Raw genomic sequence first — 53560 nt, 5'->3', positions numbered from 1 at the left:
CAATTATCATCACGCTGAACAAGACCGCTATGTAAATTATGGAGAAGAAGAAGAGCTTCATGCTCTCTTCCTTCTTGGAGAAGAGAAACTTAAGGGTGTATACGGTGTATATAAGGCTTATCACAAAGGCTGTTACAAAGTAGAGCTTTCCCGTCATGCCTATGGCGTAAGGTATGAGACTCAGAGGGAGCAAGGAAACCGTGTACACGAGGGTCTTAACTTTGGTTATGAATACACCCCTGGACACGGGGAGCGTGGGTATCCCAGCCCTCGCATAGTCGTCTCTGTACTTCAGGGCAAGAACCCAGAAGTGGGGAGGCTGCCACATAAACATTATGAGGAAGAGGACAAAAGCCCTCAGGTCAAGCTCTCCGGAGGCTGCGACGTAGCCTATCACTGGGGGGAGAGCCCCCGATATGCCTCCGACCTCGGTTGCAACGGGCGTCCTCCTCTTGAGGATAACCGTATACAGAACCACGTAAGAGAAGGCGGCCAACATGGCGAGGACAGCAGCGATTGTGTTTACAAAGACATAGAGAACGGCAAAGGAGGTAACCAGGAGAAGTATCCCGAACACGAGCGCACCTGTCGGATTTACTGCACCGCGCGGCAGGGGTCTTGACGAAGTCCTCTCCATGAGAACGTCCACGTCCCTGTCAAAGAACATGTTTATCACCGCGGAGCCTGCGGCGGCAAAGCCCGTTCCAAGCAGTGTCCAGAAAACGCTTATGGGTTCAAGGTTACCCTTAGCGCCTATGTATATGCCACCGAGGGTAGTTATAAGAACCAGCGTGACTATCCCCGGTTTTGTGAGGGCGAGGTACTCCTTAAGGGTTGATGTGTAAGACATGGTTTTTTCTACCATTTTTATGCCCCTTCAGCTTGAACTCCTAACCTTCTAACAATTTTACCCTTTAAGACCTCCGGTGCCACCATGTAGGAGACCCATGCCACCACGAGAAAGCCTATAGCTATGTGGAAGAAGAGCACGGGCAGGTACATCTTGGAGAGTACGGTGGCAACACCTGCTACAACCTGAGCGGTAATGAGAAAGAAAGTAATGAAGGTGTAGCGGTCAAACTTCTTGAGCATTATGTACAGGGTAAAAATTATCAAGCCCATAGCGTAGGTTATGTGGAAGAAGTAAGCGAATATATTGAAGTCGGCAGCCTTCACGTACCTAACGAGGATACCGATGAGCACCTGAAACATCACTAAAACGTAAAGGGACTCCGCGAAGGGTATCTTAGCCCTATCTCCCCCCCTATCGGATACGGCAAAGTACACGAAGGTCAGCCCTGAGAGTATAAGGACTGAGAGTATAAGGTGGGATGTGGTGTAAACGTAATGCAGGAACTCCCTGAGCAAAGGAGCCTCAGTGAGCACCACCCTCATACCGAGCAGAGCTTCCAGTATGAGGAAAACGAATATCCAGACCATAGCCTTCCTGGGGAAACCCACGTAGTTCCGCCAGACGAGGAAGAGGGAAGCCAACATGAGCAGTCCGGCAAGGGCACCAAGTATCCTGTGGGTCTGTTCAATCCAGGGCTGTAAAGACGTTTCAACCACGAGCGGTGCAGGCGGTGTAGGTATCTCTTCTTTCAGCTGAAAGGGGAGCAGTTGTCCGTGACAGAGGGGCCAGTCGGGACAACCGAGACCGCTCCCGGTAGAGGTAACTATGCCACCGAACACCATGAGTATGTAGGTCACTACGGTAGCCCAGAGCACCACGGTTTTGGTCATATCACTCTCCTTTGTTGGGTAGTGGGAACGGTGGTTCGTTCCTTATATTCTCAAGCTTCCTTATGAAGTGTTCCCTATTCTCGGGGTGCTTTACGAACTGATACACGGTGAACAGAAGTGACAGGAGGGCTACGCTCGCTACCGCGAGCCCAACCAGAATCTTACCCCAGTCTCGTTTGTTCTCTGCCATGAGAAAGATATTATAAACAAAAGAGGGGCTTGCGCCCCTCCCAGAAGGTTAGAACTTACAGTATCCGTGCGGACAGTAGTCCTCCTCAACCTTGGGAGGCTCGTCAAAGTTGTGGGGTGGTGGTGGTGAGGGAAGCCTCCACTCAAGGGAGTTGCTCATCCAGGGGTTCTGGGGAGCCTTCTCACCGCTCAGGGCACCCTTTATCAGGGCTACCACGGCGAGGAGTATTCCAAAGGCGAGTATGAAGGCTCCGTAGGTCTGAAGCTGGTGAAGCTCAGTCCAGCTCTCTATTGGCGGGTAGTCGTAGTACCTTCTGGGCATTCCCCATATACCTATTACAAGCTGGGCAAAGTAGAGCACGTTTGAGCCTATCATGACTATCCAGAAGCTGAGCTTTCCGAGCTTTTCGGGATACATCTTGCCCGTGATCTTGGGCCACCAGTAGAAGAACCCGGCGAAAGCTGAAAGTGTAACAGCCATACCGAGGACGTAGTGGAAGTGCCCCACGACGAAGTAGGAGTCGTGCACAGCGACGTCAAAGGCAGGTATCCCCAGGGGTATACCGGTCAGTCCGCCGATCAGGAACATGAGTATCGCACCTATGGCGTAGAGCATTGGAGTCTCGTAGCGTATAGCCGCCCTGTAGAAGGTGGCGACCCAGTTGAATATCTTTATGCCTGTAGGTACAGCTATTAGAAGGGTCGTGTAGGACATGAGTATCTTAACCCAGTCAGGTATACCAGAGACGAACATGTGGTGCGTCCAGACCATAAAGCCCACGAGGGCTATAGCCCATATAGCCACCACCATAGACCTGTATCCGAATATGGGCTTTCTCGCAAGGGCGGATACAACCTCGGATATTATCCCGAAGGCTGGGAGAACCATAACGTAAACCGCAGGGTGAGAGTAGAACCAGAATAAGTTCTGGTAGAGGACAGGGTCTCCGCCCCTGTTGGGGTCAAAGAAGCTCGTGTTCAGGTATGTGTCAAGGAATAGCATAGTGACCGCCCCTGCGACGGAGGGGACACCGAGCAGCTGTATAACGTTGGCTGCCATTATCCCGTGTATGAAGAGGTTAAGGTTAAAGAAGCCTATACCGGGCTGTCTCATTGATATAACGGTAGTTATAAAGTTGACCGCACCGGCTATGGATGCAAAGCCAGTCAGGTGCCAGATGAAGACGAAGAGGGCTGTCTGACCGGCGAAGCCCACACCCTCGGTGGACGATAGGGGAGGATATCCCGTCCACATGGTCATTATCTGGTTGCCGGGTATGAAGGTCAGGAGAGCTATCACGCTCGCTGCGAAGAATATCCAGTACCCGAGGGCGTTCAGCCTGGGAAATGCAACATCCCTCGCACCTATCATAAGAGGTATAAAGAAGTTGGCGAAGGACGCCCATATACCTATAGCCCACCACAGGAGTATCACCGCCCCGTGGACGGTAAGGAACCAGTTGTAGGTTTCCGGCTTGAGGTACTGAGCGCCGGGATTGAATAGCTCAACCCTCATACCGAGAGCCATCAAGCCTGCGACTATGAAAAAGACGGTGGAAGTTACACCGTACATTATCCCTATCTTTTTATGGTCTGTGGTAAATATCCACTCCCAGAGGGAAGCGGCAAACCACGGCTTTTCTACGTGAACAGCCTCTCTCATCTTACGACCTCCTGAGCCTTGTTTTCTCCAGCGCTGACCACTTCATAATCTTTTTCTTCTAAGCTTGCAACCTCACCCTTGAGCCACTTATCAAAGTCCTCCTTGGGAACCACCTTGAGCATGGCGAACATACGTGAGTGCCACTGCCCGCAGTACTCCCTGCAGAAGACCCAGTACTCTCCGGGCTTGTTTATCTGGAACCAGGTGTAGGTAGTCCTGCCGGGAACCATGTCCTGGGTTACACCCGCGGGCTGGACGTAGAAGGAGTGGATCACGTCCTGAGAGGTAAGGACAGCCTTTATGGGAACTCCCGCAGGTACGTAAACGTAATTCTGGAATACTCCGTCCACGCTGTAACACTCATCGGGCTTGCACTTCTTGTCTTCCGTATCCTTTATAGCCTGGGCTATCACCATCTTACCGTTGGGGTACTGGAACATCCATCCCCAGGCGAAGGCGGTCACCTTCAGCTCCATGGCGTTCTCAGGAGGTTTCCTCATCTGGGTGAATAGGGCGAAGCCGTGAGTGGCGAGGTAGAGAACTATTATCAGAGGGACTATCGTCCAGAGAGCCTCAAGCCCCCAGTGCCCCTCGTGCTCCTGGTCGCCCACCTCTCTCTCTCCGGGTTTGTACCTGTACTTGACCATGAATATCAGAGAAGGGATGGCAACTACGGCGTATATGACCACAGATAGGAAGAGCCATATCTTGTATATCAGTTCCCACAGATCGTAAGGTCTTGCGAGAACGTCGGCGTTAGCCTCTCCAGCAAAGGCAAAGGCTGACAATAGAAGGAGTCCTAAAACCCTCTTCATACTTGAGCACCTCCTGAGTTTTATATCTTTAGACCGCCCACAAGGTAGGCTGTGCTTGCGACCAGCAACCACATAACGTCAACGAAGTGCCAGTACGCACTCGTCGTCCTGAATATGGTCATCCTGTCGGGACCTATCTTGCCCATCAGGGTGAACACGAGAACGTAAGCCTGAAGTATGAGACCTACGAGAACGTGAGAGGTGTGTATCCCCGTCAGGGTGTAGAATCCCGTCCCGTACATGTTGGAGCTTATAGTGAAGCCCTCGTGCCACAGGTGAACCCATTCCATAACGTGAAGGACTGTAAAGAGCGCCCCGAAGAACATCGTGGCGAGCAAGAGCATCACAGCCTTGCCCCTATCGCCGTGGTGCATGGCGCTCTCCGCCTTCCATATGGTGAAGCTGGACGCCCAGAGTATAAGGGTAAGTATTATGGGCATCTTCAGGTTCATCGCCTCAGGTATCCACTGGCTTACCCAGACGTCTGCGTGGATAGCCCTCGCCGTCCAGAAGGCTGCGAATACCGTTCCGAATATGATTATCTCGGAAACTATGAAGAGGTAAATACCGAGATTTCCGAATCCCTCCTCATGCCCAACGGTGAAGAACTCGTTCGCCCACCCTGCCATACCGATTATCACGAGCAGGGCTGCTATACCTCCGAGCACGAGGGCGAGCATTGGGTTGTGCCATGCGAAGTAGGCTGTAATGGCAACGGGTGTAAGCAGGATCCCTATCCCCACAGGCAGCGGCCATACGCTTACCTCATGCTCTCCATGATGGTGGTGAGCAACCTCATGAGCCATTCCTGAACCTCCTTTTCTATTTATGGCTTTCTATTTTACACAGAAGACCATACGATAACCATACGTAAATGAGACTTTTTCCTATAAGACTTCCTTAAGGTCTTTTTCAATCTCCTTATACTCCCCAAGCCTGACCTTAAGGATAACTCCGTCCCTGTCTATCAAGAAGGAGGTGGGAAGTCCCTGGATCCCGTAAAGGGAAACGACGTTCTTGTCGTCGTACAGGACGGGGAAGTTTATACGGTACTCCTTCACAAACTTCTTCACAGGCTCAAGAGAGCTGTCCGTGCTCACCGCAAGTATCTCAAATCCTTTGTCTTTATACTTCTCATACATACGGACGAAGAGGGGCATCTCCTCTCTGCAGGGCGGGCACCAGGTCGCCCAGAAGTTTAGCAGGACGACCTTACCTCTGTAGTCCTTCAGGGAGACCTCCTTTCCATCAAGGGTCTTCAGGGTGAAGTCGGGAGCCTTCTTCCCCGCACTAAGACCGGCAACGTTCTCCTGCTGGGAGTTGGTTATTAGCCCGAGGTAGAGCATCAGGGCAACGAGCAGTATTCCGAGACCGTAGGCTATATTCTTGCTCATACCTTCCTGAACTCCCCGGGCAGCTCTCTCGGTGGAACTCCAGTGTATTCGGTCTCTTCAGCCTCGTTCAGTCTCTTGGAGAAGGGTCTCTCGGTGGTCAACTCCTCATAGACATGGGCGACGAGCCCGGGAACCCTACCTATTATGAAGAAGCCCTTGCCGAGCCTCCAGTCAAACCCCATCTCCGAAGCCACAGCCGCTATGGCACCGTCAACGTTCAGAACTATCCTCTTACCTTCTGCTTCAGTATCTCTTCCTCAACCTTCTCGGCAAACTCACAGTGCTTCCCGTAGAAGCCGTAAAGCTTGGCGAGCTCCATCAGCCTCTTGGTTCTCGGGTCAAACTCCTTGTAGTACCTGTGCCCGAACCCGGGTATAGGCTTCTTCTGGGACAGGTATTCGGATACAATCTCTTCAACGGGTCTGCCGCTCGCAACCCCGTCCTGTATGAACTTCATGGCATCTTCAAGAGCTCCTCCGTGAGCAGAACCGAAAGCCATCACGCCGGCCGCCACGCCGACGTTGAGGGAATTTCCACCGCTCGCAACCGCCCTCGCCGCTATAACTGAGGGAGGAGCTATACCGTGATCTATCACTGAGACAAACATAGCCTCCATCATCTTGGACTCCGCCTCGTTGGGCAGTTCACCCTTCAAAATGAGGTATATAGCCTGGGCAAAGCTGAGGTTCCCCACCATGTCTAATAGCCTGTAGCCCCTTACGTAGGTTTCGTGCTCAACGTGCTGGGTTATAGCGGTTTTCCACTTCTTTTCAGCCATTTCCGCCTCTCCTGAGAGTTTGTTTTTAAGAATATTACCACACTTGCGATTGAAAGTTGTCTGGGGTAAATTATTGCCATGCTTGGAAAGGGCATAACAGCCGTTCTGTTTGTCTTTGCCTTCCTGTTTGCACTGCCGAACGTGGAAGTCCCGTTCGTAAAGCTCTCCTTCTTAAACCTCAAAGAAGACCTTGAGGAAGCCAAGGAGGAGGGCAAGTACCTCTTCATCATGTTCCATCAGGAGGGGTGCCCTTTCTGCGACAAGATGTACAGGGTTACCTTTCAGGACCCGAAGGTGAAGGACTACTTCACGAAGCACTTCTACATGGTGCTCATAGACATAAAAGGCTCCAACCCGGTGGTTGACTTTGACGGGAAGGAGATGACTGAGAAGGAGTTTTCCCACAAACACAGGGTTAGGGCTACTCCCGTGTTTCTCTTCGTTGACCACGAAGGCAGGCAAATACTCAAGATGGTCGGGTACATACCGCCCAAGGACTGGCTCCTGATAGGGAGGTATATAGTTGAGGGACATTATAAAGACAAGAGCTTTTACAAGTTCCTGAGAGAAGAGAGAAAGAAGCAGAGAAGGAAATGAGGCTCCTGCTCCTGCTCTTGGTGTTCGCCTCAATGCTCAGGGCGGAAGATACCGTCCTTTTAAAACCAACAGAGGCTGTAAGAATAGCCCTTGAGAGGAACAGGGAGATAGAGAGGATAAGGAGAGAGCTACTCTCCCTTGAAGACCTCTACAGGGCTGAGAAGTGGGATAGGTTCTCCCCCAAAGTGGAGCTGTTCGTTGACAAAGATGGCTTCACCTTCTTCGGGAGCGTACTGCTACTGGACTTTGGGAACAGACTCGCCAGGATCAGGTCTGCCGACATAAACACCAAGATAAAGAGGGAACTCCTCAAGGAGTTTGAGAGACAGGTGAAGATAAGGACTGTAAGGCTCTTCATGGAGCTCGCCCTCGCGGAGAAACTGGCGGAGGTAAGAAGGGAGGAGATGGCGGTAGCCTACGTTAGGTACGACAGGGAGGAACAGAGGCTTGAGGAAGGTCTCTCCGATAGGGTAAAGGTGGCGGAGTGGTGGTCAACCTACCGCAGGTTCAGAGCTCAGCTCTACGAAGCTCAGAGGAGGTACAACGAGACCCTTTACGAGATAAAGAGGTTTCTGGGCATAGATGTAACTAAGCCCGTTGAGGTTGATTTAGGGGAGCTCCTGAGCTTTGAAGTGCCGGAGGACAGGACGATAGATACGCAGGCTCTCCTGAAGGCTTACGAGGGGAACTACCTGCTCAGGGTCAAGAAGCTGGAGGTAGCCTACTTTGAGAGCAGGGCGAAGGAGCAGAGGAGGATACTCTATCCGGAGCTCTCAGCCTACCTTGAGGTCAGGAACAGGTATGAGGAGCTTGACAAGTTCAGGAGTCAGGGGAACCTTGTACTGAGGGTTCCTCTCTTTGACGGAAGGACATCCTTTTACAGGGAAAGGTCCTTTTTAGACCTGAAGAGGGCTGTGGAGGTTGAGAGGAAGGACGTGGAGGAGAAGGTAAAGAGGGATATACTCAAGGCTCCCTACGTCTGGGAGGAGCTCGTTGCCGAGTATCAGGACGCGGTTGCCTTTGACGAGTGGGCACAGGAGAACCTTGACCTGTCCCGCTCTAACTACGAGCTTGAGCTCGCCTTTGACCTCGGTTACGCCATGTCAACCAAGACCGAAGCTGAAAGGAGGGTTATGGAAGCCAAGTTCAATATAATTCTCTTTCTGATGCGCCTGTACGACCTGATAGGGAGAGACCCCTTTGAGGTTCTGGAGGGGAAGTTTAAATTCTTTACTGAAAAGGTTGACGAGATATGAGGCTACTTCTGGTTATAGCTCTCAGTGTTGGGTTGTCCCTTGCAGGCGAGCTTAACATTTACACCGTCGTAATAGGGAAGGTCAGCAAGGTTTACGTCAGAGAGGGAGACAGGGTGAAGAAGGGTCAGCCCCTAATGGAGATAGACCCCGCGCTGTACCTCGCAGAGAAGCACAGGCTCATGGGCAAGCGGGCTGAGATAAACGCCCGTATGTGGAAGGTTGAGAGGGATTACAGGAGACTGAAGGAGCTCTTTGAGAGAGACCTCTTGGCTGAGACGAGGTTGGAAGACCAGAAGATAAAGTACGACACCCTGAAAGCCCAGCTCCAGCAGGTTGAAGGCGAATTAAAGAGGGTGGAGACCCTCATATCCTATACGGTAATAACCTCACCGGTCGGTGGAAGGGTCGTAAAAATACTCGCCCCCGAGGGTTCCTACGTGAACGGAGAGCTCCAGCCCCAGCCGGTCATGGTCATAGAGGTGAGGTAAAATATTTAGTATGGACGCCCTGAAGGTCGTAAGTGGGGAGATAAGAAAGCTCAGAAACAGGATAGCAAAGGTGGAAGAGGCTATAAAACACATACCCAAGGAGATAAACGAGATAGAAACCCAGCTTGAGACGTTGAGAGGACTCCTGTCTAAAAAGGAGACGGAGACCCTGAGCGTAGCTAAAGATATAAGGGCACTGGAACACGAGTTCACGGAGATAAAGCAGAAGATCCTGTACCACGACAAGTACCTCAGGAGAGCCGACTCCCCGAGGGAGTATGAGAGACTCATAAAGGAGAGAGACAAGCTCACCACGAGAGCCTTTGAGCTGAGCAACAGGATAGCGGAGTTGAGGTCAAAGTACGACCGCCTGAAGGCTGAGGAGCTTGAGCTCTACCAGAAGGAGCAGGAGCTTGAACAGGAGCTGTACAGGAAGAAGAAGGAGTACGGTGCCCTCCTCAACGAGCTCAGGGGACTGACGCAGCTCCTTGAAAGGAAGGTCAGAGAGATAGAGGAAAAGTTCAACCTCTGATGTCCGCTCTGTTCTCAGAGTTAAAGGTAAGGGGAACACTCCTGAGGAACAGACTCGTGATGTCCCCCATGTGCATGTACTCCTCTACGGAGGGCTTCGTATCCCAGTGGCACCTCGTTCACTACCCCTCAAGGGCTGTGGGTGGCACAGGGCTCATAATCCTTGAAGCTACCGCAGTTGAGGAGAGAGGAAGGATATCCCCTTTAGACCTCGGCATATACAGGGACGAGCACGTTGAGGGCTTGAGGGAGCTCGTTGGACTCTGTAAAAGTTTTGGGGCAAAGGTAGGTATCCAGCTCGCCCACGCGGGAAGGAAAGCTGAGAGCTACCCTCCCTGGGAAAGAGAAAGGGTTGAGGTCAGAGGCTCCAGAGATGCCATAGCTCCAAGTCCCGTGCCCTTCGGAAAGAACTGGCTCACCCCCAAGGAGATGACCAGGGAGGACATAGAAATAGTGAAGGAGTCTTACAGAGAGGCTGTGAAGAGGGCTACGGAGGCTGGCTTTGACCTGATAGAGATACACGCAGCCCACGGATACCTCCTCCACGAGTTCCTGTCACCCGTGACCAACAGGAGAAAGGACGAGTACGGAGGTTCCTTTGAAAACAGGGTCAGGCTCCTCCTGGAGGTGGTCAGGATAGCGAGGGAGGAGTTACCAGAGAGCACCCCTCTCTCCGTAAGGATATCGGCGGTTGACTATGTGAAGGGAGGGTGGAGTCTTGAGGAGAGCGTTGAGCTCGCAAAGCTCCTCAAGGCGGAAGGGGTTGACCTCATAGATTGCTCTTCGGGAAGGATAGCCCAGGAGGAGAGCTTTTCCGAATATCCGGGGCACCAGGTTCCCTTCGCGGAGAGGATAAGGAGAGAGGCAGGCGTTAAGACGATCGCCGTGGGCATGATAAAGACATACGAGCAGGCGGAGGAGATCCTCTCCAACGGGAGGGCAGACCTCGTGGCTGTAGGCAGGGAGTTCCTCAGAGACCCCTACCTGCCCCTAAGGTGGGCGAAAGGGGCAGGTCTTGAGATAGATGTACCCAGACAGTACATCAGGGCATGGTGAGCGTTAAATGTAGTACTTACAGGGTAGAGCCTAACTCCTTCACGTACCTCTCTCCCCACCTGTGCATCGCCGTAAATATCTCCTCTAAGCTCCTGCCGAGCTCTGTCAGGCTGTACTCAACCCGTGGTGGAACCTCTGGATAGACCTTCCTGTTAACGAGCCCTGCCCTTTCCAGCTCCCTCAACTGCTTCGTGAGCATCTTCTGGGTTATGCCGGGTATAGCCCTCTGGAGCTGGGAGAACCTCTTGGTTCCTGACATAAGCTCTCTGAGTATAAGCAATTTCCACTTACCGCTTATGAGCTCTATGACGAGCTCCACCGGACAGTGATACTCTCTGCCGTTCAGTTCCACAACCTTCTCCTTAGTATCCTTAAGGATAGTATATGAAATTAAAGTAAGTACTTGACATAACTTCTGCAATTTCTATCTTTCCCTCCCAAAGGGAGGTGGACGAGATGGCGAGACTCGTTAAGTGCACTGAAAAGGGTCCCCACAAGCTTGAAGCTGGCGGGGAGACCTTCTGGATATGCAGGTGTGGGCTATCAAAAGACCAGCCCTTCTGCGACGGTTCCCACAAAAGAACCAAAGACGAGGAGGAAGGCAAGCTGTACGTTTACGACGAGAACTCAAGGGTAGAGGTGTCCCCCTGATACCCTCCCTCTTCGTATCCCACGGCTCTCCTGAGCTCGTTCTGAAGGAAGGGGAGTGGGCTTCCGCTCTGAAAAAGTTAGGTGGAAGGATAAGGGAACTGAACCCTGAACTCGCACTAGTGGTATCAGCCCACTGGCTCACGGAGGGGGTTTACCTTGAGTGCTCCGAAAGGCACAGGACGCTCCACGACTTCTCGGGATTTTCAAGGGAGCTCTACGAACTTGAGTACCCGGCCAAGGGAGACCCTGAACTCTGCGGGAAGATAGCGAGGGTGCTCGGAGGAAGGTGCTCCACTGGCAGAGGTCTTGACCACGGGGCTTGGGCTGTCCTCTGGCACCTGTTCCCCGAGGCGGATATTCCGGTAACTCAGCTGAGCATAGACGTGAGAAGAGGTCTCGGAGGACATCTTTCCCTTGCCGGAGAGCTAAGAGCGTTCAGAGATAAAGTCCTTATCTTAGGAAGCGGTGGGGCAGTCCACAACCTAAGGGACGCGATACTGAACCCAGAAAGACCGCCCGAATGGGCGGTGGAGTTCAAAGAAAACATAAAGAAGTCCGTCCTCCGGAGGGACATAGACTCACTGCTCGGCTACAGAAACGAGCTGGGTAGGCTCGCCCACCCCACCGAGGAGCACCTGATACCCCTCTTTTACTTCCTCGGAAGTCTGTACGAAGAGGAGGAGATAGAGGTTATCTACGACGGCTTTGAGTTCGGGAGCGTGTCACTCCTGTCTTTTACAAGCCTGAGTTGATGAAAGAAGAGCTTGTCCTATCTTCAGTAGTGATGCGCAGTCCTTTTATAGACAGAGCCAAAATTTACGTCAAAGGCGGTAGAGGTGGAGACGGCATAGTAGCCTTCCTCAGGGAGAAGTACAGACCGAAGGGAGGTCCAGCGGGAGGAGACGGCGGAAAGGGGGGAGACGTCGTGCTGGTAGCCACCTCAAGTAAGCACACCCTGCTGGACTTCAAGTACAAGAGGCATTTTAAGGCTGAGAGGGGAGAGCACGGGAAGGGCAAGAACCAGAAAGGAAGGGACGGAAGCGACCTGCTGATCTACGTGCCCGTGGGGACTATAGTCAGGGATGCCGAGAGCAACGAGATCCTGTGCGACCTCACGGAAGAAGGGCAGAGGTGTGTCGTAGCCAGAGGTGGAAGGGGGGGAAGGGGAAACGCCCACTTTGCGACTCCTACCAATCAGGCACCGAGGTACGCTGAGCCCGGGGAAGAAGGGGAGGAGAGATGGGTAATACTTGAGCTAAAGCTGATAGCGGACGTGGGGATAGTGGGGCTTCCCAACGCGGGCAAGTCCACCCTCCTGTCAAGATTGACCAAGGCAAGACCCAAGGTAGGGGACTACCCCTTCACTACACTGACCCCAAACCTCGGTGTAATGGAGCTTGATGAGACGCGCAGGCTCGTCCTCGCGGACATACCCGGTTTGATAGAGAACGCCCACCAGGGAGCCGGTCTCGGGCACGAGTTTTTAAGACATATAGAGAGAACCAAGCTGCTCTTACACCTGATAGACGTTTCCGACTCCCGGGAGGTTGAGCCTCTGGAAGCCTTTGAGCTCGTGAACAGAGAGCTTGAGCTTTACAGCCGGGAGCTAATCCGGAAGCCCCAAATAGTGGTCGCCAACAAGATAGACGCCCTGTCGGACAGGAGCCTTTTAAAAGAGCTCAGGAAGGAATTTGAGGCGAGAGGCTACACCTTTCACGCCGTCTCTGCAGCGACGGGGGAAGGTATTGAAGAGCTAAAAGAGTTGCTCTGGAAAAAGTACATGGAGGTGGAGAATGCCCCTGCTGGGAAGGTATAGGTTCTCCTTTGACACCTGGAAGACCCTTGAGATTGAGGAAGACTACCTTGAAGAGTCTGACGAGATAGAGGACACGGAGGTAGAGACCAAAGAGTGGAAACCCATAGAGGGAACTCCCTGTGAGGGCGTAAGCGTTGTCTTCGTTGATGGGGTGAGGAGGACAGAGCACCTGATATACCTTGAGGATGAGGAGGGAAACTTTACAGAGGGAGCCTTCGTGTCCGTGGGTGCCGGAGCCCTTTTCATGAGACACGGGGAATTAAACCTCGTAAGTGAAGCCTTCAGGGAGTTCAGCGTGAAGAGGTTCCTCATCCTTAAGGAGGGGCTGGAGTTAGAGAGGGAGAAACTCTCATTCAACATAGGTGAGGCGAGCCTTGAGTTTGAGGTAAAGTCCACAAACAAAGAGCTCTCACCTTACGTAAACGAGCTTATGTCAAAGATGGAGGCAGAGGTCGCCGAGAGGGCTTACAGAAGTCTGAAGCCCGATCTGATGATAACGGACGGAACGGTTCATTACAGCGCCAAGGTCAAAGAGCTCCCCTTCGTGGGTTACGTCAAGAAGCACAGAAAGAGATACGTTCCGAACGAGAAGGTTCACATATTCAGGGAGATGGCGGTGGGGGAGAGGACGCCCCTCGTTAAACTTCACTCCCAGCCCCGCATGGAGGGAGAGGGAGCGAGAGGTTTTGACAAGTTCACCTGGTACGTGAGGATAAGCGAGAACGAGGGGATAAGCGGCATAGCGAGGCTGGAGGTCTCAGCGGGCGTCGGTCTGAAGAGGGCGGTAGAGCTTGCCAACAGGACTGCCTGGATAGTCCCCCTGTTCGCCTCCGCAGAGTTCTCCGACAGGAGGGCACCCCACAACCTGACCCCCATAAAACACCTGGAGAACTTTCTCCGAAGGAGGCTCGGAAGCCAGACCCTCATAAGAAGGGTTCTTCTGAAAGAACTTCTCACAAACCAATGAGCTCTTTTAGTCTCTCCATGTCCTCCGTAAACTCCCCGTCCGCCCTGGGGTTTCTCAGTATGTAGGCGGGGTGGTAGGTGAGCAAAACCGTTATGCTGGGGTCGTAAGGGTAGGGAACGTTTTTGCCTCTGACCTTCGTTATTGAGAGCTTCTTCCCAAGGATCCCCTCACCTGCGGTGGCTCCAAGGCAGCATATAACCTTCGGTTTTATTATGTCTATCTCTTTCTTGAGGTAGGGAAAGCAGGCGCTTATCTCCGCTGGGGTCGGCTTTCTGTTTCCGGGCGGTCTGCACTTGCAGACGTTGGTTATGTAAACCTCCTCCCTCCTGAGTCCCAGAACCTCCTCTATCTTTTTGTTAAGGTACTTTCCAGCCCTACCAACGAAGGGTCTCCCCTGTCTGTCCTCGTCTTCCCCCGGAGCCTCTCCCACAAAGACAACGGGAGAGTATGGGTTGCCGTCACCAAATACCACCTGTGTCCTGTTCCGGTGTAGCTCACACTTTGCACAGTCTTTGAAGGAGTCAAAGTGCCTTCTCAGGAGCTCAGCCTTATCGCTCTTATCTTCCTTCCTCTTATGCAACCTCTCTTTCAGGTATATCTCCCTGAAGCCTATCGTCTCAAGGGCTCTGGCTGTCTCCCTCAGTCCCATGATCAAAGCCCGAATACCTCTACGGGTTCTTCCCTGAACTTCCCCTCAACGAGCTCCCAACTCCTGTAGGAGACCGCCTTCCCGTTTTGAACGGAGACGATGATGTAGGAGAAACCCTCAAAGGCTCTCTCCTCGTCAAACTGGGAAGGCCTGTCGGGGTGGTCTGGGTGTGAGTGGTAAACGCCTACTATCTCAAGTCCGAACTCCCTCGCCTTGTCCTCAGCCTTCATGTAGTCCTTGGGGTCTATCTCGTAACGGTCGTTCTTCCTGTCCGGGTTAGCGTTGGGGGTCTCGTAAGCCCCAAAGACCGTCCTTACGTCCCCTTCAGCTCTGCCAAGGAGGAGTCCGCAGGTCTCGTAGGGGTAGTCCTTTTCAGCCTGGGCAAGGAGTTTGTCCAGGGCTTTCTTCCTTATCTTCAGCATGTAGAAATTATAAAAAAAGAAAAAAGGGGGAAGAGGAAAGGGAGGGGGTAGATATGTGAGGGGTATTAGTCTTTATCCATCTCGTGCTCTATCTCCTCGGCTATGTACTTGTCGTTTACACTGTCGTAGCCAATTATCTCAACCTCAACGTAGGAGTTATTCTTTATGTCGCCTTCCCACTCTCCGTTAGTATCAAGGGCTACGGATATCTGATCGCCATCCAGGTCTACGGTCAAGGTCCTGTTCGTAGAATCAACGTTCAGGGCTGTGCCCTCAACCTTAAGCTCTATCTCCTCGGCTGTGCAGGTAACGTTGTCAACGTCAAAACTTGAGCACTCAACCTCAACCCTAAGGCTCTTATCCTGGGCAAGCCGGAGAAGAGCATCGTAGTTATCGTTGGAGTAATTAACGGTAAAGGACATACCCGCCTTAGTTGTGAGAGTGAAGGAGTTCGCGCCTGGGTCAAGCCCGGAGACAGTCCCCTTTATCTCTTCCTTCTTATTCTTTTTAGCGGTCTCCAGTCCGTCGGCGTGAAGGGGTGATACCTTGAACTTGACCGTGCAATTGTTGTTATTGTCAAAATTTATCTCCGAGTCTTTGAGCTCAAAGTCAAGGGCTACCTCGTTGGTCTGGTTTGCGAGGATGTTGACCGCTCCCGTCACCTCAACGGTACACTCACCGGCAGTGTTATCACACTCGGTTCTGTTGGGAAGTTGACCGCTACCTTGCGGGGTGTAATCTGTAAGTGAGCAGGTATAGGACTCTGGTGTGCCATCTTTGTTCCTGTCATAGATCACTTCAACAGGACTCTGTTCAAGCACGACCACAAGCCTGTTGTACTGACCCTCTGGGCAGTTGGCCGTGTCAAGGAGCTGGAGTGTGTTCTTCAGATCCGTAAGATCAACGGGGTAGGGAGTCTGCGGTGAGAACACATCACAGTAAGCACCCGTCCCCGTATTTTCCATCCTCACCTTCTTTATCTGAACTTCAACTCTTCCAGCACTCTCAAGAGGGTCATCTGTAGCGTAAAGGGCTACCGTCCCACTTGATGTGCTACCGCTACCACCGCCACAAGCCTGGAGGAGAACTCCTCCTGCAAATATCGCTGAAAGAAGGGTTATCTTCTTTCCCATCTCTGTCACCTCCTCTTTTTTTTGTTGGACATTAAGATAAGGGGTCAAGGTTACCTTCCCGTTACCTCACGCCCCAACCCTGTAGTTCACCATCATCCCTGCATCGTGGTGCTCAAGAATGTGGCAGTGAAGGAGATAAACCTGTTCCCTACCAAAATTATGGCTCATGTCCACCGCAATCCTAACCGTCTCGTTGGGAGCAACTATAACCGTATCCTTCCAGCCCCTATCGGTAGCCCTAAGAGGACCTGAAGAACGGGAGAGAACCTGGAACTGGAAGCCGTGAAGGTGCATGGGGTGGTACATGCCGGTGTTGTTCTGAAAATCTATTACCACAACCTCAGAGTTGGAGAAGTTATATCCATAGTCGGCAAAAGCGTTTGAAGAGTCCCAGACCTTACCGTCTATCTTGAAAACTCCCTGATCCATGGTAAGGGGTAGAGTAAGCTGTGTGGCATTTGTAGTGGGTATAGGATTGACAGTGGACAGGATTGAGGGGAGCTGTTTGTCATAGACAGAATCTCGCACCACACTGAACTCAAGGACTTCAAATTCTCTATCTATCAAGTCCATCCTCCCACCCATTCCTCCAGACCCCACGAGGCTGTGTCTAAGGCTATAAAACTTGAGAACATCTCCGACGTTCACACGCCTGAAGTCAACGAGGACGTCTATCCTCTCCCCGGGAGAAACGAGTATCTCGTCGGTCTGGACAGGAGAGTCCAAGAGCCCTCCCTCAACACCTATAACGTGAAAGGGAACTCTGTCACTCCCTCTGAGCAACACCAGCCTGTAAGGTCTTGCATTGGAGCCGTTTAAGACCCTGAACCTGTATATTCTCCTCTCCACATCAAGGTAGGGGTTCGTCGTGAGGTTCACGAGCACGGTGTCTCCCCAAAAGCCCATGCTCCCGTTCATACCCATAGGGTTGTAAAGGAGGTTACCGTTGGCATCAAGGCTCTTATCCTGAATGATCAAAGGTATATCCGTAACACCGAGCTGTAGGTCTAAAGCGTTTCTTAGGTTGTCCTCATCGGAGTCCTCAATTATCACCATACCGGCGAGACCGTAGTAGACCTGATAACCCGTCCTCCCGTGTGGGTGTGGGTGGTAAAAGTAAGTCCCCGAACGGTCTATTATAGGAATTGATCCATAGCCATAGGAGCCTCCGTCGTCAACAGCGTAGGAAGGATGTCCGTCCTGCCGCCAGTCTGCCCTGAAGCCGTGCCAGTGGATTATGGACTTCTCTCCCATGTTGTTTGAGAAGGAGACGTTCATGCTCTGTCCCCTTCGCAGCACTATCGTAGGGTTGTAGTAGCTCTTTCCGTTCTGGCTAACCTCGTAGGCAAATATGGTGGTCGGCTTGCCGGCTATAAACTCGTGGTCTACCGTCTTTGCGGTTATGGTGAACTGCTGGTTATCGCCCGGACTAAAGTAGCCGAGCAAACCCGCGTCTGCGGTGGGAACGTAAAGGGGATTCTTTGACAGAGAGAAACCTCCGCCTGACCCACCGCCGCATGCCGTAAGCCAGGTTCCCGTGTATGCTAAACCCATACCTATTCCTGCGAGCTTGAGAAATTCTCTCCTGTCCATGAAAAACCTCCTTTCAGGGATTGTGCAAAAGAGCATAAACCGAGAGTGTTATCTGAACGTTACCCTTATCCTGAATACTCCGTTAACGTACTCAGCCTCAACCTTCCAGCCGAGCTCCCTGCACAGGTCTTTCACTATGGCGAGTCCAAGACCGAGACCCCTCTGGGACTCTTTGTAGTACCTGTCAAAGAGCTTATCCATGTTCTCTGGAGGTCTGGAGGGGTTCTCCACGAGCAGGGCGTCTTCCTTTAAGACCACCCTCACCCAGCTCGCCCTCGGGCTATGTTTGAAGGCGTTCTCAAGTATATTGGAAACTATGCGCACGACGGCGTTCCTGTCAGCTCTGAGCGTTACCGGTGATAGCTCCCTGTGAACCCTCTTGTCGGGATAGACCTTCTGAAGAACGTCAATCTCACCCTCAATAAGCTCCTTAACGTTCACGTCCTCTAACTTGAGCTCAGCCTGCTTTCTGAGCGGTCGCAGGTTTTCCTTAAGGGTTTCCAGCTGTCTCAGGGCGAGCTCCGCCCTCTCTATCTCCTCCTCCTTTCCAAACCTGCTCCTGAGTATCTTAAGGTTAACCCGAAGGGTCATCAGGGGAGTATTAAGGTCGTGAATTATGTCCCTCGTGACCTCCTCTATCATCTGAAGGGCTCTTCTGAGAGGATTAAGGGCGTACAGCGAAAAGAACACAGACATGAACAGGGCTGTCATAGAGGATAGGATGAAGAAGATCGTAACGTGCCTGAGTATGCTCCCTACATCTTCGCTTAAAGATTCTGCGGGATAGGTTATCTTCAGGGCATCCCTGTCAGAAACGGGCACGGGAACGAGTATGTAAAGACCCTCCTCGTCTTCAAAGAGCTCATAAAAAGCCGTCTTCTCCCCCACAGACACCACGTCTATCCTGAACTTCTCTCCCTCAAAGGTGTAGCTGTAATTCTTTAACTCCAGGAACACCCTGTTCTTCAGAGCCGTGAGCTCCGAGTGATAGAGCAGGTAGGATATGACTCCGAGGAAAACCTCCGTAGTCAGGAAAAATAGCAGGAAGGACTTTAAGAGAGACTCTCTCTCGTAAGCTGTTTTAGGCAGCCACTTCCTAATCAACCGTGTATCCCAGACCGCGCACGGGTTTTATGTCTATACCCGTTTTCTTCCTGAGCTTGTTTATCGTAACCCTGAGCGCAAGGGGAGAAGGGTTCAGCATGTAGTCGTACAGCTCCTCCTTCGTGACCACCCTACCCCTGTTCCTCAAGAGCTTGTGAAGTATGTTCCTCTGAACCTCACCCAGCTCAATCTCCTCCTCGCCCCTGAAGAAGCGTCCGCTGCGATAAACAACATCGCCGTATCTGAGTTCCTCCTCCTGTTTCTTTATGCGAGCCTTTATCCTGACCACGAGCTCTTCAGGATCAAAGGGCTTCTTTATGTAGTCCTCCGCACCAGCGTTGAAGCCCCTCGTTATGGTGCTTATGTCGGTCAGGGCGCTTATGAATATGGTGGGTGTATCGTCCTTAAAGTGCCTCAGGTCTTCCAGTAATTCTATACCGTCCCCGTCTCCCAGATTGACGTCAAGCACGTAGAGGTCAAACCTCTTGCGCTCCAGAAGATCAACGGCGTCAGAGAAGCTGTAGGCGAGTTCTACCTCTATCCCGTTCATCTCCAGATACTTCTTTAAGCTCTGGGCTAAGACCCTGTCATCCTCAACGAGCAGAACCTTTATACCCATGGCTCAAAACCTGACTCCGAGGCGAAGGGTTAGGCTGTGGTCTGTAGCCTCATCGTTGAGCCCTGCGCTGTAGCTGAGGGTGGTGTACAGCCTCCTGTTGATGTCGTAGAGGGAGAATAGAGAGAGGTAGTAGTTGTTGCCCTCTCTGACGGCAGACTCGGAGATATCGTAGGAGACGCTCGCGTACAGCTTTCGGGTGAAGTCATACCCAAACCCCACCGAACCCGAAAAGGTGTCCTTCAGGCTGCTGTCTCCACGCAGGGTGTAGCTCAGGTAAGTGAACACGTCAAAGCCGTCCAGTATGTAGTCAAACACCACAGAGGGCGTGTAGTCAAACTTGTTGTTGCTGTACTGATCGTCACCCGTAGGTATCTTTATCCTCACGCCCGGAAGGGCGTAAAGTCTATCGGTAATAAACCTTGAGTAGCCGATGAACAGGGAGCTGTCTCCCATACCCGGGTCGTACAGCTTGCTGCTGAGGTAGTACCTCGTTGTCAGGGATACATACAGACCCCTGTATGAGTACGCCACCGAAAAGAGAGAGAAGGTTCTCTCCTCGTCTTCATCCTTTATAAGTCCCCCACCGAGCCTGACGTAGAACTTCCCCCGGGGACCAAGCTTACTCTCCAGAGGACAGCCGTACTTATCAACGAGCTCAAGTATGGGCGTATTTGGGCACCTGTCCTTGCTATCCTCAACGCCGTCAAGGTCGCTGTCCTGAAAGGCATAAGAAGTCTGCAGAGCAAGGAGAACCCCCGCTATGTATACCCCTTTCCTCATCTTCCCTAACGGTCAACTACTAATCGTCGTAGTGGTTGCGTCCTTTATCCTCATCCCGGTCGTCCATCTCAGCTTTATCTTCGTATTTCTCCTCAAACCTCTCCTCAGTTTTCTCCTCCATCTTCTCCTCATACTTCTCCTCGTACTTCTCTTCGTATTTCTCTTCGTGCTTCTCTCCGTACTCTTCCTTCTCCTTTACCCTGTGCTCTCTCTCTTCCCTTTCGTGTCTCTCATGCTTCTCTCCCTTAAGCTCCCTGTATATCCTGTTTATGGCTTCCTCCCTCTCTCTGCTGCTCAACTCTCTGAGCTTCAGCTTCAACTCGTTCATGACCCTGTACCTTTCCTCTGGAGGCGCGCTTTTGACCTTCTCCAGAAGCTCCATTATCTCAGCCTTAACGTCAGAGCCAAATATAAGTCCCGCTGCCAGAAGCAAGCCCAAAAATAAAGTTCCCTTCATAGTGCTTAACAATATATTTAGCTTAGGTTACCTGAAGGTTACCCTGTATTATAGACTAATCAACGTAGGATGGAAAGGGAGCGCATATACTTCTACTTCTTTATGCTTCTTGTCCTCTTCTTCATATTTGCAGCCGTCCTTATGCTCCTACCCTTCGCCGTGCCCATACTTTGGGCTGTGGTTATAGGCATAGTACTCTACCCCCTTCACAGATACATAGAGAAAGTCGTCAGGAACAGAACGCTTTCAGCGTTACTCATGAGCCTCATAGTCTTTCTCTTCATAATAGTGCCCCTGAGCGTCGTGAGCGTTCTCGTCCTGCAACAGCTCGTAGACGCAACCCAGAGGGTCATGATGTACCTCCAGAGCCACAGCTACCAGGAGCTTCTGGAAACGCTGGGGAAGTCTCCTGTAGTGAAGGATTACTTTGAGAGGTTCTCGCCGGTTATGGAGTTCGTGCAGAAGGAGGAGTTCAGGCAGCTGATAGCCGATTCCCTCAACAGGGTGTTAAAGTTCCTGGGGGACAAACTGGGACAGCTCGCCTTCATAGCGGGCAGGAACCTGTTCTACATATTCGTATTCCTGCTGACTTTCTTCTTCATACTGAGGGATGGTCCGGGGATACTCAGGAGGGTAGAAAGGCTAATACCGATGAACGACGAAGACCTTGAGAGCGTGATGGCTACCATGTACAGAACCATACTCGCCGTGGTCTATGGCTCGGTAGGTACAGCCCTGCTTCAGTCAATATTTGCCTTCTTCGCTTACTCGGTCGTCGGAATAAGGTTCGCCCTGCTGTGGAGCGTCCTGACCTTCTTCGCCGCCTTCATACCTCCCTTCGGTGCCTCCGCCGTGTGGTTTCCCCTTGCCGTTTACAGCTTTATAGAGTTCGGTACGTGGCAGGCTGCGTTCCTCGGCGCGTGGGGCGTCCTCGTCATATCCTCTATGGATAACTTCGTGCGTCCACTGATAATAAAGCAGGGTGTTCAGATACCCTACGTGGTGCTTTTCTTCGCCACTATAGGTGGTCTTCTTAAATTCGGCTTTATAGGTCTCTTCCTCGGACCCATAATATTCACAACACTCTTTGCACTCTTCAAGATTTACGAGAAGAGGATCCTCACCCAAGATACCTGAAGGCTTTATCCCCTATGTCCTTCCTGTACTGCATACCCTCAAAACGTATCCGGGAGACCGCTTTGTAAGCTCTGTCCTTCGCCTCCTTCAGGGTGTCACCGTAGGCACACACGTTAAGAACCCTGCCGCCGTTGGTAACAACCTTTCCGTCCTTAAGGGTAGTCCCGGCATGGAACACTACCACGTCGGAGAGATCTTCCACCTCCTCAAGTCCCTCTATAACCTTGCCCTTCTCGGGCTTCTCAGGGTAGCCCTTGGAGGCGAGCACCACGTCAAGGCTCCAGCGATGGTCTTCTTCTATGGAGACCTCTTTCCCTTCGTAGAACTCAAGCAGGGTTCTCAGAAAGTCATTTTTAACCCTCATGAGGATGGGCTGTGCCTCCGGGTCTCCGAGCCTGACGTTGAACTCAAGCACCTTTGGTCCTTCCGAGGTTATCATGAGACCGGCGTAGAGGAAGCCCCTGAAGTATATACCTTCTTCCTTTAAACCCTTCAGGGTTCTCTCTATGACCTCCTCCCTTATCCTGCCCTCCATATACTTATCTATCACGGGTGTCGGTGAGTACGCACCCATGCCTCCCGTGTTTGGTCCTCTGTCTCCGTCCAGCAGCCTCTTGTGATCCTGAGAGGTGGGAAGTGGAACGTACCTGTCCCCGTTCACCATGACTATATAGGAGGCTTCCTCCCCTTCCAAGAACTCCTCTATGACCACCCTCCTTCCAGCACCGCCGAGGGCTGACTTCTTCATAAAACCTTCTAGAGTATGGAGGGCATGGTCTAAGGAGAAAGAGACTACCGCCCCCTTGCCCGCCGCGAGCCCGTCCGCCTTTATGACTATGGGCGTGCCCACGTCCTTCAGGTAGCGCACAGCCCTATCAAAGTTATCAAAGACGCTGTAGTGAGCTGTAGGTACCCCGTGCTTCTCCATGAAGTTCTTGGCAAAAGCCTTGCTGCCCTCAAGCTGGGAAGCTTCTTGGGAAGGTCCGAATATCTTGAGCCCGCGTTTCTCAAACTCGTCAACTATACCCTTCACAAGGGGTGCTTCGGGACCCACAACGGTGAAGTCTATGCCCTCCTTAAGGGCGAAGTCCGCAAGCGCCTCCACTTCCGTCGGAGGTATATCAACCCTCTCCGCTATCTTCCATATACCAGCGTTGCCTTGGGCGCAGTAGAGTTTAGAAATCAAAGGGCTCTGTCTCAGCTTCCAAGCTATGGCGTGCTCCCTTCCTCCGTTGCCTACTACAAGGACTTTCACGGGGAAGTATTATACCCTCATGCTGGGTTATCATAGAGAAAATAATGCTCAGAGCGCTCATACTCTGGAAGGTTACGAGAAACACCTACATCACAGCCCTAACCCTCGCATTCATACTGCTGATGGTTCAGATATTCAAGATAGGCTTCATACTCTTCGGGCTTCCTCTGACGAGCTCCGTCCCCTTCTTTCTGGTGTGGTTCGTTTACTACGGCTTCTTCTTCATACCGGATGGGTTGATCACCGCCGTTGCAACGGCGGTCTATGAGCTGAAGGAGAAGAGGCTCCTCCACGTCCTCTACTCATTCCACATCTCTCCTCTGCAACTCCTCGGTTACTTTGCCCTCCCGGTGCTCTTCTTCCTTGTACTCTCGGGGGTGTTCTCACAGGTTCTATACGAGGAGCACGTTTCCTTCGCAAGGAGGGGGTTGCTGATCCAGTACAAGGACAGGCTCTTTGAAAATATGCCCGAGAAGACCTTTCTCTCTTCTGGCGACGTGGTAGTTTACGCCGGTAAGAAGGACGGGAGGGAGCTGAGGGACGTATTCCTGAAGTACAAGGACACCCATATACTTGCGGACAGGGCGGTCTACGAGGGAAGGGGGCGTTTCCTCTTTGAGAGAGGCTCCCTCCTGACGAGGGAGAGGGGAAAGTACTTCCTCATGGAGTTCAGGAGATACTGGCTTGACACGGAGGAGTTCCTGACCGCAGAGATAAGGGAGAAGAGGGTAAGGAGGGGAAAGATACTTAACGCAGCCAATACCCTATCAATCATACCAGCCTTTCTATTCGTATTCGTAGGGGTCTTAAAGTTCTGCCGGAGCCATACGCAGGTTTACTACCTGATAGCGCTGACGATAGTCCTCCACCAGCTTTTTCTCTTCGGGGTGAAGGTCAGCCTTTGAGGGTCTTTATATCCCTGCCGAGCTTCTCCTGAACGGACTCAACCTTGCTCTTCAGCCTTCCGGACTTACCTTCTCTGTAATCTATCTTCATAGTTATGGATATCCTCGGGCAGTCCTTCCTGAGCTCTTCAAAGCCCTCCTTCAAAACTCCCATAACTTCATCCCAGCTCTCCCCCTCAATTATCGTTCCCATGGGGGTCAGGACGTAGGGGAGCCCGGAACGGTCAACTATGTCAACCACCCTCGCTACGTACTTGCTCACGCTCTCACCCTTCCCCAGAGGGGTCATGCTGACGAAAACGAGGACGCTCATGCTTAGGGATTATACCAGAACTTTATCTATCTGCTTCTCTGACATGGGTTTGGAGAGGTAGTATCCCTGCACGTAGGTGCACCCTAAGAGTTTCAAGAGTCTCAGCTGTTCCTCACTCTCCACGCCCTCGGCTATGGTCTCCATACCGAGCTTCCTCGCGAGCTCAACTATTGTCTCCACCACCGCGAGGGACTTTGAGCTCTCAACCATACGGTGAACGAACTTCATATCTATCTTCAGTATGTCAACGGGCAGTGTTTCAAGGTAGGCGAGGGAGGAGTAACCCGTCCCGAAGTCGTCTATGGCTACCCTGACACCGCTTGAGCGTATATCCTCCAGAAACTCCATAGCGTAATCAGGGTTCTCAACGAAGAGTCGCTCCGTGATCTCAAGCACCATGCTGCTGCCCACGCTCTTAGCCACCTCCTTGACCTTCTCAACGAAGGTTTCGTCCCTGAAACTCTTGGGCGATACGTTGAAGGTCACCATGAACTTCTTGTCGTGCCTGAGTATAAACTCCTTCAGTTTCTCCAGCATCCTGTCCTCAACGTCCCTTATGAGCCCTGTCTTCTCAAGGACGAAGATGAACTCCGCCGGGGACTGGATCTTTCCCCTGGGTCCCCTGAGCCTGAGCAGGGTCTCACAGCCCACCACCTCCATATTGGGAAGCCTGTATATGGGCTGGAAGTAGAAGAGGAAACGGTCTTCCTTAAGAGCCTTCTCAAGGTTAGCCCTCAACCTGAAGTGCTCCTGAACGACCCTGTTTATGTCCTTGCTGAAGAACCTGTAAGTGTTCTCTCCCTCCCTCTTGGCAAAGGAAAGGGCGGTTGAAGCTTTCTCAAGCAGACCCTCCGGGTCTTTCGCGTCCTTAGGGTAGAGAGATGCCCCAACGTTTATGTTCACTTTTATAGACTTTCCGTCCACTTCAAGGGGAGAGGAGAACAGGGTAAAGAGCTTGTCGGCTATCGTCGCCACGTCCTTTTCGGACACGCCCCTCGCGAGAACCGCAAACTCGTCACCACCGAGCCTGCCCACTATGTCCCTGGAAAAGAGCTTCTCCCTGAGCATGTGAGCCACCTTCCTGAGAATCTCGTTCCCCACCGCACTTCCGTAGACCTCGTTGAGCCCGGAGAAATCAAGTATGTCTATCAAGAAGAAGGCGTGTTCCCTGTCTCCGGCCTCCTCAAGGGTGAGCTTCACAGCCGTCAAGAAACCTTCCCTGTTAGGGAGACCCGTAAGGGCGTCCGTGTACTTGAGGCGGGCTATCTCCTCCTCAAGGTACTTCTCGGAGGTTATGTCCTTACCGAAGGCAACAAACCTCAAGCCCTTACTGCCGACCCTGACAGGGGTTATCGTCTGGTCTAAGTAGAAGAGCTCCCCATTCTTCTTCCTGTTCACGAAGACAGCCTGAAAGCTCCTCCCGGACTTTATAGTCCTCCAGAGGTTTTTGTAGAACTCCTTAGTGTGGTAGCCTGACTTGAATATCCTCGGGTTCCTGCCGAAGAGCTCATCCTGGGAGTAGCCGGATATCTCCTCAACAGCCCTGTTCACGTAAAGTATATTGCCCTCCTCGTCCGTGACCAGAACCCACTCGTGCCCCCTCTCTATGGCTGTATTTATGAGCTTTATGAACTTCTCCTTCTCTATCCTCTCAAGGGCAAAGGATATGTCCTGCTGGAGCTCCTTCAGGAGCTCAATCTCCTCCTCACCGAACATGTTGGGCGTAGCGGAGTATATGTTCAGCACCCCTACGGTTCTGCCCTTGATCTGGAAGGGTATGGCACAGGAGGACATGTAACCTCTCTTTAACATCTCCTCACGCCAGGGTGCCATGGCAGGATTAGTCCTCGTATCGGGGTTTATAACTATCCTCCCTTCTCTGAGGGCTGCTCCTGTGGGTCCCCGTCCTTCGGGAGTACTTTCGTCTATAGATATCCTTATCTTTGATACATAGCCTTTGTCGTACCCGCACACCTTGACGGGCTTAACGTACTTGGTCTCCTCATCGGGAACGCCCACCCAGACCATCCTGAAGCCTGCCTTCTTGACGAGAAGATCGCAGACCTTTGAGAGGAGTTCCTCCTCTTCCAGAGCGGATATTATGAGCTGGTTGACGTCCTTCAGAACCCTGAAGAGCCTCTCAAACTTCTTCTGTTTGGTTATATCTATGAATATGACGAAGCCCGCCGGCTTCCCCTTCCAGTATATAGTCCTCGTGAAGGTGTAGGTTATGCCAACGGTGCCGTTCTTCCTGAGTATGGGCAACTCCGAGTAAATCCTGTCAAACTGCTCACCCTTCAACCTGCGGGACACCACGTTCTTGACGATCTCCCTGTATTCGGGAGCAACGAGCTCGTGAACCTCCTTGCCTATCAGATCTTCCCTCGGGTATCCGAATATCTCCGAAGCCGCCTTGTTTGCATAAACCACACCCTCCTGATACACGAGCATACCCACGGCAGGGGCGTCGTCCACAGCCTTGAAAACCTCGTAGTACTCACGCTGGAGTGATATGTCCTCCCAAACGCCCAGAACCTTTATCTCCCTCTCGTTCATGCACTCAATCAGACTCACCGTTTCAAGGAGGTATATGTAGCTACCGTCTTTCTTTCTGAACCTGTACGAGCGGGTCAGGACGTCGTTTCCCTCTGAGAGCTCCCTGCACTCAATAGTGACCCTGTCCCTGTCATCGGGGTGTACGTTCTCAAGCCACCAGTTCGTATTGGACTTTATTTCTTTTAAGCTCCAGCCCGTTAGCTTCTCAACCCAGCTGTTGAGGAAGTCCATGCGCTTGACGCGCAGTTGTTTATCGGATATCTCCGCCTCCGCTTCATATATGGCAACGGGGATATTTTTTAATATGACCCCACTCATATCTGATAACCTTAATGATAAAACATCGGTGGCAAAGGTCAGCACTTTTAGTATAAAATCCTTGATGATGTTGTGGCTGAAGGTCTTAGCTTTGGTGCTCCTCTCGGGGCTCACCTTTGGTGGTCATCCCGAGAACCTTGAGAGGGGTGATCTGATGACTTCCTTCAAGCGCTTCGTTGAGGGTAAGGCTGACGACTACGACCTCTACATAATAAAGAGCCTCGCCGAGGAGATAGAGGAAGAGCCACCTGACTACGTCAGGTTCTTTACAAAGGGACTTATAGCGGAGAGGCATGGCAAGCTTGAAGAGGCAATAGAGAACTACCTCCTCTCCATAGAGCTCAAGCCGGACTACAACCCTTCCTACTTCAGGTTCAACGCCCTCATAAGGAAGGTTGATAACCCCGAGAGCTTCCGCAAGAAGATGACCGATATAATCTGGAGCAGGTTCAGCATACCTCCGCCCGTGATAGTTGAAAATCCAGACGACAAGTACGTCTTCCTCGTTGAAAAGATGTCCCAATACCTGCTCATATACAGGGGCAAGGTGCTTGAAAACCTCTATCCCGTGACCACCGGTCAGGACTGGGAGGACAAGTGGGTTGAGGGTGACAAGAGGACTCCGGAAGGGATTTACTACTTCACCGAGTTCATTCCACCCAGAAGGCTTCCCAAGATGTACGGGGGGATAGCGGTGGTTCTGAACTACCCCAACCCAGTGGACAGGTTGCTGGGCAAGGGTGGGAGCGGAATATGGCTCCACGGGAGCGACGAGGAGAACAGGAACAACATACCCTTCAGCACGAGGGGGTGCGTGGTTGCGGACAATAACGACCTCAGGAGCATAGTCAAGAAGATAGCTAAGAACAACACCCTCATAGCCATATACAAGGAGATACCAACGGAAATAGAAGTGGACGACGTGAGAGACTTCCTGAGGAGATGGGAGGATAGCTGGGAAGGGAAAGACCTGGAGGGCTACCTCTCATTCTACTCCAAAAACTTCAGGTGGAAGAGGGGAGGATACAACTCCTGGGCAAGGTACAAGAGGAGGGTGATACTGGGTAAAAAAGAAATAGATGTGAGTATAGAAGACCTGACGGTGCTCGCCTTCAGGAGGGGTCTATCGGAGGAGATAGAGTACTACGTGGCTGAGTTCGTCCAGCTTTACAGCTCCGACAACTACTCGGACAGGGGCTTCAAGAGGTTGTACATAATAAAGGAAGATGGAGAGCTAAAGATACTCCGGGAGGAGTTCAGAAAGGTAAGGAATCCTTAAGAAGTTCTCACGACCACACCCTTTTCCTTCAGAAACTCCTTCAGCTCAGGTATGCTCAGCTCCTTAAAGTGGAACAGCGAAGCTGCGAGGGCGGCATCAACCCCTCCCCTCTCAAAGACCTCGTAGAAGTGCTCTTTGCTTCCTGCACCACCGCTCGCTATCACGGGTATGTTCACCGCCTCGGATACAGCCCTGCACAGCTCCACGTCATAACCCGCCTTAGTGCCGTCCCTGTCCATGGAGGTGAGCAGTATCTCCCCGGCACCGAGAGTCTCCACCTTCTTAGCCCACTCTATAGCGTCTATGCCCGTTGGAGTCCTGCCTCCGTGGATGTAAACCTCCCAGCCGTCCCCCTTTCTGCGGGCATCTATAGCCACCACTATGCACTGGGAACCGAAGAGCCTGGCACCCTCATGAACCACATCAGGCTCTTTAACCGCCGCCGTATTCACCGATACCTTGTCAGCCCCCGCTTCAAGGAGCCTCCTCATGTCCTCAACGCTCCTTATCCCCCCTCCGACGGTGAAGGGCATAAAAACGCTCTCAGCCACTCCCCTCACCACCTCAATCATTATCCCTCTGTCCTCGGCTGAGGCGGTTATGTCAAGGAAGACGAGCTCGTCGGCTCCCTCCTGTTCGTACCTCTTGGCTACCTCCACAGGGTCTCCCGCATCTCTTAAGTTCAGGAACTTTACACCCTTAACGACCCTTCCCTTGTCTACGTCTAAGCAGGGGATTATCCTCTTGGCAAGCATGTTAGGTTCAATAAATGGTGCGTAAACACCATTATAATATCACATGAAAAAAGCTGTTCATCACGCTTAAAAGCCCAGCGCAGTTTACAGAATTTTAACCTTCAGGTTGTCAACCTTCTTGAAATCCGTTTCATCAAAGGTTATAAGTTCATCTGCTCCATTATGGAGCACCCATGCAGATATTACAGCATCAGCGAACTTTATGTTCTTTCCCCTGTAAAACCCCAGAGCCGATCTCACGACGCCGGAAAGTTCAACATTCATACCGGGAGTGTTTATAAGAGATTCTATTATTTCAGATATTTCTTCTTTGCTGACTCGGTAAATCTTCTCCAGAACCCAAACTATCTCTGCAACTACTATGAATGGGACAAAGATCTCCACCTCTCCACTTATCGCCTTTTCAATTAGTTCCTTTGCTTTTGTGGATTTACTTTCATCGTCCATCGTAAATAGACGGATAAACACGCTCGTATCAACTACTACCTTCTTCACGTTCTCTTATAGCCTCCTCAACAGCTTTATCTATATCCTTTCTGTTCACCGCTCTTCTTCCTCTCAAGAACCCGTAAAAATCTTTGATGGTCTTAGCTTTCTTCAACTCTATTCCACCCTCCTTCTTTTCAAGTATCAGGACATCACCCTCCTCTATACCCAGTTCTTCCCTTATCTTCTTAGGAAGAGTTATCTGACCCTTCGGAAGGACTTTTACTACAGCACCATCCTTTACTACCATCTTTTATTCTCCTACCTCATAATATATTCCGATTCTGCTGAGGTTTCATCCTGCAAAGCGTGACCAGGCAGTCCGTTGTGAAGTATTCAATAAAAACTCCGTAACAGTCCGTTTTTTAAAGACTTTTCTCCTGGACCGTATAATAGGGATAAGAGGGTAGAGAGATGAGTACGGTGAAGGAGCTTATAGAGCTTGCGAAGAATAACTACTACGGGATTAAGAACGGGGGAGAGATAGCGGACTTGATGAAGCAGAACTTTGAGGTGACAGCGGATAAGCTTAAAGAACACGGCATAAAGGTCATACTTCCCGAACAGTGGAGTCCTTTTGATGAGAAGGGTATGAGCCCCTGATCGTGGAGTACCTTCCTGAAGCGGAGTGGTTCAAACACAACGAGCTCGTCATGGACGTCATGACGCCGGGCTTTTACGACGAGGTAGCAAAACGTCTTATAGAACCGGCGAAAGTAAAGGTCGGAGCGGGTACCAGAGAACTCAGGTGGAAGTTCCTCCTGAACTACGGAAACGTCCCCGGAGTTGAGTACAACCTCGTCCTCATAAAGTCTCCTCAGGAGCTGTATGAAATATTCGGAGTGGACGGACTGGAGGGAGTGAAAGGGGTGTTGAAGAAGGAGACTGAGGAATGGTCGGGTGAGGAAGGAGAGAAAAAGATGGCTATTGCCTATATAGACAATATTAATGATGACTGTGTGGCCGTGAAACTAACTGATATGATGGGTAGATATTTTGCAGGAGTTTTTGTTAGGGATTGGGAGTTGGTGAGGCAGCTTGGTTCTTATGATGCCGTCTTGGGTATTTTGGAAAGAAAATCTAAGGAGAAGGGGCGTACGTATGAAGAACAGACGGTTGAGCTGATTCTGGGTGGTTGGGGCGATTTGTTGGCGAGCGGGTTTTACTATGAACAATCACAGGTGTTATAGTCAGAATTATTCTTTAGCACTATGGATCATTTGCATGACAGCACGGTTACCGGTTTTTCCTAATTTGTCTGGGTGAACGTTTTTAGTAAATGCATCATATTCGGCTTTTCTTTGTTCCTTACTCATCCCCGCCCACCTCTGTCTCAAAGCCTGCTCTAAAGCTTTTTCCTCATTCCTGCTCAAACCCGGTTTCCTTGCCAGCTCACCCAAGTGTTTAGCGACCTGTTCGGTGGAACCGTTCTTTATCAGGTTCACGTCCGGGGTTACACCTGAGCTTGCACTCGCACCGGCACTCGGGGAAGAGGACGGAGTTTCGTGTTTAAACGTCCCCGCACCTTCGTAGGTAGTTTGTCCGGTAGCTTCGGGCACAGAACTTCCCATCGCCTTATCCGGTGGCGAACCCGAAGGTGATCCTCTGTCTATAGGTCCACCCTGTCCTCCCGTTGTTATACCGCCTGCACCTGCTTGGGTGATTTAGAAAGGAGTCACAGATTTTATGACATAGACAGGTAGAAAGCAAACCCGTAGGGTTTATATAGAAAACAGAGATAAAACCATAAGGAGGTTCCAGATATGGCTCAGAAGGTTGCTCAGGATGTTATAAATGAGAAGCTCATCTTTGACGCCAACACGGGCAAACCCGTCAAGGAGATAGTCCTTGAGAACGGCAACATAAGGGTTGTCAAAGAGAGCGGCGAGACCGTTGAGATGCCCCTCAACACTATAAGGGGTAAGTACATAAAAATGAGGCTTGAGGCTGGGCTGAGCGAGATAACCGAACCCATATACGTCTAAGACCGATCTGGAAAGCTACGCCCGGAGGGCGTAGAATAAACTTCTATGGAGATAGAGGTAAGGCGGGGTAGTCTGTTAGAAGTTGACACCGAGCTCATAGTAAACCCAGCCAACAGCTACGGCTATATGGGCGGTGGTGTGGCCGGTGTTATAAAGAGGTTCGGCGGCGAGGAGATAGAGAGGGAAGCCGTACAGAAAGCTCCCATACCGGTAGGCGGTGCGGTGCTGACCACCGCAGGAAAGTTGAACTTCAAGGGGGTAATCCACGCTCCCACCATGGAAGAACCAGCCATGCAGACTACCGAAGATAAGGTGAGAAAGGCTGTGCGGGCTGCCCTCAGACTCGCGGACAGAGAAAGGTTCAGCAGCTTGGCAATGCCGGGGATGGGAACGGGCGTTGGCAGGCTCCCCAAAGAGGTTGCCGCAAGGGTCATGGCTGAAGAGATAAAAAACTTCCCCGCAGAGAGTTTAAAGCGTGTAGTCCTCGTTGACCTTGATGAGGAGCTCGTCAAGGAGTGGGAGAAGGCGCTCAAGGAGTGATCTTTCCTCAAGACATTCCCTCGTATCGCATACGTTGGGGAAGCAGGGTGAGCACTCAAGCCCCAAGGACAGCTGGTAAACCCTTTCGCCTACGGGCTTCCACACGATCGGGTCTGAAGGTCCGTATATCACAACGGTCGGGACACCCACGTAGGCTGACAGGTGAGATAGACCCGAGTCAAGACCAACAAAGAGCCTTGCTCCCTTAAGAGCCCTCGCTATCCAGAGGGGTTCGTAGCTCTCCACGTAGTTATTCACCTCCTCCTTTACCCAACGGTCGGCTTCGCCAACCAGGTAAACTACCTCAAGACCCATCTCTGACAGGTGCTCCTCAACCTTACGAAAGAGGGATATGTCGGGATTCTTCTTAGACGAACCGCTTGAAGGGTGCAGAACAACTCTGCCCTTGAGAGATGAAGTGTCCAGAGGTTCAAGGGGCAGCACCTTACTGAAGACTTCTCCCCTTAAACCGGTGAGCTCAAGGTAGTGCTCCAGAACCCACCTTCTCTCTTCAGGAAAGGGTGCTACGTTTCCGCTCAGGGATATATCAATCACGAGATCAAACTCTTCCTTTGGCTTCTCGCTCAGGACTCTGTCAGTCCAGCCGACGTGTCTCGCTATAGCAAAGTAGTCGGTGTTCCCGACGGCGGTGGTGTGAAAGCCCTTCCTCTTGAGTATCTCAAGGAGTGGAAAGGTCAAAAGGGTATCACCGAGACCACCCTTTCTGTAGAGGAGAGCCCTCTTCATGTGAATACGTCGTAGCTGAGTGTCCCCTCAAAGACCTTGTAAACGGCTCCGTTAAGGAAGACCTCTCTGAAATTCTCGTCAAAGTCAACACCGAGGACTTCTTCGCTCTTCGTTATAACCTGCACCGGCTTCCTGCTCACGAGACCCTTTAGGTAGGCTACTATCGCACCCGCAGTTGCCCCCGTCCCGCAGGCTAAAGTTTCCGACTCAACGCCCCTCTCGTAAGTCCTTATCTTTATGGTATCTTCGGCAACAGCCTCTATGAAGTTCACGTTCGTTCCCTTTGGCTGAAACTCCTCGTGAAACCTGATAGCCCTGCCCAGCTTCTTTACATCTACCTTATCTATGTCCTTTACGGGCACAACAAAGTGGGGCACACCCGTATTTATGAACACACCCTCAAGGTCAGTTCCCTCCACCCGAAGGGTCTTCTCAAGGGGCTCTGAAGGTGGTGTGAGCTGAACCTTCACTCTCTTGCCGCCCTCAAGCACCTCCGCCCTTATCACACCCGCAAGGGTCTCAAAGCTGACCCTGTCGTCAACTATACCGAGGTCGTAACAGAAACGCACAGCACACCTGGAGCCGTTACCGCACATCTCCGCTTCCGAGCCATCGGAGTTAAAGAACTGCCATCTGAAGTCGTTGGCGTTATCCTCCGGCTCCTCTATCAGTATGAGTCCATCCGCACCTACACCCCTGTGGGGTTCGCATAGCTTGAGGATAAACTCCTTCAGACACACGCCGAGCTCCTCTATCTTCCGGTACACCTTGCCGTCCCTGTTGTCTATGAGTATGAAGTCGTTCCCCGAGCCCTGAAGTTTTGCGAAATCCATGTGCAATATTTTAACTGGGCGGTTGAAGTGCTGTAAAATTTTCCCTTAATGAAAAAGAGAGCGATCTTAGCCCTGGAAGACGGAACCTACTTCCTCGGATACTCCTTCGGTGCAGAGGGGGAGACCCAGGGTGAGCTCATATTCAACACCTCCATGACGGGTTACCAGGAGATACTCACAGACCCCTCCTACAGGGGACAGATAGTGGTCATGACCTACACCCAGATGGGCAACTACGGAATAAACGCAGAGGATATAGAGTCCAGAGATATTCAGGTAAACGGCTTTGTAGTCAAGGAAGCCTTCACAGGGTACTCCAACTGGAGGGCTAAAGGTTCCCTCGGAGAGTATTTAAAGGAGAGAGGGGTGGTAGCCATAGAGGGAATAGACACGAGGGCGCTCGTCAAGAGGATAAGGGAGAGAGGGGTCATCAGAGGTGTTATATCAACCGTGGAGCTTGATCCGAAAAAGGCGGTTGAGAAGGCGAGAAAAGTCCCCGACATATCGGAGCTTGACCTGGTGAAGGAGGTGTCCACCCGCGAGCCCTACACCTGGTCCCAGGGCGACTGGAAGCTCACAGAAGGATACACGGACGTATACAACGAGAGACCGCTCATAGCGGTGGTGGACTTCGGAGTGAAGTTCAACATCCTCAGGAGACTTACCAACGAAGGGGCGAAGGTCGTGGTCGTGCCCCCGGAAGGTGCTATGGACTTTGTTAAGAGAGAAGACCCGAATGCCCTGTTCCTATCCAACGGACCCGGTGATCCGGAAAGGGTCGTTGAGGGCATAAGGCTCGTGCGGGAGTTCGCGGGTAAGAAGCCCATATTCGGTATATGTCTCGGTTGTCAGATAATAGGGCTCGCCCTCGGCGGTAAGACCTACAAGTTGAAGTTCGGACACCACGGGGGCAACCACCCCGTGAAAGACCTGAGGACGGGAAAGGTGGAGATAACAGCCCAGAACCACAACTTCGCGATAGACCCGGACTCCCTACCACCGGAGGTTGAAGTGACCCACGTTAACCTCCTTGATAACACCGTTGAGGGTATAAGACACAGAGAAATACCCGTCTTCGCCGTTCAGTACCACCCTGAGAACTCGCCCGGACCCCACGACTCCTATTACCTGTTCAAGGAGTTTGTTGAAATTGCTAAGAGAGCTTCTCTATGACCTCCCTTATGTAGGAGCTCTTGTTACGAAAGCTCGCCCTGTTGCATATGAGCCAGGCGCTTGACCTATCCACCTCTTCAATCTCAATCAGTCCGTTCTCCTTCAGTGTCCTACCCGTTTGGACGAGGTCAAGGATGAAGTCCGAGAGACCTATAAGAGGTGCAAGCTCCACCGAACCGCTTAGGACGAGGATGTCCACCTTCACACCCTTACGGGAAAAGAAAGACCTCGCCACGTTCGGATACTTGGTTGCCAGCTTTAGGTACGAACTCTTGAAGTAACGCTCCTCGCTCTCGGGCTTCCCCGCCACGGATATCCTGCAAACGCCTATGCCGAGGTCAAGGAGTCTGTAAACGTCCGGGTTTCTCTCCAGATAAACGTCGTACCCGCACACACCCATGTCCGCGGTGCCGTTTTCCACGTAAACGGGTACGTCAAAGGGCTTTACGAGAAAGAGGGTCAGTTCCCCCACCCGGAGGGTCAGTTTCCTACCCTCCTCAATCCTTTCGGGAAGCAAGCCCCTTGCGTAAAGCAGCTCAACGCTCTCCTCAAAGAGCCTTCCCTTGGGAACAGCGAGCTTTATCATTTCATCTTGGGTTTTATCCTTATGAGAACCTCGTCGGGGTTAACGCTCTCTCCAACCTGAACGAGTATCTCCTCAACCACACCGTCCACTGGACTGTGTATCTCGTTCTCCATCTTCATCGCTTCAACCACGAGGAGGACATCGCCCTCCTTTACCTCCTGTCCAACGCTAACTTTCACGTTCACAACCTTACCGGATATGGGGGAGGTTATGTCTCCCACGTCCCTCGGCTTAGGTCTCTTGGGTGTTACGGGAGCTCCCTCTGAGAACTCGTATCCACCCTCTCCGACCTCTATCTCCCTTATGGGCTGAAGAACGACCTCCTCAAGCCTTCCGTCCAACCTTATGAAGAAGGTTCTTCCTCCCGCGGTTTCCTCGCCCCTTCCAGCTATCTGAACGTGGTACTGCTCACCGTGAACGGTTATGTTGAACTCAACAGGTGCCTTCTCAGGACAGGTCTCGCCCTCAAGCTCTTCCATGGGAACGGGCGGAACCTCTCCCCTCTCCGCCTTCTCTCTCCACTCAAAGAACTCCTTTGCAACCACAGGGAAGAGAACGTAAGATAGAATGTCCTCCTCCGAGCGTGCTCCCGCCTCCTTAGCTTCCTCTCTTGCCTTTTCAAGCTCAGGCTCAAGGAGGTCTGCGGGTCTGGTATCGTATATGGGTTCTTCGTCTCCAAGTATCTTCCTGAGTATCTCCTCCTTTATAGGTGCAGGGGGTCTTCCGTATAGACCCTTGACGTAGTCCTTGGTTTCCTTCGTGACGACCTTGTACCTCTCCCCGTGGAGGACGTTCATGAAAGCCTGCGTCCCGACTATCTGAGAGGTTGGAGTAACCAAGGGCGGATAGCCGAGGTCTTCCCTGACCCTCGTTACCTCTTCAAGCACTTCCTCCAGCTTGTCCTCAAGGTTCTGCTCCCTGAGCTGGTTTATGAAGTTGGTTATCATTCCGCCGGGTATCTGGTGTATAAGGACACCCACGTCGGGGTAAGGGGGGAGCACGTCAAACTTGCTGTACTTGTGTCTGACCTCCCTGAACATGTCCCCAGCCTTCTTGTAAAGCTCGGCATCAACGTTCACTTCGTAACCAAACTCCCTGAGTACGTAAACCATGGTCTCCCCGGGAGGGTGCGATGTCTGGCACGAGAGGGTGTAGAACGCGGTATCTATCATATCCGCACCGGCTTCTATACCTTTGAGCTGTGCCATCTCAGCCAGGTCGGCGGTCGTCTGGGTGTGCAGGTGGACGGGATACTCCGAAAATTCAGCTTTTAGGGCGGATACGAGGTCGTAGGCTACCTTCGGTGAGAGGAGTCCAGCCTGGTCTTTTATGGATATTATGTCTATACCCATATCCACGAGCTCTCCGGCAACCTTCACGTAGTACTCAACGGTGTGGACGGGGCTTATAGCGTAGGAGAGAACTCCCTTGACTATTCCCCCAACCTTCTTGGCGGTCTCTATAGACTTGCGCATGTTCCTCGTGTCGTTCAGGGCATCAAATATCCTGAAAACCTCTATCCCGTTGTCGTATGCCTTCTTTACAAACTCCTCAACCACATCGTCAGCATAGTGCCTGTAGCCCACTACGTTCTGTCCCCTGAGGAGCATCTCCAGCTTCGTGTTCTTGGCTATGTCCTTAAACTTTCTCAGCCTCTCCCAGGGGTCTTCCTTCAAAAACCTGAGGCACACATCAAAGGTGGCTCCTCCCCAGACCTCAAGTGACCAGAAGCCGCACCTGTCAAGCACCTCAATGGTGTTAACCATATCTTCAGTCCTGACGCGGGTTGCAAGGAGGCTTTGAACGCCATCCCTTAGGGAGACATCGGTTACAAGAATCTCTCTCATGCTCAAACTCCTCAAAAGGATAGTATAGCCCAAAAGTTGGGTCTACAATTACGGAAAAGGCGTGGAGCTAAAAGCCTGCCTCTTTAATGAACTTCTTCATGATGGTCATGGTCTTCTTGTAACCTAAAGCGTAAAGCTCATCAGCCTTCCTCACGTCAAGGGGAGAGAACTTCACTATGTCGGGCGTTATCACGAGGTCGCACAGCTCCTTCCTCTTATCCACGTTTGAGCGCACCGCAAGAAAGAAGCTCCTTATAAGTACGTTCACTATATTACCCACCCTATCGATCCGCTCTATGGGGTTCACGTCCACACCTATCTTAGGTGTTCTGTACCTCTCAAAGGGTTCCACCGGAAGGTTGTTCATCACACCCCCGTCTATTAGAACGTACCTCTCGTACTTGACGGGCTCAAATATGCCCGGAAGTGCACAGCTACCCAGAAGGACAGGTACGAGCTCCCCTTTCTTGAAGTAAAACGAACGGGCTGATAGCAGGTCTGTGGCACAGATGTAAACCCTTCTGGGAAGCCTCTCCAGCCTGTCAACGGGTATAAGCTCTTTCAGATACTTCTCAGCCCTCTTGAAGGAGAATAGACCGCTCCGCGGTATCTTGGGTCTGAATAGGGAGAACCATCGCGTCTCTTTGACGAGCTTGAGCATATCCTCCGGAGTGTAGCCGTAAGAGTAAAAGACCGCAACTATTGAGCCCGCACTCACTCCGCTGAGAGCCTTTATACTGAAGCCGAGCTCCTCAAGGGCTTTTATCACCCCTATGTGGGCTATACCCCTCGCCGCCCCACCGGAAAGGACGAGATTAACCCTCATCAGGCTTCCCCAAGAGTACCGTGCACATACAGGCTATTCCCTCAACCTCACAGAATCCCTCCCTCCTCTTGCCTTTAATTGATATCCTTTCCAGAGGCAAACCCGTTAGCTCAGAGAGCTTACCCTTTATCTTCCCCTTGTAAGGAGCTATCTTGGGCTTGTCCGCTATCAGAACGCAGTCAAGGTTTATGAGCTCGTAACCTTTCTCCCTCACCCTCTCCAGGGCTTCCCTCAAAAACAGCTCCGAAGGAGCTCCCTTCCACCTCTCGTCCCTGTCGCTGAAGAGCTCCCCTATATCTGGCTCTCCAAGGGCACCCAGTATAGCGTCGGTTATAGCGTGGAGCAGGACATCCCCATCGGAATGCCCCTTGAGCCCTAAGGGGAAGTCTATACAAACACCGCCTATGTAAAGGGGCTTGCCCTTCTCAAACTCGTGGGAGTCAAAGCCAAGACCAGTTCTGAAGTGCACCGAAGACATACCCATCACACGTTGAACCTGAAGTAGATTATGTCTCCGTCTTGGACTTCGTATTCTTTGCCTTCAAGACGGACGAGACCCTTTTCCTTAGCCTTGGTCATGGAACCGACCTTTATGTAGTCCTCGTAGTTTATGACCTCCGCGGCGATGAAGCCTCTCTCTATGTCCGAGTGGATCTTGCCCGCAGCCTGGGGAGCCTTAGTCCCTTTAACTATCGTCCACGCCCGAGTCTCTTTCTCGCCTGCGGTAAAGAAGGTGATCAGGTTTAAGAGCTTGTAGCCTTCCCTTATGACCTTGTTCAGTCCGGGCTCTGATAGTCCGTAAGCCTCAAGGAGCTCTCTCCTCTCCTCCTCCTCAAGACCCGCAAGCTGAGCCTCTATCTCCGCACAGACCACCACAACTGGAGCGTTCTCCCTCTGTGCCCTCTCCCTTACCTTCTGGAGGTGGGGGTTGTTCTCCCCCTCTGGGAGGTCTTCCTCGCCTACGTTCGCCACGTACATCATGGGCTTTGTAGTCAGGAGGAAAAGATCCTTCTTTGCATACTCCCAAGCGTCCTCGGGGAGTTCTTCTCTGTGTCTTCTGAGGGGCTCAAGGCTATCAAGTATCTCTTTGATCGCCTTCAGATGTCCGAGCTCTTCCTTTGCCTTTTTATCACCGCCTTTGGCGGTCTTTTCAACCTTTTCAAGTCTCTTATTTACGCTCTCCAAGTCCTTGGCTATTAGCTCCACATCTATGATGTCAGCGTCCCTTATGGGGTCAACGCTGCCCTCCACGTGAACCACGTCCGGGTTCGCAAAGCACCTGAGTACCATCGCTATGGCGTCCACCTCCCTTATGTGGGAGAGGAACTGGTTGCCGAGCCCTTCGCCCTTGCTGGCACCCTTCACGAGACCTGCTATGTCCACGAACTCTATGAAGGTGGGGGTTACCTTCTTGGACTTTTCCAACTCCGCTATCCTGTAGAGCCGTTCGTCAGGGACTTCCACCACGCCCACGTTGGGCTCTATGGTGCAGAAGGGATAGTTGGCTGCCTGAGCTTTGGCGGTTTGGGTGAGAGCGTTAAAGAGGGTAGACTTACCCACGTTGGGGAGTCCCACTATTCCGAGATTAAAACCCATAGCGGAATAATATAGCCCCTATCAGGTCATATTTCCACCCAGCACCTGTTCCCTGAGCAGTTGGAGCTCTTCAAACATCTCCTTGGTGTTGAAGCGGGTCTGGTAGGTATCAAGCATCAACCTCCAGTCCCAGTAGTTGTTTTTAGCCTCAAGGAAGGAGATCTTCTCCAGCTTCCCTCCGATGAAGAGGGCTAAGAAGGTTGACAGGACAGGCGAGCTCTGCTTTAGAGACTCCCAGGCGAGGACTCCCATGACAAAAACCTCGTTTCCACAGCGCTCACCGAAGCCCGCTACACCGAGCACGTCCTTGACCTGAGATGGGTAAAGCCTCCTGAGACCCTCCTTGAAGGGTTCAAGGAGCTCCATAAACTCTTCCTGGGTGAGCTTCTCCGCCTTGAGCTTTCTACCCTCTCCTTTCCTCTTCTTCCCGCCGTCCCCCGAGGGGAACTCAATTATCTTACCCATCACTTAGACCCACATATGTACCTAACTCCCACCTCCGTCTTCGCCCAGTGGGGCGTGTTAGGATCAAGCTCCACCATGTCCCCTTCCCTAAGGGTTATCTCCTTTCCCTCCACGCCTATAACAACCTCTCCCTCAACAACCCACCTAACTTCTCGGTCTGGGTGGGTGTGGGTGGGGTAGTAAGTTCCGGGAGGATCAGACCAGGTGTAAACCGAGTAGCCCTTCCTCCTGAGGGTATCCTTTATCTCTATCTCATCCTTCACACCGGTGGAATCTACCCTCACTCCCATAGCATAAAATTATATGCGTCCGATGCTCCTTGAAAAGTGGGACACCTTCATAAACGAACTCAGAACCTTCTTCAGAGGTAGAGGCTATCTTGAGGTTTCAACCCCTGTACTGCTGAAGTTTCCCAACCTTGACTCCAACGTAGAGCCCATACCTGTGGAAGTTAAGAGGAGAGGAAGAAAAGAGACCCTCTGGCTCCAGACCTCTCCCGAGTACTCCATGAAGAAGATCCTTGCGGAGTATAAGAGGCACATATTCCAGATAGCCAAGGTCTTCAGAAACGACGAGCACGGCAGACTCCACCGCCTTGAGTTCCACATGCTTGAGTGGTACAGAATAGGAGCAGACTACCGCTACCTGATAGAGGAGATAAAGGAACTCCTCCGGGAGCTGTTCGGCTATGAGGAGTTTGAGGAGATCAGCGTTTCCGAAGCCTTTGAAAAACACTTGGGTATAGAGCTGGGTGAAGACGAGAAAGACCTTAAAGCGTCCCTGAAAGATAAGGGCATACACTTCCAAGAGGAAGAAGGCTGGGAGACCCTCTTTTACAGGGCGTTCATAGAGGTGGAGAGGAGGCTGGGATTTGATAAGCCCACCTTTTTAAAGGACTTTCCCGAAAGGCTCTCAGCCCTTGCAAGGGTGGAAGGCGGATTAGCTAATAGGTTTGAGCTGTTCATAAAGGGGATTGAGATCGCCAACGGCTGGACGGAGGAGACAGACCCGGAGGAGGTGAGGAGAAGGATGAAGACTGAGGCTGAAAAGAGAAACCTGCCCATAGACGAGGAGTTTATAGCAGCGCATCACAAGATACCTCCCTGTGCAGGTTGTTCCATCGGTGTGAACAGGCTCTTTATGCTCTGGGTGGGAAAGGAAACCCTCAACGATATAGAATTATTTAACCATGAGCCCCTTTGAGGTATTTCTGGACATAGTTCTCAGGTTTTCAGACCTAAAGTGGTCAGAGTTCAGGGACGACCTCGTGGTCAAGTGTATGAAGGCGCTCAGGAAGTTCAGGGACGGCAGGAGCGTTGAAGAAGTCCTGTCGGACAGGAAGCTATCTTCGGAGATAGAGGGCATACTTGAGTACCTGCACAGCTTTGCTGAGGAGAACGACAGAGAGGATGTGAACAGGGTTATAGACGCCCTCGGGATGTTCACGAAGGCTCCCGCGCCGTGTAAGATGAAGATAATAGCCCTCGTGGAAACGCTCACCGGCAGAGGAAAGGCTAAGGGTTAGGTATCCTGATCTCAAGGGTTTTCCTATCACCCTTTTCGTCCTTTATCCTTACCTTGAAAATAAGGTTTCCCTCAAATCCGAGTTCTTTCAGGGCTTCTTTATGCGTATAGTTTATCCATATCAGAGAGTTATCCGCACAGGCCACCTCTAAGGGTTTGTTCCAGAAATCTATCTCCTTAAGTTCTACATCCGAAAAGCAGGGACATATCCTTAGAGGAAGCAGATAAAACCCATTCCTTTTGGGCATAAGTTCGGTCTCAACAGACCACGCATCGTCTCCGATCTTAACCAGCGCGAATACATTCTCAGTCTCATCTTTGTAGTAGGCAAGACCGTAGCAGGGAACAGCGTAAGTGTATCTGAATATCCTGTGAAGTCCTTTGGGGTCTAAGTTGGGACTCGCCCTACTTACCTTTGGGGGGTCAAAGACCTCAAGGGTTATACGCTCCGCGTCCTTTACATATATCATAACGTCCCTCTCCCTCACCTCCACCTTTCCTATCTCTAAACCAAAAACGAACCCTGAGAGAATGAGCAGGAGACTAATCCACATCTATCCTGAAAGCCTCCATACAGACCTTGCTATGATCAGAGTAGATCACGTAGAACCTGTCCCTGTTGAAGACTACGTCCTGAGGAGGCAAACCTTCACACTCCAGCCTCCTGTAATCTACCACCCTGCCACTTTCCGCTTTGAGGACCATTACCCTGCCCTTGAGAACGAACCTTTCATAGACATGATCCGGGTATGGAACCGCAGAGGTCCTTCCGAGGATATTCCACGTTTTTAAATCCCTCAGCTCAGCTTCGGTCTCGTTGTATAGACAGAAGACGGTTCTGGAGTGCACCCTTACCCTGCACCCCTTTGGGACCTTTCTGAAACTCCCGTCTTTGAAAAGAAGAAAAGTCTCATCCCCGTCAAAGAACACCTTTACATCCTCACCCCTCCATCCGTTTGAAAACCCACCAAAACCGAGGGGCTTTGTTCTAAGGTTCCCGTCCACAAAGACACACCTTTCTCTGCAGAATACAAAGGCACCGTCCATGAGGTAAACCTCGGTTCTTTCAGGCAGGTCTATAGTCTTTAGAGCGTTGCCCTTTAAGTCCACAACTAAAGCCTTGCCCCTGTAATGCCTTTCTTCAACACACCCACCCTGCCAAGTCGGGCTGACACATATACTGTAGGGAGGTCGGATAACTATGTATCCCCTTTCTCCCAAGGGAATGAAAAGGTAGCGTTGATATATGTTTTCTGTTTTGTAGGACAGGAGCCTCTTAAGGGATCCTGCCTCGGGGTCAAGTCTGTATAGATAGCTCCTCATATCGTATGTTTCAAGGGTTATATAGAACTCCCCATCTGAAAGGACGACGAGCCTGACATCTCCTCCGAGATCCACCCGCGCCCTGGTATTGAGGTCTTTGTCCATAACTATCATCTTCTTGGTAGACGTTTCGCCAATCCGCCCCAGGAGGATCACAAGACCTCTGAAGAAGCTTGCGGAGAAACTTCCGGTAACTGTAGCCACCTTTTTAATTACCCTCCTTGCGGGTCTGAATGTAATCCTTTCCCCATCCTTCCTGAGATCTATTACCTTCCCGAGGATACACACGAACCTTTTGCCCCTCTTCTTCACTACACGTCCTTCCCTGCTAACAAATAGGTTCCAGTCCTCACCCCATGTCCAGTAGATATCCTCGCATGGAACTACGCCTCTCTCCTTGGGATAAACCCAGTGCTTTGGGAAGGGATCCCTTATCTTGATCACCCTGCCCTCGTGGACTATCTCCACCCTTTTGTCCTCACCCACCCTCGCAACCGCGGGGAGTTTTCCCAGGACCCTCTCTTTCATGGTTGCAAGGTCAAGCTCAAAAAACCTGCCATTCCTTACCAAGAGTAGCCTGTTATCTTTCAGGTAAGTGGGGTATCCTTCAACACATATTTTCTCTGAAAGCAGGCATGTGTATACCCTGTCCAACTTGTCCGGATCGACGGATAGTAAGGCTTTAAAGACGATTATCCTACCCTTTCTTGAGAGGAGCTTTATCTCGGGAAAGCCCTGCTCCGCGAGAAGCCTGTTTATGTCCTGGGAGGTGGAGCTGTGGGGTTTAGAGTATGCAAGCGCGAACGTGCAGAGAAAGATCAGAACAGCCCTGCCTATTGTATGCACCGCATAATATGATATAAACTCTGTAGTTTAGAGGTGTAAAGCTTTGAAGATAGGCGAGATATTCAAAAAGGGGATCTTTTCAGTATCCTTTGAGTTCTTCCCTCCAAAGGGTGAAGAGGGAGAGAGGCAGCTGTTCCAAACCATAAAGGAGCTTGAAGAGCTAAAGCCCACCTTTGTGTCCGTCACCTACGGGGCGGGGGGTTCCACGAGGGACAGGACGAGGAACGTAGTCAAGAGGATCCACGAAGAAGTCGGACTGACCGTAATGGCACACCTGACCTGCATAGCCCATACGAGGGAAGAGCTGATAGAGATACTTGAGGATTACAGGGGGATAGGGATAGAAAACATACTCGCCCTGAGGGGGGACGTTCCCCACGATACGCCCGACTTTAGACCCCCTGAGGGAGCCTGCAGTTATGCGAAAGAGCTCGTTGAGCTTATAAGAGAAAGGTTCGGAGACTACTTCTCTGTGGGGGTTGCCAGCTACCCGGAGGGTCACCCCGAATCCCCCAACATGGAATGGGAAATAAGGTTCTTCAAGGAGAAGGTTGAAGCCGGGGCTGACTTCTCCATAACCCAGATGTTCTTTGAGAACAGGTACTACTACGAGTTCGTGGAACTCTGTCTAAAAGCTGGAATAGAGATACCCATAATACCAGGGATAATGCCGATAACCAACTTCAAGCAGATAAAGAAGTTCGCCAGCATGTGCGGTGCTACCATACCCCAGTCCCTCATAGAGAAGATGGAGCCCGTGGAAGATAAACCCGAGGAGGTAGCAAAGATAGGTGTTGAGTTTGCGGTAAAGCAGTGTGAAGACCTCTTGAGGAACGGTGTCCCGGGTTTACACTTTTACACGCTGAACAGATCTAAAGCCACCCTAAATATATACTCAGCCATAAAGGATCTGGTCCCGGTCAGGGACCTATATGCCTGACGAAGGAGGGAACCTCCTCACTCCTAAGCCAGCCGGCGTCTTCAAGCCTCTCGTCTATAAAGTCCCTGTCCCTTCCCAGCTTCTTGGTTAGGTAGTCAAGAAAGCCCTTTCTATCTCCCTTGAACTTCTCCACCTCCTCCTCGCTGACCTCCGGAAAGCGCGAAACTACCCTCCTCTTGACCTCCTCCCAGGCTGCTCTGTTCTCGTAAAGAACGAACTTCTTGTTCCTCACTCCCGTCTTGGTCACGAGCTCTTTCAATCTCTGAACCATCTCGGGGTCGTAGGTGAGTATAGCCTCCGCCATGACCGGGTCAAGGGTGTAGTAAATCCCAAAAAGCTTGCCGAGGAGTCTCCTCTTTGTTCTTATGAACAGGGTCAGCTTATCCTTTACCTCTTCAAGCTTTTCGTAGAGGAGTTCCCAGTAGTTGAGCATCTCAAGTTCCAGACCACCCAGATACCTCACGTGGGCGGTTAGCTCACTTATACTGAAGTTCATCTTCTCCCGGACTCTGGGCTTTTCCTTGTTGGGTCTTGTGTCTCCGTAGTCCGCATGGGCGTCCGTGTGTACGGGAGGTATTATGTGGTAGTGCTCCGATTCCCACCCAGCCTTTCTCAGTACCTGCTCAGCTCCGTGCTCGTCAAGGTTGTACCTCTCCATCAGGAGTTTTTTAAGACCCTCTCTGTCCTTCTTATACCTGTCAAGCTCCTCCTCAGGTATGTTTATCTCCACGTAAACGAGCTTTTCCTCCCCGTTGTTCCCGGGCACTATTACGTTCTTCCTACCGTTTATGTTCCTTCTTATGAACTCCCAGTCCTCTTCGGTCATTATGGGCTCGGGGTGCCAGCGGGAGTCCATTTCGCTCTCAAGCTCAAGGTAGGGGACGGTTTCGTACCAAGTGGCTTTAGTTAGCTTCTCCTCTATAAGCTCGGTCGGTTCGCCGATCTTGTCGTGAACGTAATCAATGAACTCCTGTCTCTTGAACTTGAACCTGTCTATCTCATCAAAGGTGAGCTCCGGGAAGAATATCTTCAGCTTATACCTTATGTAATCCCAGTTGCCAAAGAGGTTCTGGGGCTCTAGGACTTCCTCAAAGTACGGATGCCTCTTCATAAAGTCAAAGTAGTAGGATATGTACTGTCTCACCTTGGGATCTGTGTTCATGAGAGCTTCCATGAACTTGGGGTCAAACTCCTTAATCATTGAGAGGAGCCTTGCTATGTTTACCTTCTTCACGTTGTGCAGGTGGCACAGCTCTATCGCATAATCTTTGGGGATCTTGTGGTTTATCTTGCAGTACTCGTTCATAACGTCCATCTCGCGCTTGAGGAGCTCCCTCAGCAGCACGAGCTTCTCCACGTTAGACAGACTTTCCTTTAGAACAAGGGTCTCAAATACTCCCATGGCACCACCTCCCTATGTATTTAATTTCTAAAGGCGCCCCGCACGGGCACTGACTAATCTCAGAGTTTCAGAGAATACAACCGAAGGTTCTATATCAAGACACCTGTAATCTCCCCACCGGCAGTCACCCTTCCCGTGCACATCACAGGGCTGGCACTCAAGACCTTTCAGGATAAACTTTCCTTCCTCCGGATAGAGCGCGAAGCCGAAGGTCGGGTGAGTTCCTCCGTATATCTGAACTGCCGGAGTCCTGACAGCCCTCGCACAGTGGAGGAGTCCCGAGTCGTTTCCCACAAATGCCGTCGCGAGCTTTATCACTCCGAGAACATCCGCGAGCCCGAGCTTTCCACACAGGTTTATCCCCTCCACGTCTCCCAGCTCCTTAGCGTCCGTCTCGTCCCCCAGCCATACGACCTCAAAGCTGTTCTCCATGAAGAGCCTCGCCAGCTCTCTAAAGTAGGGGTACTTCTTCTTCCTGTAGCGAGCTCCAGCCCCCAGGGCAACGAAATCCCCCGAAGGAAGAACCTCCTTAAGCCTCTCTAACCTTTCCTGAGATACGAGCACCTGCGGTAAGGGCAAGGCTCCTTTAGCCATATCGCCGAGCGCACCGAGGTAGCTCTCGGTAACAGAGTAAGGTCTCCTGAAACGAGGAAACCTGACCGCAAGCCTCCTTCTCAAGGCGTCCTTCCTGTAGGTGAGCCACCTGCCGCCGATCTTTCTTCTCAGCTTGAAGGTCCTTAGGTTCTTGTGCACGTCAACAACGAGCTCAAAGTTATGCCTCTTCAACTCAGCGATAAAGCCTGCATTAAACAGCTCATCCTTTGTAGTACCTATGGCTGTGACCCTCCAGTCGTCCTCAAAGAGGGAGTGGTAGGGTTTAAATGTCAGGAGGTAAGGTTTGTAGCCCGCCTTTATCAGGGGTTCAATGAGGACGGAGCTCAGAACCACGTCACCGAGAGAGGAAAGACGGACTATGAGAGCTTTCTTCATCACCCACCGCTCACGGGCGGTATTATCGCAACCCTTTCGTCACCTTCAAGGTTGTAATCTTCCCCGACGTACTCCTCGTTCACAGCGAACTTGACCCTATCAAGTATATCCGCCACCTCAGGGTGCTTCTCCTTTAAAAACTCCCTCAGCTTGCTTACACTTCCCCTGAATTGCACCTCTTCCTCCGATAATCCGAGCCTGTCCCTGAGAACGGAGAAGTAAACCACCCTTGGCATGGAATTTAATATAAACTAAAATCTATAAAGACATGGGGGAGACGGGGAAGCTCGTAGATTTTCTGAAGAGGAGCGTTCTTTTTCAAAACCTGCCCGAGAGCGATCTTAGAAAGATCTCACTGAAGTTTAAGTTTATAGACCTCCCCATGGGGGAGGTGCTCTTCTACGAAAAGGACGAAAGCAGCGATATGTACCTGGTCATTGAGGGAAAGGTGAGGGCTTCACTCTTTGATGAGCACGGGAACGAACTCGTCCTCGCCGAGCTTGGACCGGGGGAGTTTCTGGGAGAGATGAGCATGATAGACGGTCTTCCCCGCTCTGCAACGGTGATCGCTGAAGAGCCTACAAAGCTTGCAGTCCTGAGCAGGGAGGCTTTCCTCAAAATCCTCAGGGAGAACCCTGACATGTCGGTCAACGTGATAAGAGCTCTCGTCGCACGCCTCAGAAGGACGGACGACATGGTTGAAGCTCTCGCCTTCCGGAACGTGGAAAGCAGGATAGTAAAGTTCCTCTTAGAGGTGGGCAGGGAAAGGGGCGTCATGGAGAGCGGAAAGTTCAAGGTCAGGAAGATGACTCACAGAGACCTCGCCTCAAGGGTAGGCTCCTCAAGGGAGGCTGTTACCAAGGCTCTAAAGGCTCTCACCTTCAAGGGAGTTATTGAAGACTCGGGGAACTTCTGGCTCGTATCCCCCGATGCCGAGGAAGAGATAGACCCTTAAGAGAACCTTTCAAGCACCCTCGCTATCCTCCTGATTATCCTCTCCTTGGGAAGGGTTGAGAGGAGTACATCTATGCCCACACCCTCCAGCTGACCCGTCAGGGCTATCCTGAGGGAGTGCCATATCTCCTTGGGCTTAACACCGAGCTCCTTCTGTATCTCCTTGGCGAGGGCTTTCACATCCTCCGGAGTGTCTATGTCCCTGCCTTCCAGCTTAGCGACAAAGGCGCTCAGAACCTCGTAGCTCCTCATGTCCTCAAGCCTTCCCCAGAACTCAGGGGATATGTCCACCTCGTCCACGAAGAAGGGTCTGAGCTTCTCTACAGCCTCCGTAAAGGTGTCGTAGGCGTCCCTTGTTCTCTCTAAGACTTTCCTGACGTAATCCTCATCGCTCACATCGTAGCCCGCAGACTCAAGGAAGGGAAGTATAGCCTCGTACAGCCTCTCAAGACTGACCACCTCCCTTATGTAAACGCCGTTCATCCACCTGAGCTTATCCCTATTGAAGACCGCAGGGGCAGAGTTCACATCTTTCAGGTCAAAGAGCCCTATGAGCTCCTCCTTTGAAAATATCTCCCTCTCAGAACCAGGAGGAGACCACCCGAGCAGACAGAGGTAGTTGAAGAGAGCTTCGGGAAGGAAGCCCTCCTCCCTGTAGTTTTTGACGGAAACAGCCCCGTGCCTTTTAGAGAGCTTGCTCCTGTCCTCACCCAGTATGACGGGCAGGTGGGCGAACCTCGGAACCTCAAAGCCGAGAGCCCTGTAAATGAGTATCTGCTTGGGAGTGTTGGGTATGTGGTCTTCCCCCCTTACAACGTGGGTTATGCCCATGAGGGCATCGTCTACAACGACGACGAAGTTGTAGGTGGGGCTCCCGTCGCTCCTCACTATCACAAAATCCCCGAAGTCGTCCGCATTTATAGATATGTAACCCTTCACGAGGTCTTCAAAGACGACCTCCTCACCCTCGGGCACGCGGAAGCGTATGGTAAAGCTCTTCCCCTCTCTCTTCAGGCTCTCAACTTCATCGGGAGATAGAGCTCTACACTTTCCCGAGTATCTGTAGGCGACTCCCCTTTTCTGTGCCTCTTTTCTCTCCTCCTCAAGCTCTTCTGGAGTGCAGAAGCAGGGGTAGGCATGTCCGCTCTGGAGGAGCTTCTCAACGTACTCTCTGTATATATCAAACCTCTCCGACTGCCTGTAGAACTCATCCCATTCCATACCGAGCCACTCAAGGTCTTTCAGGAGCATCTCCTCATACTCTCTCCTGGAGCGCTCCCTGTCGGTGTCCTCAATCCTGAGCACAAACTCACCACCGTTGTGTCTGGCGAAGAGGTAGCTGAATATGGCTGTCCTGGCGTTACCAAGGTGCAGATAGCCCGTGGGACTTGGTGCAAAGCGGGTTTTTACCATGGCTATTTAATTATAGGGAGTATGGGATATAATAGACACGGAAAATTTTAGTAAGGATATAAAAGGAGGCAGGAGATGAAACTCACTCTGAGCGTGATAAAGGCTGACATAGGCGGTTACGTTGGTCACTCCGCCACCCATCCAGAGGTCGTAGAGACCGTGAAGAACGTTGCTGAGCAGGAGAAGGAGAAAGGGAACCTTATAGACGTCAGCATACTGACCTGCGGTGACGATATCGCCATAGTTATGACCCACACCCACGGCGTTGACAACGAGCTCGTCCACGGGATAGCATGGAACGCCTTTGAGAGGGGAACGGAAGTCGCCAAGAAGCTGAAACTCTACGGTGCTGGTCAGGATCTTCTCACAGACGCCTTCAGCGGGAATATAAAGGGTTTAGGTCCCGGTGTAGCCGAGATGGAGTTTGAGGAGAGACCCTCCGAACCCGTCATAGTCTTCTTCGCCGACAAGACCTCTCCCAGCGCATGGAACCTCCCCCTATACGAGATGTTCTCAGACCCCATGAACACAGCAGGTCTAGTAATAGACCCAAAGATGCACGATGGATACACCTTTGAGGTTCTGGACGTTTACACGGGGAAAGCCGTCCGCCTCAGCACACCGGCAGAGCTGTACGACCTGCTCGCCCTAATAGGTTCGGTTGGTAAGTACGTGGTCAAGAACGTTTACAGGGACTACGACGGTGAGATAGCGGCAACCGCTTCCACTCAGAGACTCTCCCTTATGGCTGGTCAGTACGTTGGGAAGGACGACCCCGTCATGATAGTCAGGTCTCAGAGCGGTTTCCCTGCGGTCGGGGAGATACTTGAGCCCTTCGCTAGACCCTGGATAGTGGAAGGGTGGATGAGGGGCTCTCACAACGGACCCCTTATGCCCGTATCCTTTGAGGACGCAAGACCTTCAAGGTTTGACGGACCACCCAGAGTCATAGCGGCCGGGTATCAGCTTTCTTCAGGTAAGCTCGTTGGTCCCACGGACATGTTCAGAGACCCTGCCTTTGACAAGGCGAGGGTAAGGGCTCAGGATATGGCTGACATACTGAGGAGGCAGGGAATATTTGAACCCCACAGACTTCCCGCTGAGGAGATGGAGTACACCACACTGCCCAAGATACTTAAGAAGCTGGAAAACAGGTTCTACGACATAGAGGAGCAGAGGCTTGACAAAGACCAGGTTATAGAGAAGGAGGACATGGACTAAAGCCTGTCTCCTATGTGTTTTTCAAGGAAGCTGATTATGTAGTTCAGCTTCCTGTCCTTCCGCCTCTCTTCCTCTATCTTCCTTATCCCGTATATGACGGTTGAGTGGTCGTTCCTGTTGAAGGCACGGGCTATCTCTATGAGTGAGGCGTCCGTCAGTTTCCTGCAGAGGTAAAAGGCGATGTGCCTCGCCCTGTTCACCTTCTTGGATCGCTTACTGCCGGTTAGCTCTTCCGGCTCTATACCGAAGTGAACGGCGGTATACAACTTTATCTTCTCAAGGTCGTTCACGCTGACCTTTTTTCTCTTCAGGTGCTCAACTCCCCTGAGCTTCAACCCCCTTATAGTTCCCTCTATGTCCCTGACGTTGTTTGAGGTCTGCTCCATAAGACTTTCAACTATCCTGTCCTGAACCTCTATCTTCAGCTCGCAGAGCTTGCGCTTTATTATCTCCAGCTTTGTCAGCTCGTCCAGGCATATCTCAACCACCAGCCCGCCTTCAAACCTGCTGACGAGCCTGTCGGACACATCCTTTAGCTCCTTCGGATGTCTGTCGGAAGCGAGGACTATCTGCTTCTCCTTGAGGAACATGTGGTTAAAGATGTTGAAGAACTCCACCTGGGTTCGGGTCTTACCCGAGAGGAACTGTATATCGTCAAGAAGCAACAGGTCTATGCTTCTGTACCTGTTCCTGAACTCCTTAACGCTACCCGTCTTTATAGCTTCAACCATCTCCTCAGAGAAGTCGTTGGCGGACTTGTAAACCACGTGGTAGCCTTTCTCCACGCAGAAGTTTCCTATAGCCTGGAGGAGGTGTGTTTTGCCTAGCCCCACTCCCCCGTATATGAACAGGGGGTTGTACAGACTGCCGGGGCTGTTTGCCACCTCCAGCGCTACCTCGTAGGCGAGCCTGTTTCCCTCACCCACCACGAAATTGTTAAAGGAATACTTAACGTTTAGTCCTTCCGCAGCCTTCTTACGAACCCCAGGGGAACCATCGCTCTCCTCGCCCTCAAGGAGCACGACCACCTTATCCCTAAACCCGTTGCCGAACTTAGTCAGGAGGAAGCTCTCTATGTTCTCCTTAAGTTTTCTATCCTCGGTAAAGAGGAATATCTTGCCCTCTCTCTCCTCCATACGGAACTTTCCAACGAGGGAAAGCAATCCCCTATCCACCCTCTCCACATAGGATAGGAAGGTTTTTATGTTTAGTTCTTCCATAGCTATCTATATTCTTCCATCAGCCCCGAGGACAACCTGAAGCTAAAAAGGCTTGCCTATCAGGTATTTATCCCTTGATTTCAAAGTCATTTGAAGAGCGACAAAAATTCCTCTTCCCTCAGAGGCTCAAGCTCTTCAACGCCCAGATTCTCTATCATGTGTTCAGGTCTACTCATACCAACGAGGGCGGTGCCCACACCTGGCGTGCTCCTTACGAACTGAAGGGCGACAAGGACGTCCTTGTCCACTCCAAACCTATCCTTTAGCTGTGGTGGTACTCTGCCTATCACGTTCCCCTGGTAGAGGGAGGCGCTCGTGTAAACGTATATCCCGAGCTCACGACAGGCTTCAAGGGTAGAGACCTCTTTACCTCCCAGGGTCTGGTTCTTCAGGGAGAAAGCCTCGTGCATGCCCAAGTTGTAGGGTAGCTGTATGAAAGCGAAGTGGTGGTCTTTCCCACCAACCTCCTCCGCGATCTTAAGTATTTCAGACAGGTCAAGGTGCTGACGTGCTCCCCGTGGAATCCTGAAGCCGTGCCACGTTGCGAGACCATAGAACTTCAGCCTATTTTCCCTTACCTTCTCCTCCAGCACATCAAAACATTCTCTCAGTCTGTTGTAGAACTCTTCCTTCTCTGTAAAGAGCAACTGCTCCTCAGGGTTGTGGATGAAGTATACGTCTATGTACTCCGTGTTCATATTCTCAAGACCCTTGTTGAAGCACCATTCTATAAATCTGCCACCGAGGTAATGACCCTGAGGTGTCATATCGTTGGGGTTTATCAGTCCTGGTTTCAGGAAGTTTTCCTCAAAGAAGAGCTTGGGATCCTCCTTGGCATCCGCGTCAAAGGGGACGTAACCACCCTTGGTGGAGATCCACATCCTTTCCCTGCCTACGTCCTCTATAACCCTGCCTATAACCCTCTCACTCTTCATGTAGCGGTAGTTTATCGCCGTATCCACCACGTTTACACCCCTCTCCACGCCGAGCTTTATGGTCTCCTCGTATCTCCTGTCGGTCTCCTCGTCCAGCTCTCCGAGGTAAGTCCCCACACCGAGCTCCGAGAGCTCGTATCCTCTGAACCTCCTGTATATCATTCCCTTGTTTCCTCCTCTTCTACCCTGGCAAGAGCCTTTTCCTTTTCGCCCTTTCTCACAGTTCTGCCGAGCAGTATTGATACCTCGTAGAGCACGAGCAGGGGTATAGCCATGAGAACCTGGGTCGCCACGTCCGGGGCTATGAGAGCGCCCACGAGGAAGGCGACCACTATAAAGTATCTGCGGAACTTCTTGAGCTGTTGCTGGCTGACCACCCCAGCCCTCTGAAGCATGTACAGGAATATGGGCATCTCAAAGGCTATACCGAAGGCTATGAGCATCTTGAGAACGAAGCTAACGTACAGGTTCACCGAAAGGTAGGGGGTG

62 protein-coding genes and 1 pseudogene (2 of these 63 running past the window's edge) are annotated in these 53560 nt (G+C 51.6%); 21 read left to right on the top strand and 42 right to left on the bottom strand.

Going from position 1 to position 53560, the window contains the following annotated elements; genetic code table 11:
* The 8 genes and pseudogenes from cyoE to HG1285_RS18100 all read right to left on the bottom strand — a co-directional run.
* Positions 1-865: the 5' portion of a heme o synthase gene (cyoE, locus tag HG1285_RS12200; RefSeq protein WP_008286838.1), read on the bottom strand. The gene continues 17 nt to the left of window position 1, outside the view; 865 of the gene's 882 nt are visible here — the first part of the coding sequence; its start codon is at positions 863-865; its stop codon lies off the left edge, out of view.
* 2 nt (positions 866-867) lie between these two features.
* The gene (locus HG1285_RS12205; RefSeq protein WP_008286837.1) at positions 868-1743 is read right to left on the bottom strand and encodes a COX15/CtaA family protein; all 876 of its coding nucleotides are present in this window, start codon (positions 1741-1743) and stop codon (positions 868-870) included.
* A gap of 1 nt (position 1744) precedes the next feature.
* Positions 1745-1933, bottom strand: a complete 189-nt coding sequence (locus HG1285_RS12210; protein WP_008286836.1) for a hypothetical protein — start codon at positions 1931-1933, stop codon at positions 1745-1747.
* Positions 1934-1981: 48 nt separating this feature from the next.
* Positions 1982-3595, bottom strand: a complete 1614-nt coding sequence (locus HG1285_RS12215) for a cbb3-type cytochrome c oxidase subunit I (RefSeq protein ID WP_008286835.1) — start codon at positions 3593-3595, stop codon at positions 1982-1984.
* Positions 3592-4410: a cytochrome c oxidase subunit II gene (gene coxB, locus HG1285_RS12220; protein ID WP_008286834.1), complete on the bottom strand. Its 819-nt coding sequence runs from the start codon at positions 4408-4410 to the stop codon at positions 3592-3594. Before coxB ends, HG1285_RS12215 begins: the two co-directional genes overlap by 4 nt.
* A 20-nt stretch (positions 4411-4430) precedes the next feature.
* Positions 4431-5216 (bottom strand): heme-copper oxidase subunit III, encoded by a 786-nt coding sequence (locus HG1285_RS12225; protein ID WP_008286833.1) that lies wholly within the window; start codon positions 5214-5216, stop codon positions 4431-4433.
* An 81-nt stretch (positions 5217-5297) separates the two neighbouring features.
* Positions 5298-5804, bottom strand: a complete 507-nt coding sequence (locus tag HG1285_RS12230) for a TlpA disulfide reductase family protein (RefSeq protein ID WP_008286832.1) — start codon at positions 5802-5804, stop codon at positions 5298-5300.
* Positions 5801-6582, bottom strand: a pseudogene (locus tag HG1285_RS18100) (citryl-CoA lyase). Before HG1285_RS18100 ends, HG1285_RS12230 begins: the two are co-directional and overlap by 4 nt.
* Before the next feature lie 78 nt (positions 6583-6660).
* On the opposite strand from HG1285_RS18100, the gene HG1285_RS12235 reads away from it, so the two are divergent.
* The 5 genes from HG1285_RS12235 to namA are packed head-to-tail and all read left to right on the top strand — an operon-like array spanning position 6661 to position 10510.
* Positions 6661-7179, top strand: coding sequence for a thioredoxin family protein (locus tag HG1285_RS12235; protein WP_008286829.1), 519 nt, complete (start codon positions 6661-6663; stop codon positions 7177-7179).
* The gene (locus tag HG1285_RS12240; protein WP_008286828.1) at positions 7176-8435 is read left to right on the top strand and encodes a TolC family protein; all 1260 of its coding nucleotides are present in this window, start codon (positions 7176-7178) and stop codon (positions 8433-8435) included. The genes HG1285_RS12235 and HG1285_RS12240 overlap by 4 nt, the downstream gene beginning before the upstream one ends.
* Positions 8432-8923: a biotin/lipoyl-binding protein gene (locus HG1285_RS12245; RefSeq protein WP_008286827.1), complete on the top strand. Its 492-nt coding sequence runs from the start codon at positions 8432-8434 to the stop codon at positions 8921-8923. The genes HG1285_RS12240 and HG1285_RS12245 overlap by 4 nt, the downstream gene beginning before the upstream one ends.
* A 10-nt stretch (positions 8924-8933) precedes the next feature.
* Positions 8934-9455, top strand: a complete 522-nt coding sequence (locus tag HG1285_RS12250; protein ID WP_008286826.1) for a hypothetical protein — start codon at positions 8934-8936, stop codon at positions 9453-9455.
* A complete protein-coding gene (gene namA / locus HG1285_RS12255; RefSeq protein ID WP_008286825.1) occupies positions 9455-10510 on the top strand; it encodes an NADPH dehydrogenase NamA in 1056 nt (351 codons plus the stop codon). Before HG1285_RS12250 ends, namA begins: the two co-directional genes overlap by 1 nt.
* 16 nt (positions 10511-10526) lie before the next feature.
* Here the strand turns inward: namA and HG1285_RS12260 are convergent, their stop codons facing one another.
* Positions 10527-10862 (bottom strand): helix-turn-helix domain-containing protein, encoded by a 336-nt coding sequence (locus HG1285_RS12260; protein ID WP_008286824.1) that lies wholly within the window; start codon positions 10860-10862, stop codon positions 10527-10529.
* Between the two features lie 175 nt (positions 10863-11037).
* On the opposite strand from HG1285_RS12260, the gene HG1285_RS20215 reads away from it, so the two are divergent.
* The 3 genes from HG1285_RS20215 to HG1285_RS12275 are packed head-to-tail and all read left to right on the top strand — an operon-like array spanning position 11038 to position 13944.
* Complete coding sequence (locus HG1285_RS20215) at positions 11038-11913, top strand: class III extradiol ring-cleavage dioxygenase (RefSeq protein WP_232219461.1); 876 nt, start codon at positions 11038-11040, stop codon at positions 11911-11913.
* Positions 11914-11945: 32 nt separating this feature from the next.
* On the top strand, positions 11946-12977 hold the full coding sequence (gene obgE, locus HG1285_RS12270; RefSeq protein WP_032496484.1) for a GTPase ObgE: 1032 nt from the start codon (positions 11946-11948) through the stop codon (positions 12975-12977).
* Entirely contained in the window at positions 12955-13944 is a 990-nt protein-coding gene (locus HG1285_RS12275; protein WP_008286820.1) for a DNA double-strand break repair nuclease NurA, read from the top strand. Before obgE ends, HG1285_RS12275 begins: the two co-directional genes overlap by 23 nt.
* On the opposite strand, the gene HG1285_RS12280 is transcribed toward HG1285_RS12275, so the two are convergent.
* The 8 genes from HG1285_RS12280 to HG1285_RS12315 all read right to left on the bottom strand — a co-directional run bounded on the left by HG1285_RS12280 (position 13931) and on the right by HG1285_RS12315 (position 20683).
* Positions 13931-14593: a uracil-DNA glycosylase gene (locus HG1285_RS12280; protein WP_008286819.1), complete on the bottom strand. Its 663-nt coding sequence runs from the start codon at positions 14591-14593 to the stop codon at positions 13931-13933. The genes HG1285_RS12275 and HG1285_RS12280 overlap by 14 nt on opposite strands.
* A gap of 2 nt (positions 14594-14595) precedes the next feature.
* Positions 14596-15015, bottom strand: a complete 420-nt coding sequence (locus tag HG1285_RS12285; protein ID WP_008286818.1) for a M67 family metallopeptidase — start codon at positions 15013-15015, stop codon at positions 14596-14598.
* A 65-nt stretch (positions 15016-15080) separates the two neighbouring features.
* On the bottom strand, positions 15081-16148 hold the full coding sequence (locus HG1285_RS12290; RefSeq protein WP_008286817.1) for a DUF4382 domain-containing protein: 1068 nt from the start codon (positions 16146-16148) through the stop codon (positions 15081-15083).
* Between the two features lie 66 nt (positions 16149-16214).
* Positions 16215-17741 (bottom strand): multicopper oxidase family protein, encoded by a 1527-nt coding sequence (locus HG1285_RS12295; protein WP_008286816.1) that lies wholly within the window; start codon positions 17739-17741, stop codon positions 16215-16217.
* Positions 17742-17789: 48 nt separating this feature from the next.
* Positions 17790-18845: a HAMP domain-containing sensor histidine kinase gene (locus HG1285_RS12300; RefSeq protein ID WP_008286815.1), complete on the bottom strand. Its 1056-nt coding sequence runs from the start codon at positions 18843-18845 to the stop codon at positions 17790-17792.
* Positions 18838-19464 (bottom strand): response regulator transcription factor, encoded by a 627-nt coding sequence (locus HG1285_RS12305; RefSeq protein WP_008286814.1) that lies wholly within the window; start codon positions 19462-19464, stop codon positions 18838-18840. Before HG1285_RS12305 ends, HG1285_RS12300 begins: the two co-directional genes overlap by 8 nt.
* Before the next feature lie 3 nt (positions 19465-19467).
* The gene (locus HG1285_RS12310; protein ID WP_008286813.1) at positions 19468-20244 is read right to left on the bottom strand and encodes a transporter; all 777 of its coding nucleotides are present in this window, start codon (positions 20242-20244) and stop codon (positions 19468-19470) included.
* A gap of 19 nt (positions 20245-20263) precedes the next feature.
* Entirely contained in the window at positions 20264-20683 is a 420-nt protein-coding gene (locus HG1285_RS12315) for a hypothetical protein (protein ID WP_008286812.1), read from the bottom strand.
* 87 nt (positions 20684-20770) lie between these two features.
* On the opposite strand from HG1285_RS12315, the gene HG1285_RS12320 reads away from it, so the two are divergent.
* Complete coding sequence (locus HG1285_RS12320; RefSeq protein ID WP_008286811.1) at positions 20771-21838, top strand: AI-2E family transporter; 1068 nt, start codon at positions 20771-20773, stop codon at positions 21836-21838.
* On the opposite strand, the gene purD is transcribed toward HG1285_RS12320, so the two are convergent.
* A complete protein-coding gene (gene purD, locus HG1285_RS12325) occupies positions 21822-23093 on the bottom strand; it encodes a phosphoribosylamine--glycine ligase (RefSeq protein WP_008286810.1) in 1272 nt (423 codons plus the stop codon). The genes HG1285_RS12320 and purD overlap by 17 nt on opposite strands.
* A gap of 44 nt (positions 23094-23137) precedes the next feature.
* Between purD and HG1285_RS12330 the strand changes: the two genes are divergently transcribed.
* Entirely contained in the window at positions 23138-23998 is an 861-nt protein-coding gene (locus HG1285_RS12330) for an LptF/LptG family permease (protein WP_008286809.1), read from the top strand.
* On the opposite strand, the gene HG1285_RS12335 is transcribed toward HG1285_RS12330, so the two are convergent.
* Together HG1285_RS12335 and HG1285_RS17250 are read right to left on the bottom strand one after the other, a co-directional pair.
* Positions 23988-24311, bottom strand: a complete 324-nt coding sequence (locus HG1285_RS12335; protein ID WP_008286808.1) for an MTH1187 family thiamine-binding protein — start codon at positions 24309-24311, stop codon at positions 23988-23990. The two genes, HG1285_RS12330 and HG1285_RS12335, sit on opposite strands and share 11 nt — an antisense overlap.
* 9 nt (positions 24312-24320) lie before the next feature.
* On the bottom strand, positions 24321-27185 hold the full coding sequence (locus tag HG1285_RS17250; RefSeq protein WP_008286807.1) for an EAL domain-containing protein: 2865 nt from the start codon (positions 27183-27185) through the stop codon (positions 24321-24323).
* Between HG1285_RS17250 and HG1285_RS12340 the strand changes: the two genes are divergently transcribed.
* Positions 27172-28464, top strand: a complete 1293-nt coding sequence (locus HG1285_RS12340; RefSeq protein ID WP_232219460.1) for a L,D-transpeptidase family protein — start codon at positions 27172-27174, stop codon at positions 28462-28464. The genes HG1285_RS17250 and HG1285_RS12340 overlap by 14 nt on opposite strands.
* On the opposite strand, the gene hisF is transcribed toward HG1285_RS12340, so the two are convergent.
* From hisF to HG1285_RS12355, 3 genes are all read right to left on the bottom strand, one after another.
* Positions 28461-29219, bottom strand: a complete 759-nt coding sequence (hisF, locus tag HG1285_RS12345) for an imidazole glycerol phosphate synthase subunit HisF (RefSeq protein WP_008286805.1) — start codon at positions 29217-29219, stop codon at positions 28461-28463. The genes HG1285_RS12340 and hisF overlap by 4 nt on opposite strands.
* An 84-nt stretch (positions 29220-29303) precedes the next feature.
* Positions 29304-29714: a type II toxin-antitoxin system VapC family toxin gene (locus HG1285_RS12350; RefSeq protein WP_008286804.1), complete on the bottom strand. Its 411-nt coding sequence runs from the start codon at positions 29712-29714 to the stop codon at positions 29304-29306.
* Entirely contained in the window at positions 29695-29955 is a 261-nt protein-coding gene (locus HG1285_RS12355; RefSeq protein WP_008286803.1) for an AbrB/MazE/SpoVT family DNA-binding domain-containing protein, read from the bottom strand. Before HG1285_RS12355 ends, HG1285_RS12350 begins: the two co-directional genes overlap by 20 nt.
* A 164-nt stretch (positions 29956-30119) precedes the next feature.
* Here HG1285_RS12355 and HG1285_RS12360 point away from each other — a divergent pair, with 164 nt between their 5' ends.
* Both HG1285_RS12360 and HG1285_RS12365 read left to right on the top strand, forming a co-directional pair.
* Entirely contained in the window at positions 30120-30308 is a 189-nt protein-coding gene (locus tag HG1285_RS12360; protein ID WP_008286802.1) for a hypothetical protein, read from the top strand.
* Positions 30309-30310: 2 nt separating this feature from the next.
* Positions 30311-30895, top strand: coding sequence for a hypothetical protein (locus tag HG1285_RS12365; protein ID WP_008286801.1), 585 nt, complete (start codon positions 30311-30313; stop codon positions 30893-30895).
* Between the two features lie 6 nt (positions 30896-30901).
* Here the strand turns inward: HG1285_RS12365 and HG1285_RS12370 are convergent, their stop codons facing one another.
* Positions 30902-31264: a hypothetical protein gene (locus tag HG1285_RS12370; RefSeq protein ID WP_008286800.1), complete on the bottom strand. Its 363-nt coding sequence runs from the start codon at positions 31262-31264 to the stop codon at positions 30902-30904.
* 204 nt (positions 31265-31468) lie between these two features.
* Here HG1285_RS12370 and HG1285_RS12375 point away from each other — a divergent pair, with 204 nt between their 5' ends.
* Both HG1285_RS12375 and HG1285_RS12380 read left to right on the top strand, forming a co-directional pair.
* Positions 31469-31690, top strand: coding sequence for a hypothetical protein (locus HG1285_RS12375; protein ID WP_008286799.1), 222 nt, complete (start codon positions 31469-31471; stop codon positions 31688-31690).
* A gap of 45 nt (positions 31691-31735) precedes the next feature.
* A complete protein-coding gene (locus HG1285_RS12380; protein WP_008286798.1) occupies positions 31736-32230 on the top strand; it encodes an ADP-ribose-binding protein in 495 nt (164 codons plus the stop codon).
* Here the strand turns inward: HG1285_RS12380 and HG1285_RS12385 are convergent.
* Positions 32159-32977 carry a glycosyltransferase family 9 protein gene (locus HG1285_RS12385; RefSeq protein ID WP_008286797.1) on the bottom strand — a complete coding sequence of 273 codons (819 nt, stop codon included), beginning with the start codon at positions 32975-32977 and terminating at the stop codon, positions 32159-32161. The two genes, HG1285_RS12380 and HG1285_RS12385, sit on opposite strands and share 72 nt — an antisense overlap.
* The gene (gene dapF / locus HG1285_RS12390) at positions 32974-33810 is read right to left on the bottom strand and encodes a diaminopimelate epimerase (RefSeq protein WP_008286796.1); all 837 of its coding nucleotides are present in this window, start codon (positions 33808-33810) and stop codon (positions 32974-32976) included. The genes HG1285_RS12385 and dapF overlap by 4 nt, the downstream gene beginning before the upstream one ends.
* 48 nt (positions 33811-33858) lie before the next feature.
* Between dapF and carA the strand changes: the two genes are divergently transcribed.
* Positions 33859-34983: a glutamine-hydrolyzing carbamoyl-phosphate synthase small subunit gene (gene carA / locus HG1285_RS12395; protein WP_008286795.1), complete on the top strand. Its 1125-nt coding sequence runs from the start codon at positions 33859-33861 to the stop codon at positions 34981-34983.
* Here carA and hisG read toward each other — a convergent pair.
* The 7 genes from hisG to HG1285_RS12430 all read right to left on the bottom strand — a co-directional run bounded on the left by hisG (position 34964) and on the right by HG1285_RS12430 (position 40593).
* Complete coding sequence (gene hisG / locus HG1285_RS12400; RefSeq protein WP_008286794.1) at positions 34964-35569, bottom strand: ATP phosphoribosyltransferase; 606 nt, start codon at positions 35567-35569, stop codon at positions 34964-34966. The two genes, carA and hisG, sit on opposite strands and share 20 nt — an antisense overlap.
* Complete coding sequence (gene oadA / locus HG1285_RS12405; RefSeq protein WP_008286793.1) at positions 35566-37416, bottom strand: sodium-extruding oxaloacetate decarboxylase subunit alpha; 1851 nt, start codon at positions 37414-37416, stop codon at positions 35566-35568. The genes hisG and oadA overlap by 4 nt, the downstream gene beginning before the upstream one ends.
* Positions 37417-37483: 67 nt before the next feature.
* On the bottom strand, positions 37484-38242 hold the full coding sequence (locus HG1285_RS12410) for a patatin-like phospholipase family protein (protein ID WP_008286792.1): 759 nt from the start codon (positions 38240-38242) through the stop codon (positions 37484-37486).
* Positions 38232-38720, bottom strand: a complete 489-nt coding sequence (gene ispF / locus HG1285_RS12415) for a 2-C-methyl-D-erythritol 2,4-cyclodiphosphate synthase (protein ID WP_198005428.1) — start codon at positions 38718-38720, stop codon at positions 38232-38234. Before ispF ends, HG1285_RS12410 begins: the two co-directional genes overlap by 11 nt.
* A 5-nt stretch (positions 38721-38725) precedes the next feature.
* Positions 38726-39838: a redox-regulated ATPase YchF gene (ychF, locus tag HG1285_RS12420; RefSeq protein WP_008286790.1), complete on the bottom strand. Its 1113-nt coding sequence runs from the start codon at positions 39836-39838 to the stop codon at positions 38726-38728.
* A 21-nt stretch (positions 39839-39859) separates the two neighbouring features.
* On the bottom strand, positions 39860-40303 hold the full coding sequence (locus HG1285_RS12425; protein ID WP_008286789.1) for a hypothetical protein: 444 nt from the start codon (positions 40301-40303) through the stop codon (positions 39860-39862).
* On the bottom strand, positions 40303-40593 hold the full coding sequence (locus HG1285_RS12430; protein ID WP_008286788.1) for a cupin domain-containing protein: 291 nt from the start codon (positions 40591-40593) through the stop codon (positions 40303-40305). The genes HG1285_RS12425 and HG1285_RS12430 overlap by 1 nt, the downstream gene beginning before the upstream one ends.
* A gap of 13 nt (positions 40594-40606) precedes the next feature.
* On the opposite strand from HG1285_RS12430, the gene epmA reads away from it, so the two are divergent.
* Positions 40607-41506 carry an elongation factor P--(R)-beta-lysine ligase gene (gene epmA / locus HG1285_RS12435; RefSeq protein WP_232219459.1) on the top strand — a complete coding sequence of 300 codons (900 nt, stop codon included), beginning with the start codon at positions 40607-40609 and terminating at the stop codon, positions 41504-41506.
* On the top strand, positions 41493-41828 hold the full coding sequence (locus HG1285_RS12440; protein ID WP_008286786.1) for a hypothetical protein: 336 nt from the start codon (positions 41493-41495) through the stop codon (positions 41826-41828). The genes epmA and HG1285_RS12440 overlap by 14 nt, the downstream gene beginning before the upstream one ends.
* Here HG1285_RS12440 and HG1285_RS12445 read toward each other — a convergent pair.
* Together HG1285_RS12445 and HG1285_RS12450 are read right to left on the bottom strand one after the other, a co-directional pair.
* Positions 41818-42381: a hypothetical protein gene (locus HG1285_RS12445; protein WP_008286785.1), complete on the bottom strand. Its 564-nt coding sequence runs from the start codon at positions 42379-42381 to the stop codon at positions 41818-41820. The genes HG1285_RS12440 and HG1285_RS12445 overlap by 11 nt on opposite strands.
* Positions 42371-43996, bottom strand: coding sequence for a hypothetical protein (locus HG1285_RS12450; RefSeq protein WP_008286784.1), 1626 nt, complete (start codon positions 43994-43996; stop codon positions 42371-42373). The genes HG1285_RS12445 and HG1285_RS12450 overlap by 11 nt, the downstream gene beginning before the upstream one ends.
* Before the next feature lie 43 nt (positions 43997-44039).
* Here HG1285_RS12450 and metF point away from each other — a divergent pair, with 43 nt between their 5' ends.
* Positions 44040-44936, top strand: coding sequence for a methylenetetrahydrofolate reductase [NAD(P)H] (gene metF / locus HG1285_RS12455; RefSeq protein ID WP_008286783.1), 897 nt, complete (start codon positions 44040-44042; stop codon positions 44934-44936).
* Here the strand turns inward: metF and HG1285_RS12460 are convergent.
* From HG1285_RS12460 to HG1285_RS12470, 3 genes are read right to left on the bottom strand one after another with little or no spacing between them, the layout of a single operon-like run.
* Positions 44917-46338 (bottom strand): hypothetical protein, encoded by a 1422-nt coding sequence (locus tag HG1285_RS12460; protein ID WP_008286782.1) that lies wholly within the window; start codon positions 46336-46338, stop codon positions 44917-44919. The two genes, metF and HG1285_RS12460, sit on opposite strands and share 20 nt — an antisense overlap.
* A 27-nt stretch (positions 46339-46365) precedes the next feature.
* The gene (locus HG1285_RS12465) at positions 46366-47328 is read right to left on the bottom strand and encodes a glycosyltransferase family 9 protein (RefSeq protein WP_008286781.1); all 963 of its coding nucleotides are present in this window, start codon (positions 47326-47328) and stop codon (positions 46366-46368) included.
* Positions 47328-47564, bottom strand: coding sequence for a MoaD/ThiS family protein (locus HG1285_RS12470; protein ID WP_008286780.1), 237 nt, complete (start codon positions 47562-47564; stop codon positions 47328-47330). Before HG1285_RS12470 ends, HG1285_RS12465 begins: the two co-directional genes overlap by 1 nt.
* Positions 47565-47596: 32 nt before the next feature.
* On the opposite strand from HG1285_RS12470, the gene HG1285_RS12475 reads away from it, so the two are divergent.
* Entirely contained in the window at positions 47597-48283 is a 687-nt protein-coding gene (locus HG1285_RS12475) for a Crp/Fnr family transcriptional regulator (RefSeq protein WP_008286779.1), read from the top strand.
* Here the strand turns inward: HG1285_RS12475 and gltX are convergent.
* A complete protein-coding gene (gene gltX, locus HG1285_RS12480) occupies positions 48280-49695 on the bottom strand; it encodes a glutamate--tRNA ligase (RefSeq protein WP_008286778.1) in 1416 nt (471 codons plus the stop codon). The genes HG1285_RS12475 and gltX overlap by 4 nt on opposite strands.
* A 75-nt stretch (positions 49696-49770) precedes the next feature.
* Here gltX and fbp point away from each other — a divergent pair, with 75 nt between their 5' ends.
* A complete protein-coding gene (gene fbp, locus HG1285_RS12485; RefSeq protein ID WP_008286777.1) occupies positions 49771-50916 on the top strand; it encodes a fructose-1,6-bisphosphate aldolase/phosphatase in 1146 nt (381 codons plus the stop codon).
* Here fbp and dnaA read toward each other — a convergent pair.
* The 3 genes from dnaA to tatC all read right to left on the bottom strand — a co-directional run.
* Positions 50913-52136: a chromosomal replication initiator protein DnaA gene (gene dnaA, locus HG1285_RS12490; protein ID WP_008286776.1), complete on the bottom strand. Its 1224-nt coding sequence runs from the start codon at positions 52134-52136 to the stop codon at positions 50913-50915. The genes fbp and dnaA overlap by 4 nt on opposite strands.
* Before the next feature lie 86 nt (positions 52137-52222).
* Complete coding sequence (locus HG1285_RS12495) at positions 52223-53233, bottom strand: aldo/keto reductase (RefSeq protein WP_008286775.1); 1011 nt, start codon at positions 53231-53233, stop codon at positions 52223-52225.
* Positions 53230-53560 carry the end of a twin-arginine translocase subunit TatC gene (gene tatC, locus HG1285_RS12500; protein WP_232219458.1) on the bottom strand. 449 nt of this gene lie beyond the right edge of the window, so the window shows 331 of its 780 coding nt (coding positions 450-780); its start codon lies off the right edge, out of view; its stop codon occupies positions 53230-53232. The genes HG1285_RS12495 and tatC overlap by 4 nt, the downstream gene beginning before the upstream one ends.

Source organism: Hydrogenivirga sp. 128-5-R1-1 (assembly GCF_000171895.1).
The sequence above is the reverse complement of the archived record's forward strand: the minus strand, read 5'-3'. Positions and strand labels throughout refer to the sequence as shown.

Excerpts from the sequence above, each read along its gene's own strand:
- HG1285_RS12205 (WP_008286837.1), bottom strand. The coding sequence starts at position 1,743 with ATGACCAAAACCGTGGTGCTCTGGGCTACCGTAGTGACCTACATACTC.
- HG1285_RS12210 (WP_008286836.1), bottom strand. The coding sequence starts at position 1,933 with ATGGCAGAGAACAAACGAGACTGGGGTAAGATTCTGGTTGGGCTCGCG.
- HG1285_RS12215 (WP_008286835.1), bottom strand. The coding sequence starts at position 3,595 with ATGAGAGAGGCTGTTCACGTAGAAAAGCCGTGGTTTGCCGCTTCCCTC.
- coxB (WP_008286834.1), bottom strand. The coding sequence starts at position 4,410 with ATGAAGAGGGTTTTAGGACTCCTTCTATTGTCAGCCTTTGCCTTTGCT.
- HG1285_RS12225 (WP_008286833.1), bottom strand. The coding sequence starts at position 5,216 with ATGGCTCATGAGGTTGCTCACCACCATCATGGAGAGCATGAGGTAAGC.
- HG1285_RS12230 (WP_008286832.1), bottom strand. The coding sequence starts at position 5,804 with ATGAGCAAGAATATAGCCTACGGTCTCGGAATACTGCTCGTTGCCCTG.
- HG1285_RS12235 (WP_008286829.1), top strand. The coding sequence starts at position 6,661 with ATGCTTGGAAAGGGCATAACAGCCGTTCTGTTTGTCTTTGCCTTCCTG.
- HG1285_RS12240 (WP_008286828.1), top strand. The coding sequence starts at position 7,176 with ATGAGGCTCCTGCTCCTGCTCTTGGTGTTCGCCTCAATGCTCAGGGCG.
- HG1285_RS12245 (WP_008286827.1), top strand. The coding sequence starts at position 8,432 with ATGAGGCTACTTCTGGTTATAGCTCTCAGTGTTGGGTTGTCCCTTGCA.
- HG1285_RS12250 (WP_008286826.1), top strand. The coding sequence starts at position 8,934 with ATGGACGCCCTGAAGGTCGTAAGTGGGGAGATAAGAAAGCTCAGAAAC.
- namA (WP_008286825.1), top strand. The coding sequence starts at position 9,455 with ATGTCCGCTCTGTTCTCAGAGTTAAAGGTAAGGGGAACACTCCTGAGG.
- HG1285_RS20215 (WP_232219461.1), top strand. The coding sequence starts at position 11,038 with ATGCAGGTGTGGGCTATCAAAAGACCAGCCCTTCTGCGACGGTTCCCA.
- obgE (WP_032496484.1), top strand. The coding sequence starts at position 11,946 with ATGCGCAGTCCTTTTATAGACAGAGCCAAAATTTACGTCAAAGGCGGT.
- HG1285_RS12275 (WP_008286820.1), top strand. The coding sequence starts at position 12,955 with ATGCCCCTGCTGGGAAGGTATAGGTTCTCCTTTGACACCTGGAAGACC.
- HG1285_RS12280 (WP_008286819.1), bottom strand. The coding sequence starts at position 14,593 with ATGGGACTGAGGGAGACAGCCAGAGCCCTTGAGACGATAGGCTTCAGG.
- HG1285_RS12285 (WP_008286818.1), bottom strand. The coding sequence starts at position 15,015 with ATGCTGAAGATAAGGAAGAAAGCCCTGGACAAACTCCTTGCCCAGGCT.
- HG1285_RS12290 (WP_008286817.1), bottom strand. The coding sequence starts at position 16,148 with ATGGGAAAGAAGATAACCCTTCTTTCAGCGATATTTGCAGGAGGAGTT.
- HG1285_RS12295 (WP_008286816.1), bottom strand. The coding sequence starts at position 17,741 with ATGGACAGGAGAGAATTTCTCAAGCTCGCAGGAATAGGTATGGGTTTA.
- HG1285_RS12305 (WP_008286814.1), bottom strand. The coding sequence starts at position 19,464 with ATGGGTATAAAGGTTCTGCTCGTTGAGGATGACAGGGTCTTAGCCCAG.
- HG1285_RS12310 (WP_008286813.1), bottom strand. The coding sequence starts at position 20,244 with ATGAGGAAAGGGGTATACATAGCGGGGGTTCTCCTTGCTCTGCAGACT.
- HG1285_RS12320 (WP_008286811.1), top strand. The coding sequence starts at position 20,771 with ATGGAAAGGGAGCGCATATACTTCTACTTCTTTATGCTTCTTGTCCTC.
- HG1285_RS12330 (WP_008286809.1), top strand. The coding sequence starts at position 23,138 with ATGCTCAGAGCGCTCATACTCTGGAAGGTTACGAGAAACACCTACATC.
- HG1285_RS12335 (WP_008286808.1), bottom strand. The coding sequence starts at position 24,311 with ATGAGCGTCCTCGTTTTCGTCAGCATGACCCCTCTGGGGAAGGGTGAG.
- HG1285_RS12340 (WP_232219460.1), top strand. The coding sequence starts at position 27,172 with ATGACCCCACTCATATCTGATAACCTTAATGATAAAACATCGGTGGCA.
- HG1285_RS17250 (WP_008286807.1), bottom strand. The coding sequence starts at position 27,185 with ATGAGTGGGGTCATATTAAAAAATATCCCCGTTGCCATATATGAAGCG.
- hisF (WP_008286805.1), bottom strand. The coding sequence starts at position 29,219 with ATGCTTGCCAAGAGGATAATCCCCTGCTTAGACGTAGACAAGGGAAGG.
- HG1285_RS12355 (WP_008286803.1), bottom strand. The coding sequence starts at position 29,955 with ATGGTAGTAAAGGATGGTGCTGTAGTAAAAGTCCTTCCGAAGGGTCAG.
- HG1285_RS12360 (WP_008286802.1), top strand. The coding sequence starts at position 30,120 with ATGAGTACGGTGAAGGAGCTTATAGAGCTTGCGAAGAATAACTACTAC.
- HG1285_RS12375 (WP_008286799.1), top strand. The coding sequence starts at position 31,469 with ATGGCTCAGAAGGTTGCTCAGGATGTTATAAATGAGAAGCTCATCTTT.
- HG1285_RS12380 (WP_008286798.1), top strand. The coding sequence starts at position 31,736 with ATGGAGATAGAGGTAAGGCGGGGTAGTCTGTTAGAAGTTGACACCGAG.
- HG1285_RS12385 (WP_008286797.1), bottom strand. The coding sequence starts at position 32,977 with ATGAAGAGGGCTCTCCTCTACAGAAAGGGTGGTCTCGGTGATACCCTT.
- dapF (WP_008286796.1), bottom strand. The coding sequence starts at position 33,810 with ATGGATTTCGCAAAACTTCAGGGCTCGGGGAACGACTTCATACTCATA.
- carA (WP_008286795.1), top strand. The coding sequence starts at position 33,859 with ATGAAAAAGAGAGCGATCTTAGCCCTGGAAGACGGAACCTACTTCCTC.
- hisG (WP_008286794.1), bottom strand. The coding sequence starts at position 35,569 with ATGATAAAGCTCGCTGTTCCCAAGGGAAGGCTCTTTGAGGAGAGCGTT.
- oadA (WP_008286793.1), bottom strand. The coding sequence starts at position 37,416 with ATGAGAGAGATTCTTGTAACCGATGTCTCCCTAAGGGATGGCGTTCAA.
- HG1285_RS12410 (WP_008286792.1), bottom strand. The coding sequence starts at position 38,242 with ATGAGGGTTAATCTCGTCCTTTCCGGTGGGGCGGCGAGGGGTATAGCC.
- ispF (WP_198005428.1), bottom strand. The coding sequence starts at position 38,720 with ATGTCTTCGGTGCACTTCAGAACTGGTCTTGGCTTTGACTCCCACGAG.
- ychF (WP_008286790.1), bottom strand. The coding sequence starts at position 39,838 with ATGGGTTTTAATCTCGGAATAGTGGGACTCCCCAACGTGGGTAAGTCT.
- HG1285_RS12425 (WP_008286789.1), bottom strand. The coding sequence starts at position 40,303 with ATGGGTAAGATAATTGAGTTCCCCTCGGGGGACGGCGGGAAGAAGAGG.
- HG1285_RS12430 (WP_008286788.1), bottom strand. The coding sequence starts at position 40,593 with ATGGGAGTGAGGGTAGATTCCACCGGTGTGAAGGATGAGATAGAGATA.
- epmA (WP_232219459.1), top strand. The coding sequence starts at position 40,607 with ATGCGTCCGATGCTCCTTGAAAAGTGGGACACCTTCATAAACGAACTC.
- HG1285_RS12440 (WP_008286786.1), top strand. The coding sequence starts at position 41,493 with ATGAGCCCCTTTGAGGTATTTCTGGACATAGTTCTCAGGTTTTCAGAC.
- HG1285_RS12445 (WP_008286785.1), bottom strand. The coding sequence starts at position 42,381 with ATGTGGATTAGTCTCCTGCTCATTCTCTCAGGGTTCGTTTTTGGTTTA.
- HG1285_RS12460 (WP_008286782.1), bottom strand. The coding sequence starts at position 46,338 with ATGGGAGTATTTGAGACCCTTGTTCTAAAGGAAAGTCTGTCTAACGTG.
- HG1285_RS12465 (WP_008286781.1), bottom strand. The coding sequence starts at position 47,328 with ATGAAGAAAGCTCTCATAGTCCGTCTTTCCTCTCTCGGTGACGTGGTT.
- HG1285_RS12470 (WP_008286780.1), bottom strand. The coding sequence starts at position 47,564 with ATGCCAAGGGTGGTTTACTTCTCCGTTCTCAGGGACAGGCTCGGATTA.
- HG1285_RS12475 (WP_008286779.1), top strand. The coding sequence starts at position 47,597 with ATGGGGGAGACGGGGAAGCTCGTAGATTTTCTGAAGAGGAGCGTTCTT.
- gltX (WP_008286778.1), bottom strand. The coding sequence starts at position 49,695 with ATGGTAAAAACCCGCTTTGCACCAAGTCCCACGGGCTATCTGCACCTT.
- fbp (WP_008286777.1), top strand. The coding sequence starts at position 49,771 with ATGAAACTCACTCTGAGCGTGATAAAGGCTGACATAGGCGGTTACGTT.
- dnaA (WP_008286776.1), bottom strand. The coding sequence starts at position 52,136 with ATGGAAGAACTAAACATAAAAACCTTCCTATCCTATGTGGAGAGGGTG.
- HG1285_RS12495 (WP_008286775.1), bottom strand. The coding sequence starts at position 53,233 with ATGATATACAGGAGGTTCAGAGGATACGAGCTCTCGGAGCTCGGTGTG.